We start from the raw sequence: 53,210 nt of genomic DNA, 5'->3' as shown, positions 1-53,210 counted from the left end.
GTCTATCCGTTTTCCGAGGGGGCGCTCTATCAGCTCTATGCGGCGCCGGGCGAAATCACGGATATCGCGCTGCAGCCGGGCGAGAAGCTGGTCGGTTTCGGCCCGGTCGCCGTCGGCGATACCGTGCGCTGGATTATCGGCGACACCGAGAGCGGGGCAGGGGTGTCGAAACGGATTCACATCCTGCTCAAGCCGACCCGTCCGGACCTGACGACCAACCTGGTCATCAATACCGACCGGCGCACCTATCATCTGGAACTACGTTCCGATGAGCGGACCTACATGGCGTCGGTGTCGTGGGATTATCCGCAGGACCAGATCGTTGCCCTGCGCGGCCAGGATCGTGACGCGGACCTCACGACGCCAGTCGCGACCGGCGTCGATCTCGACGCGCTGACTTTCCGCTACCGGATCGAGGGCGACGAGGCGCCGTGGCGGCCATTGCGGGCCTTCGATGATGGGCGGCAGGTCTTCATCGAGTTTCCGACCGGGATCGCTCAGGGGGAGATGCCGCCGCTGTGGGTGATCGGCCCGCAGGGCGACGGCCAACTGGTGAACTACCGGGTGCGCGGCAACCGCATGATCGTCGATCGTCTGTTTGCCGCCGCCGAACTTCGGCTGGGTGCGAAGCACCAGCAGGTAGTGCGGATCGTCCGCACTGACGGGTCGCGGCGGTCATGAACGACAGCGCCGGAAGTGGCGGCACCGAAACGCCAGGGGCCGCCGTCAGGCCACCGGGCGAGATGCGGCTGCGGACGACGCGGCCGCCGGTCACGCGGCTGTCGCGCAAAGTGATCCTTGGGCTGGCCACCATCGCGGCGCTTGGCGTCGGCGGCGCGCTCTATCTGGCGTTGAAGCCGGCGCCACCGAAGAGCAGTGCCGAACTCTACAATACCGGCAGCCGAACCACGCCGGACGGGTTGGCCAATCTGCCGGGCGATTATAGCCATCCGCCGCGCCTCGGCCCACCGCTGCCGGGCGACCTCGGCGGTCCCATGCTGCGAGCAGGGGTAAGTACGGCCGGCATGGCGACACCGGCGGCGCCCGCCGATCCGGAGAAGCAGCGCATCGCCCAGGAGCAGGAAGCGGCACGGGTCAGTCATCTGTTCACCCAGACGCAGATGGGCCGGGATGTCGCAGCACCGGCGGCGGCGGACGCGACGGCAATCCAGCCCAGTAGCGTTGCTACCGATCGCAGGCAGGCGTTTCTCGACGGGCCGGTTGACCTGCGAACCGTCAGTAATGCGCGTCTGAAATCAGCTCCCAGCCCGTATGTGCTTCAGGCGGGATCGATTATTCCCGGTGCGCTGATTACCGGCATCCGCTCCGACCTGCCGGGCGAAGTCACGGCGCAGGTCACGGAGAATGTCTATGACAGTCCGACCGGGCATATCCTGCTGATCCCGCAGGGGGCGACACTGATCGGCCGCTATGACTCCCAGATCGCTTATGGCCAGAAGCGGGTGCTGCTGGTCTGGACCCGGCTGATGCGCGGTGCCGGGGATTCGATCGTGCTGGAGAATGAGCCGGCCGCCGATGCGGCGGGTTTCGCCGGATTGCAGGACCAGACCGACAACCACTGGGGCGAGGTGTTCAAGGCCGCGTTGGTCTCGACCGTGCTCAGCATCGGCTCCGAGGCCGATATCAGCGGCGGCAACGGCATCGCCCAGGCGTTGCGCACCGGCGGCTCGCAGGGCTTCAACCAGATCGGTGAGCAGATCGTGGGACGGTCACTCAATATCCAGCCGACCAACACAATCCGGCCGGGCTTTCCGGTGCGGGTGACGGTGCATCGTGACCTGGTTCTTACCCCGTTCAGACAGGAGGTTTCCCGATGACGAAACTCAGGCTGGGGCCGATCGCGAATGACAAGCCGGTGCGTCTGACCATTGAGCTACCCGCCGCTGTGCATCGAGATCTTATTGAATACGCGCGCCTTCTCTCACGAGAGAGCGGGCAGGACGAGATAATGCCTGCTAAGCTTGTCGTGCCGATGCTCGCGCGCTTTATGGAGACGGATCGGGGTTTCCGAAAGCAACGCCGGAAGGCGGGGTTCGGCGGTAGAGCTCCGTCCGATCCCGTATGAAGGCGACGAATTTGCCCATCACGGGATCTTCGGAGTCCGGTCGCCATGTCAGGCTAACGTCGACATACGCGTTCTCCTCGACGATCGGCACAAACACTAGGCCGGGTAGATTTAGGGTAGAATAAGCCCCGCTGAGATCGTGATGCAGTAGCCTATGCGCACGAAGGCAAGTACGGTCAGGCTATCCGCCTCGAACACACGTAAGCTTGTGCCAGGCAGCCGTGCAGCGAAGAACTCACGACAGGCCTCGCCCTTTTCCGCCGCCCATAGAAGCAGGATCTCGGTTTGCAGGTTTCGCCAACGCAAATCCCATTGGCTGGCCAGACGGTGACTGGTCGGCACTACTGCCATAAGGGGTTCGGAAAAGACGAGACAGCCAGTTTCATAATTATGGAGCAGAAATCCGGCACCAGAGCTGCGTCGATCTGACAATCAGTTAGTGCCGCATGGAGACTACGGTCGCCCGATTCATAGGGCGTCACGCAGACGCCCGGATGGGCCGCGCGCCATTCCAATAGCAGTTTCGTCAGAAAGCTATTAAATGGCGGTAGGTAAAAACCTAGACGAATTTCCCCGGCCTCACCGGTATTACTTCGCTCGAGCGTCTCCTTCATCGCATTTGTCTCATTCAAGACACGACGAATGTGGCGCATCGCTTGGCGTCCCGATGCTGTGGCGTGGATTCCGGTCGGGCTTCGCTCAACCAGTGTTACCGCCAGCTTATCCTCAAGGCGACTGACTGCCTGGCTGAGAGTCGATACTAGAGCACGTCCACGTTATTCCGGTTCATAGCCTGCGGCGGTGAAAAAGTTGGCACATTCGTCCGGAGTGAAATCATCCAGGACCGATCCGGCGGCGTCCCATAGCGCTGTGACGGTTCTTGCTGCCTTGGCGCGTAAGAGGGCCTTGAACTTGGCGAATGCCATTTCGATCGGGTTGAAATCGGGACTATAGGGAGGCAGGAACATCATACATGCCCCCACTCGTTCGATGGCCTTTCGCGCTCCCGGAACCCTGTGAGCGGGCAGATTGTCCAGCACAGCGATATCGCCCGGGCTGAGCGTCGGCACGAGAACATGCTCGACATAGGCCTGAAAAATCTCGCCGTTCATGGCGCCATCATGCACGAAGGGTGCAGTCATACCCGTGAGGCGCAAGCCGGCGGTGAAAGTCGTTGTTTTCCAATGGCCATGAGGAACGCCAGCCCGACAGCGTTCTCCGCGTAAAGCGCGACCACGCAGGCGTGCCATCTTCGTGGAGAGGCTGGTTTCGTCGATGAAGACCAGGCGGTACGGATCGAGGTCAGGCTGGCCGTCGAACCAGTCCTGCCGACGTGTCAGCACATCTTCGCGCTCCTGCTCCAATGCATGTGCGGTCTCTTTTTGAATGTCCACCCGCGCTGCCGCAGCCATCGGCTGAGCATACTGCGGCCGATCCCGACGGACTGCTCACCCTGCAGGCGCGCCACCATCTCGTTGAGCGTGATGTCTGTTTGCGCTTCAATCATGCCAACAATAAAGGCTTCATGCCCGTCCAGCCGCGAACCGCGTGGCTTGCCCTGACGGCGCGCCGCCCGTTCGCCGCTTTCACGCTCGCGTCGAAGCCACCGGATCGCCGTCGAAATCCCGATCCCGAACCGCTTCGCTACTGAACGGGCTGACCCGCCCGCTGCGCCGGCTTCCAGAACGCGCACCCGAAGATCGTCACTCAATGCTCGCGCCATCACCATCTCCATCAATGAAAACGGTGAATCACAATCCACGCTCCGCGTCATCCCCACGATTCATAGTTCAGTGGACGCGCTCTAGCATCTGCAAGGATTGCGCGGCCTTCCCGAAACTTCCGGCTTCGAGCACGGAAAAAAATAGCGCAGTTCCGCGAGATGCATGAGGTGGCCTGCTTTATTGTATAATTTCTACAGCGTTTAATCTTTGTGCTTATGAATTATTGGATATTGTTCGATGGTTGTTGATGTTACGAAAAACTATCGGTCCCTATTGCGCGCGTTCCATCCTTTCGGTGAGCTTGCACTGCGGCGAATATCGCGACGATGGTTGCGATCGCAGCAACAAAAAATGTGGCTGGATAGTTAAAATGACTTGCGACGGTGCCTGCGATCGGTCCCGTAATGCCCAGCCCAATATCGACGAACGCCACATAGGCGCCCATGGCCGCGCCACGGTTTTGTGGAGGAACATACCGTACCGCGTCGACACCCAACGCGGGGAAAGTAAGTGAATATCCGGCCCCGAGAAGTGCGGATCCCGCTAAGGCCGCGACCGGGTTCGGCGCCAGCCATAAGGCGATCAACCCCAGTCCCTGGATCGGGATCGTGACCATTGCGACTTTCTGGCCACCAAGCTGATCCGGCAGGCCGCCGAAAAACAAGCGTGCCGCGACATATGCGATACCGAAAGCGGTTAGCCCGTAAGGTGCGCCGGACCAGCCTTGAGCCGCGTAATCCAGACCGAGAAAAGCAAAAAGCGTGCCGAAGCCGACAGTACTCAGGGCAAGGGCCATACCATGCCGCCAGATCAGACCGACCACTTTATGGAAAGCTAGTCGTCGTCCTCCGTTCGGCGCAATCGATGCCTTTCGCAGCCCCACCGTTAGAGCGAAAAGCGGCAAAACGGAAGCCGTAGCGGCAACTGCCATAAAACCGTACTTGTTCATGATCGCGGCCCCAATGGGGGCACCAGCCCCGATGGCGCCGAACATGGCAATTCCAACCCAGACCATCGCGCGACCGGTATGGCGCGGACCGACGGTTCCGATGCACCAAGACAAAGCACCAGTAATCAGGAGGCTCTCCCCCAATCCCAGCATTGCACGCCCGGCCAGAAGAGCGACAAGGCTCCATATATGCATGGCGTTGATTATGCCCGATATGCCATACCCGAGCCCGGCCAAAGCGCATCCCACAGTGCCAACGATAACCGCATTCTTCGCGCCGCGCGTGTCCGTGATGAGACCCGCGAATTGGCGTGTAAGCAATGTTCCTATGGATTGGGTGGCGATAACCCAACCGACGACTGTCGGACCAAAATCCAATGTCTCGTGAATATAGCCGGGAAGGACCGCCAACGGCATGCCGACACTCAAGTAGCCTAGAAAAACAAGCAGCGCGAACGGCAACAGCCGCTGTGTAGCTTGGCTGCCCGATAGGGGCGTGATGTTACTCGTCGCCGTTGATGTGGTGGATGACACACGGTATCTCCGTCATGGTCTGCTAAGAGCAGGTTTCGTAACGACCCTGTTCCCGCAATAGAATCGAGGATGGCTGCCAGACAGACACTGCGTTATCTGCGATCACGCGATAATTGAAATTATCTGATTTTATTGTTTTGTATTTTGCAATACGCCTGCTTGCTGCTGGTGTCTTCGGCGCAGATCTCTCGAACACAGGCGCGCAGCCATTGATGTGTTGCATCGGCTTGGAACCTTGGGTGCCAGGCTTGCGAGATGTTGAGCAATCCGGTTTCGACCGGGAGCGGGAAGGAGACCATGTCCTGTCGCGCTACTTCCGTCAGTCGATCAGGAACGACTGCCACAAGTTCAGATTGGCGTGCGAATAATAAGGCATCCGAAAAAGTGGGCACGATCGTTACGACATTTCGTGATAGATTGAGGCTACCCAGCGCCTGATCTACCGGACCATGCATTCGACCGCGGCGGGACGCAGAAATATGCCGCTGACGAGAGAAACGGGCAGACGTAATACGACCACTTGAAAGCGGATGCCCAGGCCGCACGACGCCGACAAATCGGTCTGACAGAATAGTTTGCGTCATGATTTCCGGGCCGGTATGGCTAATTGCTCCAATATCCAAGTCAACTTGCCCTTCCCGCAGATCGTCGACACTCTCGTCCCTTTGCGGTACGAAACGAAGTCGGACTTTTGGCGCAAGAGTTGTGAGATGGCCGGCGAGACGCGGCCCGAAGGAGCCGATAAAACTATCCGTTGCACGTAGGGTAAAGGTTCGATCGAGACGATCGAGATCCAGATCCCCGGCATTACCCAGAATGCTCCGCGCGCGGGCGACCAATTCCCGTACCGGCAGACGCATGGCTTCGGCTCTCGGCGTGGGGACGAGGCTCCGGCCAGCGCGCACGAAAATTGGATCGCCAGTCAGATCGCGGATATGGCCGAGGATACGGCTCATCGCGGGTGTGCTGAGATTCATGCGTGCGGCGGCACGCGCGACACTGCCTTCGGTCAGCAGGAGATCGAGTGCGGCAAGAAGGGAGAGGTCTTTGGGATGCATGGCGTGCAACGATCTCATGGAGAGTTGCATCATATTTCTCACCTGCTCTCATATGAAGTCACTTTCTTTCACGGCTTTGAGACACACCTGGTCAATCTTCCTTCTGTCGTCGTTCCAGGTACAAACGTCGAATTTAGTCACTTACTTTGTGTCCCTTCTGGCGAGGAAGATTTGAGCGGATGAGTTGGCAATACACGAGTTTTTGCAGTCATATGTTTTTCGAATTGTGTTTCCAAAACTAAAAAATATTAAACACATGATAAATATTGACTATTTCGGTGTGTAGATAACGAACGTAAGAGGAATCTATTTCCTAGAAAATAAACAGAACAAATAATACTACTTCGCAACGGGTGAATCTCTTTCGCGTTCAATTGATGCTTGGCGTCTCAGTTCACCCAACACCGCATCGAGAATGCCTGGGTAGGCTTTCTCCAGTTCCTCACGCCTGAGACACGCATAATGATCGCGTCCTGACGTACGGGACAGCAGGACGCCAGTCTCGCGCAGCACCCGAAAATGGTGGGAAGCGCCGGATTTGCTGATGCCTATCTCATGATAGATTGCAGCGCAGGGCGTCTCCCCATTCCGGTCGAGAATCCCGATGATGCGCAGGCGCAGTGGATCGGTGAAAGCCGTCATCAGGGTCGGGAGGTCGACATCGCTCGGGTCTATGTGGCGGCGTTCACGCATGACACGACGATACAACGATTCTTGAACGGAGGCACCGCTGACAATGGTACAAGGGTTGTTATACCATCATACTATGATCGACCCAAGAATCCTCCTTCTGGCATTCGGCACGTTCGCGATCGGGACGGAGGGATACGCGATCGCTGGGCTCCTGCCGATGATTTCAGCGGACCTCCACGTGTCCGTAGCGGCATGTGGGCAGTTAGTGACCATTTTTGCCCTTTCTTATGCCTTGGGTGGTCCGGTTCTTGTCGCCTGGCTGGATTCCTTCCCACGCAAGCGCCTCATTATCCTTGCGCTCGTTGGATTCTCTCTGGCGAATCTATTGGCAGCCTTCGCGCAATCCTGGTGGTTCCTGGCGTTGGCGCGCGTATTGGCCGCACTGACTGCCGCACTGTTCATGGCGCCGGCGAGTGCTGCGGCGGTGGCGCTGTCGCCACCCGAAAAGAGAGGCCATGCCCTTTCGATCACCGCGACCGGTAATGCGCTGGCACTGGCCATGGGCGCACCTTTAGGGACAATAGCCGGCACCGTATGGGGATGGCAGGGGGCGTTCATGCTCGTAGCTTCATTGGGAGGAGCGGCAGCCGTCGGCATCGGGCTGATGCTTCCATCCGTACCGCCGGCGCCAATCGTCCCATTTCAGACACGCTTTGCCCTTCTGCGGCAATCGTCTGTCCGGCGAGGACTGGCCGTATCGTTTGGGCTCTTCGTCTGTGCGTTGACCGCCTATACGTATCTGACCCCGCTGGCCCATCAGGCGGCCGGTATGGATTCCAGATGGGTCGCGGCGTTAATGGCCGTGTTCGGCGCAGTCGCAACTGTAGCGGGCGTTGCCGCTGGATCGATGATCAACCGCTATGGATCTCGGCGCATCCTTTTCATTTCGATCGGGATCATGGTTGGCCTGTTTAGTTTGATGGGAGGCCTCGCCACCCTGCACCATTCTGGACGCGCCGAAACGGCGGTCATGATCCTGTTGGCGGCTTTATGGGGCGGTGCTTGGTGGAGCGGCGGTATCGCACAACAGCATAGAATGACGGATATGGCTCCAGGCCAACACGCCGCCATTCTTGCGCTGCACTATTCGATGCAGTTCTTTGGCATCTCCGTTGGCGGGGCCTTGGGTGGGCTCATTTTGGCTTTCATGGGAATCCCTGACGTGGCTTTCGGTGCGGCCGTAACCGGAATGATCACATTGATTGGACTGTGAGCAACCGTCTATTTCTCATCATTCAGTGTACAGGATTGGATACAACTGCTCGATTATGATGATAAATTCCCTTACCGCGTAATTCGAGAAAATTGGCTTCCGCCAAATCTCCCGGCGACTCAAACCACTTGACCAGAGCTGGGTCACCTTCTCTGTTCGTAGACAGTGAGATTGAGATTGGTCAGATCGAGAATCGGCGTGGCAATCTGATGCGCGCGGGCACGCTTCACGAGGTCGCCAATGATCTGCGTCGCCTCGATGGGAGCGCCTTGGGACAGATCACGGAACATGGACGATGTCAGGGAGGATTCCTTTGCAGTCAGCAGCCGGACGATACCGCCCAGGGTCTCCTCGGTGAGCGGATATCCCGCCGCCGCGGCAATAGAAGCGCATTCACCGATCGTCGCCCGCGCGAATTCCTCACCCGCGGGCGCGCTGGCCACTTCCCCCACGGTGGCCCGCATCAGGCAACATACGGTGCCCAGCGATGCCAGCAGAGCCCATTTGTTCCACATCTCCTGAATGATGTTGTCCGACAATACAGTCTCGAAGCCAGGACCGGAGAGAGCGTCCTTGAGGTTCCGGATCGAGGAGTCGTCGCCAGCGGATCGCGGGCCAAAGGTCAGTTTGGGGAGTGATCCCACTTGAACGACCTGTCCTTCAGAATCCAACTTGCTGACGATGAAACACGTCCCACCCAGGACCTTCGGATCTCCGAAATGCTCTGCCAGCACATCGAGATGCCGCATGCCATTGAGAAGGGGTATGATGCGCGTGTCCGGGCCGACGGCGGCAGCGAAATCGTCCATCGCGGACGCGAGGGAGTATGCCTTTACGCTGAGAAGAATGACGTCATAAGGGCCATCGATGCCGTTGGATGTCACCATTTTCGGCGCGAGGCTGGCGTCCCCCAACGGACTGATTAGCCGCAGCCCATCCGTGCGCAGCTGCCGCAACCGGTTGGGCCGCACCAGGAACGTGACGTCATGTCCCGCCGTCGCCATTCGGGCCCCAAAATATCCCCCAACCGCACCTGCGCCGACGATCAGGACTTTTGGACTCATGGTGTCATTCCTTGTTCCGGGACTGCCGCGCCGCGAGGCCGGCGACGCAAGTTTCGCCGTTGATACCATCAATGCGCTCTGGTCATGAACAGGGACATTGGAATGGGGAAGTCGCGGCGAGAGGGGGCGTGTGGGAATGGGATGCAGCGCGCCCCCGGACGAAGGCGACGAACTTTCCGATCACCGGATCTTCGCTTTCTGGGCGCCACGCCAGACTGACAGGCAGACAGGCCGTGCCTTCATCGATGGGCACGAATACCAACTCGGGAAACTTCAAGGCGGAATAGGCCTGGGCGGTAATCGTGATACCATATCCCGCACGCACGAAGGCGAGTACGCTCAGGATGCTGGCCTCAAGGATACGTAGGCGAGCACCAGGCAGCCGAGCCATATAGAAATCCCGGCAGATGGTCCCCTTGCCCGAGGCACCGAGCAGAAGGATCTCGTTCTCCAGACTCGCCCAATGCAGCATATTGTGGCCAACCAGGTGGTGACCGGCTGGTAGCACGGCCATCAGAGGCTCGGCATAGACTGGTAGGGCCGTTTCGTGATTCTGCAGCAGGCAGTCCGGGATCAGAGCGACGTCGACCCGGCAACCCGCCAGGGCCGCGTGAAGGCTTTCTTCGCCAAATTCACAGGGTGCAACGGTGACGCCCGGATGGGCCGTGTGCCATTCGAGCAGCAGGGCCATCAGAACAGGACTGATCGGCGGAAGATGCAGGCCCAGGCGGATCTCGCCCGTCTCTCCGACACTGCCGCGAGCCAGTGTGTCCTCCATTGCATGCGTTTCATGCAGCACACGGCGGATATAGCGTGTCGCCAGTCGTCCCGACGCGGTGGTTCGGATTCCGGCCGGCGTCCGCTCCAGGAGCGTCACGCCCAATCTGTCCTCCAGCCGGCTGATCGCACGGCTGAGTGTCGATACCTGGAGGTGCAAGGACTGGGCGGCCCGACCGAAACTTCCGGCTTCGATAACCGTCAGCAGATAACGCAGTTCGGTCAGATGCATGCGTCCGGTCACCGTTGGCTATGAGTAATGCCTCGCCTCCCTCATTACGGCGCGACGTCAGTCGCGCTCAGGGGCCAGATGCACCTCGAAGCCGCGCGTACCCGGCGGCGCCAGTCCGGGCAGCAGTTCCATGGTCGGGATCTGATAGTCGCCGTAATTCTGCTTGCGATAAGGAATCGGCGCGATCGTTTCCAGGGTCTTCATCCGCTCGCGCAATTGTTCCGCGAGAAGCGTGAATTTCGGCTTGTCCATCCGATCGACACGATAGGCCACGAAGGGCGGCAGAACGGTGAAGCCGGGATAGAAAAGGATCCCATGATTGATCGGGAACAGCAGATCGTCGATCGGGCCGTTGATCCCGCGGTCCGAATAATGTTCGGGCCACCCGCCTGCGGTGACCATCAGCATTGCGCGCTTGCCGGCCATGACCCCTTCGCCATACCGGTCGCCCCAGCGCTGCTCGCTGTGTTCGCCCACCCCATAGGCGAAGCCGGAGGCATAGACCCGGTCAACCCAGCCCTTGAGGATGGCTGGCATGGCGAACCACCACAACGGGAACTGCAGAATGACTGTATCGGCCCAGAGCAGCTTCTCCTGCTCGGCCTTCACATCCTCCGTGAGCGCGTTCGCCGCGAACCCGTCATTGGACGCTTTCCAGACCTTCAGCGGTTCGTCGGACGACAGGGCAGGAAAGTCATCCTTATCGACTGCAGCCTTCCAGTGCATGGCATACAGGTCCGACACCTGAACGTCATGTCCCTGGGCCGTCAGTTCAGAGACGGCGACGTCAAGCAGGGCGCCGTTGAGCGAGTGTCTTTCCGGATGGGCGAAGACGATCAGAACATTCATGAGCGGACTCTCATTGCGTGGAAAATTTCGTTTCCCAACGAGATTACGCGATAGGATATTCTTATCCCATATGGCGATGGCGGAAGGGAGAATGCCGAAATATGGAACAATCGCCAGTCTCACTGGAGCGGATGCGGACCTTCGTGCGGGTCGCCGAGCGTGGCAATCTGGCGGCCGTCGCCCGTGAAACCGGCGCCGGGCAATCGACGATCACGCGGCATCTGCGCGAGCTTGAAGACGCACTGGGTGTGTCGCTGCTGACGCGGACGACGCGCCGTACGGCGCTGACGGACGAAGGAACGCGTTATTACGCGCATTGTGTGCAGATCCTCTCACTCGTCGAGCAGGCAAGTCAGGAGATGCGCGACACGCGGCAGGCAACGGCCGGGACGGTGCGCATCTCTTGCACCGGCGCGTTGGGCGTCCTGCACGTCAGCCAGCTCATTTATGCCTTTCAAGACCAGAATCCGGGAATACGGGTGGAATTCGGCCTGACGGACGAGCGGATTGATCTGGTGCGGGATGGGGTCGATATCGCCATCCGTCTCGGTCCCCTGAGCGATTGTGCGATGAAACTACGCTCCCTGGGGGAAAGCGAGCGCCTTCTGGTCGCATCGCCCGAATGGCTGCACCGTACTGGGCCGGTGCGGCGACCGGTGGATCTGCGTGATCGCGAAGGGGTGCGAATGTCGCGCGTGCATGGATCGGACCGGCTGGTCCTGCGGAGCGTCAAGGGTGGAAACCATGTCGTGCCGTTTCATGGCCGTTTGATCGTCGATCATGGTTTGGCGGCGCGGGAGGCGTTTCTGGCGGGCAGGGGTTTCGGCCCGGCCCATCGCTGGCTGGTGGAAGACTGCCTGCGGGACGGGCGGCTCGTGCCTGTCCTGCCAGACTACAGGCTGCCATCCGTACCGCTGAGCATGCTGATCGCGCCCGAACGCACTAATCTGACCCGGATCCGTCTATGCGTGGAATTTCTGGCCGAAGGGGTCGGCGGGATACCAGGCATCAGCCGGTGATCGTCGGCGAATTGGTGCGGCTTTCCGCCTGCTTGCGCACGGAGGCCAACATGCGTCTGCGGATCAGTCCACTAACCGGACGGATGAGATACCAGTAGGGTGCGAAATGCCGTCGCGTCGTGGGCGTTGGGCAGAAGACCTTTGTCTCGGTTGTCAGACGACTTGTCCTGCGCGTGAGAGGATGGAGCGTGTAGGACAACACAAGCTTGCAGGCGTCCTGAAGCGCGCAGGTCCGGAAATCCTCCGCCGAGTGGCACGGTATCAATCCGTAATCGGCTTTCCAGAACGCACCGACCAGTCCGAAAGCGAGGGCGGTGTCCCCCTTGCGTCCCAGAAAGGTGAAATCGTCCCGGTCGAAGGGCGGCCGGCTCGTTCGTCCTGACAGCCGTGAGGGCAACTCCCGTAATCCTATGGCGAGACGGACGAGTGGGTCATCTTTCAGCCGGTAGTCCATAGCGCAATCAAGGATAAGCCCGGCCGGCGCTGCGATATCGATTTTGTGTTGCTCGTGAAAGTCCGCCCGAGGCAGAAATGCCTCAATCCAGTTTACGGCTGACATCGGAGAGGCGTCGCGTGTCATCCCCGAATTCCTGGCATCGGCGTGAACTTCGGCAAGGCGCGAACGCGGTCGAGCCATCCTGTGAGCGAGGGAAAGGGGGCAAGGTCGATGCCGCCTTCATGCGCCAACGCAAGATAGGGAAACAGCGCACAGTCGGCGATGGTCGGATGGCCGATCGCGAACCACTCATGCGTGCTTAGGTGCTGGTCCAGCAGCGGCAGAAGCCGCTGCGTGACGAGAAGCGCCCGCTCGATCGCGAGATCGTAGCCGAATTTCCGGATCAGGCGGGCGGCATTGGGACCGTCACGAACCTCGCTCGCGGCGATGCACAGCCATTGCACGATCTCTGCCTGGGATGTCGGGTCTTCGGGCCACCACGTTCTATCCCGGAGTTGGCCCGCCAGATACACGAGGATTGCCTGGGAATCCCGCAACGCGGTCTTTCCATCGACCAGAACGGGCACCTCCTGAAACGGATTCAGCGCCGTGAAACTGGGAGTATGGTGCTCGCCAGCCGCGAGGTCGACAGGAATGAGTTCAAGGTCAATGCTCGTCAGGGCCGCGAACAGCCGGACCTTGTAGCAATTGCCGGAGAGGACAAGATCGTAGAGTTTCATAAGGACCTCTCGTGACCGTAGGAGGGAGATACGGCGGTTTTTGTGGGGAATCAGAATGTCCTGACTCTTTATCCTGTCGTCGTCTGGAGCCTCCGTGACGGTTATCAGTATATCGCCGATCCTATCGTGCAAAGGTCGTATGCCGGCCCACGATAATGACATTCAGACATGGGATGATCCGCTCAAACAGGCTATGCTGCGCACATGACGGCTCCGATCTCCCTTTCACGCCTGCCGCGTCCTTCCCTGGTCGATGCGGCGCTTGCCGCGATGCGTGAGCGAATCGCATCCGGTGACTGGCCCGTTGGCCAGCGCATTCCCAAGGAGACAGAACTGGCCGAAATGCTCCAGATCGGCCGCAACACCGTGCGCGAAGCGGTGCGCGTGTTGTCTCATGCCGGCATGATCGAGGTGCGTCAGGGCGACGGGACCTACGTGCGTGCCTTGCATGAACCCGCAACGATTATGGCGCAGGTCAGTCATACCAGCCTGCGCGATCATTTCGAGTTGCGTGTGATGCTGGAGACGGAATCCGCGCGTCTGGCAGCGCTCCGCCGGACAGCGCGGGACATCCGTAGAATGGGGGCAGCCCTGAAGGCGCGTGGCGAACGGAGTTCCTCCAGCGACCTCGCCCGCTTTCTGGACCTGGATGCTTCCTTCCATCTGGCCGTCGCGGAGGCCAGTCACAACGATGCGCTGATCCCTCTCTATCGCTATTTTCTGGATGCGGCGCGCGAAGCCGCTCTTTCTGCCCTCGTTGAGCATGGAGTCACCGAGCCGAAGCTGGAGCTTCACGAACGGCTGTTCCAGGCGATCGAAGCGGGGGATGCACCGCGGGCAGTGAGGGCGGCACGGGCTATCCTCCAGCCATTGATCGCGGCCTTTACTGACGGCAAATCTCTTGGCACGGCTGCGGCTCGCAGCGTTCGCAAGCGGGCGGCACAGGAGCGTCATAAAGCCTGAGCGGTCTCTGGCTTTATGATCGGGGCGCGAGGGCTCATGACACGCAGGACCGTGCGTCGCAGCCATTGATGGACCTGGTCAGTGTCGTGTCGGGGATGCCAGGCCTGGAAGATCGTCACCGGCTCCAGATCGAGCGGGAGAGGAAATCCATAAAGACCCAGTCGATCGAGCATCGCTGCATCGGTCAGGATATCCGGTGCCGGGAGAATCAGATCGGTCTGTGACAGCCCTTGCAGCGCGGCATAGAAGGAGGTCAGCAACAGCGCGACAGTGCGCTCAAGCCCATACTGATCGGCAAGGACCTCGTCGATCGGTCCCCGTCGCCTCCCTCGGCGCGAGACGGCGATGTGCTCGTAGGCTACCAGCGCCTGTGGTGTGATCTTTCCCAGCAGGATCGGATGACCGGCCCGCACGACCCCGCGAAAGCGGCTCTCGAATAGGGTCTGGCGCATGATTTCGGGCCGTAGGAGCGCCGTGGCGCCGATATAGAGATCGATCCCGCCCTGCCGCAGAAAATCGCTGTCGTCGCTGTTCGACTCCGCTGTGAAAATTAGCGTGGTGTCCGGGCAGTCGGCACGCAGGGCGCGCAGCAGCGCCTCGGCGTAGGAGCCGATCACCACGTCGGCTGCCCGGATACGGAAGGTCGGCGTCAGGCCGGTGAAATCCAGGGCATGCCGTGGACGATACAGATCGCTGATCGCCGAGAGGATCTGGCTGACGCGCGGCTGCATCTGCAGGGCACGCGGTGTTGGCACCATATGCCGACCCGATTGCACCAGAATGGCATCGTGGAAGGTCTCGCGCAGGCGGGACAGGGTGCGGCTCATGGTCGCGGCACTGACCTGCAGCCTCTCGGCCGCGCCGGTAACGCTCGATTCCTCGACCAGCACGTTCATAGCCTGAAGAAGGTTGAGATCGTAGCCGTGCGCCACATGTGCCATCGGGTCTTCCTTATATCCTGCATATCCTGCGAATCAGGCACGGGAATGGCTGATAAACACCCAATCATAGGATGAATGTGTCGCCAAGAGCCTCTGCCAACGCTGACAGAGACATCATGTCGTCGCAACCGGAATCTGACATCCGACCGTTTCATATCTGCTTCCAGACGATTTCATAATTGAGCGTTCCCAAACATAGGATGTTTCTTCAAGACTGCCGACACGAGATCAAACGATTCTGTTGCGAGGTGCCTATGGACCACGCTGATGCGCTGACACGTCCGCGCCGCGAAGTGCTGCCCGCGCCCGTGTCTATGCAACCGGAACCACCTCCGGCGCCGCCGAAGGCGGCGGTGTTCGGTCCGCGCCTGGCGACGGGGCTGGCGGGCGTGCTGCTGGCAGTCCTGCTGGCGGGGTTCAACGAGCACACGACCGAGGCTGGGCTCGCCGATATCCGGGGCGCATTCCATCTCGGGCATGACGAGGGGACCTGGATCACCGCCCTGTTCGAGGCGTTCAACATCGCTGCGATGGCGTTCGCTCCCTGGTGTTCGGTGACGTTCTCCATCCGACGCCTGACGATCGCGATGACGGGGCTAGTGGGCGTGCTGGGCACGGCGGCCCCCTTAATGCCGAACCTGTCGTCTCTTCTTCTGCTGCGCTGCGTGCAGGGATTGGCTTGCGGTAGCCTGCCGCCAATGCTGATGACGGTCGCGCTGCGCTTCCTGCCGCCCAATATCAAGATCTACGGTCTGGGCGCCTATGCTCTGACCGCGACTTTCGGGCCGAATATTGGCGGCGCGCCGCTGGCGGGATTCTGGTTCGAGTATGTCGGCTGGCCGTTCCTGTTCTGGCAGATCGTGCCGCTGTGCCTGATCTCGATGGTGTGCGTGGCATGGGGCTTGCCACAGGATCCGATCCGGTTGGAGCGTTTCCGTCAGTTCGACTGGCGCGGCCTGCTGACCGGGTTGCCCGCGATCTGCATGCTGGTGATTGCCCTCGAACAGGGCGACCGGCTGGACTGGTTTCGTTCGCCGTTGATTACCCACCTCTTCTTCGGCGGCGGGTTCCTGTTCGTGCTCTTCATCGTCAATGAATGGTTCCATCCGGTGCCGTTCTTCCGCATCCAGTTGCTCAAGCAGCGCAACGTGACGGATGCACTGCTGACGCTGGCAGCGGTTCTGGTATTGGGGGCGGTCACGGCGGAAATCCCTGCGGTCTATCTGGAGGAGGTGCGTGGCTATCGCCCGATCCAGATCGCGCCGGTCATGCTGATCCTCGCGGTACCACAAGTGCTCGCGCTGCCGCTGGTCTCGGCCTTGTGCAATATCCGCCGGGTGGATTGCCGTCATGTGCTGATGGCAGGCCTTGCGATTCAGGGGCTGTCCTATTTCCTAGGCACCTGGATCGATGCTGACTGGGTGCGCGAGAACTTCTATGTCATGCAGCTCCTGCAGGTGGCCAGCGAACCGATGATGGTCATCGCGATCCTCATGCTGGCGACGATGGGCCTGGGCCCGGCCGATGGACCGTTCATCTCGGGCATGTTCAACATGACCAAGGGAGTGGCCAATGCCATCGCGGCGGGCGTCATTTCGGCCCTGCTGCGTCGGCGCGAGCAATTCCATTCCACCATGCTGCTCGACACCTATGGCACCAACCATACCGCGTTGCAGTCCTGGGGCGACCCGGCGCAGGCGCTGCTGGCGCCACACATCGCGGATCCGGCCCGGTTGGACTGGAACATGGCCGTCCTGCTGCACGGCGAGGCGTCTGAGCAGGCGCTCATTCTGGCCTGTGCCGATATCTACACGATCATGATCGGCGTCTGCGCCGCCCTGTTCATGCTCAATCTGGTTCTGCCGCAACGGGTCTATCCGCCCCGCGCGCCGTCCACCTCCGCTCCTGCACGCTGACGGGGACGGACAGTATGTCATGTGAGAAGAATATGAAGACCAGTTCGTATCGGGATACGCGCCGCGTGCAGCATCCAAACATCCTATCATCGGATCAAATAGGCAACGCGACCGCACTGAGGTGGACGCTGCGCGACCGCATCGAGGGCTACTTCGTGGCCCTCGTCGTAACAATCTACCTGAAGCTGACCTGACGGTCCCGCGCAATCCGCGACAAACGACGCGGCCGCCGGGGTCGCTAGAGGGAATATTCATGAACGGAACAACGAAGGCGCTGCTGCTGGCGGCCGGCGTGGTGGTGCTGGGGGCGGCGGCATGGGGCGGCGACCGCCTTGTGCTCGGAGACGGCGTGCGGATCGAGACCAACGACGCCTATGTGTCGGCCTATTCCTCGGTCGTCGCCCCCAAGGTCGGCGGCCGGATTGATGCGGTCATGGCGCAGGACAACGAGCAGGTTCGCAAGGGCGAGGTGCTGGCCCATATCGAGGATGACGACTACCGCGCTGTGCTCAAGGTGGCCCAGGGCAATGTGGTCGCCGCGCGTGCCGACATCGCCAACTTGCAGGCTACGCTGATCCGGCAGGATTCGCTCATTGCCGGCGCCCGGGCCGCCGTGCTGGCCGACGACGCGCAACTCGCTTTCGCGCAGCAGGATGAGGCCCGGTACCGTAATCTTGCGGCCGGCGGTGCCGGCACAATGGAGCAGCGCCAGCGTACGGCGGCGCAGACCCGCGAGGCTACGGCCGCGAAAGTCCGCGACGAGGCGAGCGTGCAGGCCGCGACCCAGGAAAAGGATGTGCTCGCCGCCCAGATCGCGCGTGCCAGGGGCAACCTGACCCGCGCCGAAGGTGAGGAACAGCGGGCGGAACTGGATCTGTCCTATTGCACCATCCCGGCCCCGGTGGACGGCGTGGTCGGCGCGCGTGGCGTGCGTGTGGGCAACTACGTTAATCCCGGCAGTGCGCTGATGGCGGTCACCCCGGTCCAGGATGCGTTCGTGGTCGCCCATTTCCAGGAGACGCAACTCACGCACGTTCTGCCGGGGCAGAAGGCGACGGTCTGGGTCGACACGTTCCCGGGTCAGCCGCTCCGTGCCCACGTCGACAGCATCCCGCCTGCGACCGGCGTCGCGTTCGCGCCGATCCAGCCGGATAATGCGACCGGCAACTTCACCAAGGTGGTCCAGCGTCTGCCGGTGCGCATTACCTTCGATCCGGGGCAGCCTCTGGCGGCGCGGGTCCGGGTGGGGATGTCGGTCGAGGTGGCGGTTGATACGGCATCGCGCCCGGAAGGTCCGAAGGCGGGCGACCCCCGCTATGCGTGGCGGTGAGGGGCGGATCATGATCACACGCCTTAACCGCCAGATGCTCGCTCTGACGAGCATGCTCCTGCTTAGCGCCTGCACGGTCGGTCCGGACTATCACAAGCCCGATCTCGCCAGCGTGCCGCACTGGCATCGCGGCCTGCCGGATGCCGAAAGCCATCCCGAGGAAAGCCCCGCCGATCCGCAATGGTGGACGATCTATCGCGATCCGGTGCTGACCGCGCTGGAACAGCAGGTCGCGTCCGCCAATCTGGATCTGCGCGCGAGCGCCTATCGTCTGGCGGAGAGCCTGGCCGAGCGGCGGATTGCGAGCGCGGCACAGTTCCCACATGTGGAGGGGAATGCCTCCTATGCACGCGAGCGGGCCAGCACCAACGGTATCCTTGGCCTGCTTGGCACGCTGGAGCGCGCCGGCGCGGGCGATGTCGCCAGCGGCGCGCAGGGCTTCGGCCCTGTGGCCGTGCCGGGCACGGTCGGCAATCCGTCCTTCAACCTGCCGCAATACGGCATGAGCGCGTCATGGGAGGTCGATCTCTGGGGTCATGTCCGGCGCCAGGTCGAGGCCGCCAACGCGGCGGTCAAGGCGACGCAGGACATGCAGCGGGATGTCCTGGTCTCGCTGATGGCCGAGACCGCGCAGGATTATCTCGATCTGCGTGGCGTGCAGGCGCAGATCGCCATCGTCGGCCGCAATATCGACACTGCCCGGCACAGCGTTGTCCTGACGGGCCTGCGCTTTGCGCAAGGTGCCTCCACCCAACTGGACGTAGCGGACTCGCGCGGACAGCTCAGCGAATTCCAGTCGCGCCTGCCGATCCTGCAGAGCCAGGAAGTGCATCTGATCAACGCGCTGAGCTTTCTGGTGGCACGCGAGCCGGGTGCGCTCCGGGCGCAGCTCGCCACGCCGGCCCCGATTCCGCCGGTACCCGATGCGGTGCCCGTCGGCCTGCCGTCGGAACTGGCGGAGCGTCGGCCCGATATTCGGATGGCCGAGGAGCAGTTGCATGTCGCCACCGCCAGCATCGGTGTGGCCGTGGCGGATTTCTTTCCGCGCGTGACGCTCTCCGGCAGCCTCGACGTGCAAGCGCTGCAGTTCAGCGGGCTCGGGTCCTGGGCGTCGCGGCAATACGGGTTCGGCCCGACCATGACGCTGCCTCTGTTCGAGGGTGGTCGCCTGACCGGGCAATTGCGTCTGCGCCGGGCGCAGCAGAAGGAAGCGGCGATCACCCTGCAGCGCACCATCCTCAAGGCATGGCAGGAGATCGACGACGCGATGGCCGATTTCTCCGCCGCCCAGCAGCAGCGCGACCGCCTGAAGGAGACAGTGGCCCAGAACGAGACGGCCGTACGTCTGGCCCAGCAGCAATACGTGCAGGGGGCGTCGGATTTCCTGAACGTGCTGACCTTGCAGAACGCGCTTCTGGCCAGCCAGAACCAGCTCGTGCGGTCGACGACGGCAGTTTCGGTCTCGGTGGCCCGCCTGTATCGCGCGCTCGGCGGTGGCTGGGAGGCGCGCTATCCGGTCGCGACGGCCCAGCGGGCGGCCATCCGGCAAGAGGGGCAGGGAGGTCGACAAGGATGATCAAGGTGCGGCTGCCCTCCGAGTTGGGGTATCTGGTCCAGGATGGCGTCAAGCTCGACTGTCATTTCGCGTTTCGGAACTACGTTTACCCCGCTCCCTCACATTGGGGGCGACTCCGGGTGCTCAACCGGATCGAACTGGAGGCCGATGCCGCCTTCAGGCTGGACCATGAAAGGGCGGTCGAGATCGTGACTCTGGTCCTGGATGGCATCGTCGTGGCGCTGGTGGATGGTCTTGGCGACAGCCTGTTGAAGCCGGGCGATTGTCATGTTGTCAGTGCTGGCGATGGCGTGGCCCTGGCAACGTGGAAAACCGGCGGCGCGCCGGCGACGGTGCTTCAGCTCTGGCTGGCGCCCGAAGAAGAGGGCGGCGCCCCGCAAATCGGCCTGCGCCGCAGTGAGGATCGCTTCGGGCATCAGCATGCCCTGCTGGCCAGCGGCTTTCCCGCCGACGATCCGGAGGAAACGGATCAGGGGCGGTCGGGTGACCCGCTGCCGCTAAAGGCCCGTGCCCGCGTGCTTCGGCTCACGCTCCCGGCCGGCGAACAGGCCGTCGTCCCCACCTATGCGGACCGCTGTGTCTATGCTCTCGTCGCAGAGGGACGCTTGGAAATCCTTGGGCACAACGCCGATGCGGGTTGCGGTATCGCGGTTACCGGATTCGAAACGATCCACGTGCATGCGCTCGAACCCTCGACTCTTATCGTCTGCGATTCCGACTGAGCGAAAGGAGACACGCATGAAGCTCTGCCGTTACGGCGAACCGGGACAGGAACGTCCGGCGCTGGTGACCCGGGACGAAGTGCCCGATCCCCAGGATCTGGTATCTGGCTCGAAGTGAACGGTCGCCGGATGCAGGCCGGCAATACAAGGACGATGATCTTTTTCGTGGCTGAGATCATCGCGTATGTCAGCCGTTACATGACGCTGATGCCGGACGACGTCATCGCCACGGCAACCCCTCCGGGCGTCGGGATGGGGATGCGGCCGGAGCCCGTCTATCTCCAGTCTGGAGGCGTCGTGGAATTCGGCATTGATGGGCTTGGCCGGCAGAGGCAATGTGTGGCCTGATGCGCTCCGCGCCCGCGCCGGATCTGGATGAACAGAAGGAAAAAGCAAGATGAATGAGATTCTGGATACGATGTTCGCGCGGCGCGCGACGAAACGCTTCGACGCAAGTCATGAGATTCCGGACGAGACTCTGGCCGCCATCTTGCATGCGGCGCGGACAGCGCCTACCGCATTCAATATTCAGAACTGGCGGTTCCTGGTGGTGCGAGACCCGGCCGTGCGGGCCGAGATCAAGAAAGTGGCATGGCACCAGCCCCAGATCGAGGAATGCTCTGCACTCGTCGTCCTGTGCGCGGACATGCATGCCTATGCGAAGGATCCGGGTCGATACTGGAAGGATGCGCCAGAGGCGATGCGCGAGAAATACGTCGGCATGATCACTCAATTCTACGAGAACAATCCGGCGATGCAGCGGGACGAAGCATTCCGCTCTGCCGGTATGACGGCGTATGCCCTGATGATGGCGGCCGCCGCGCACGGCTATGACACCTGCCCTATGGACGGGTTCGATTTTGAGCAGGTCTCGGAGATCATTCGCCTACCCAAGGACCATGCGCTGGTCATGTTCGTGGCGGTCGGAAAGGGGGTAGGCGAACTGCCACCGCATGGCGGACGGATCCCCGACGCCGACGTGATTGTCTATGATCGTTTCTGAACCGAGCCTCTTGACGTTCAGGCAACATGTTAAAGACATGATCGAAACTGAAAGATACTACCGATGTGCCGACAAGCGCCAACATGCCGCCCAGTGCGGTGGATATTACACTTTTCAGCTTCATGAATGCGCCTGTCAGCCGGATGGTTCGCGAAACCTGACTTAGTTCGGCTTGGCCATGCTGTCCTGCGGAGCGGCCATCGCGTCCTTCTTCATACCGTGATGCGCCATGCCGCCATGCTTCTTCATGCTATCATGAGACATGCCGTTATGCGACATCGCATTCGGGGCCATCGTGTTATGCGCCATGCCGTTCTTCGGCATGCTGTCATGTGCCATCGAGTTTGGCGCCATCTGTTTCGGGGCCATGGCATCGTGCGACATGGCGTCCTGTGCGTGAGCGACGCCACCCAGAGCGACGACGGACGAGAAAGCGGCGGCAATGGCGATATTGCGAATAGACATGGTAATTTCCTGATCTGTCGATGATGTGGAGGCGGAAACATTCCGCCTCTCTGCTCTATTCTTCGATGAGGCATGTCGTCGGGTTACAGGGACGCGTCTTTTTTTATGACCCGCCAAACCAGTCGTAACCCTGATCTTCCCAGTAGCCGCCCGGAAAGCGATTGGTGACTTCGATGGACGCGAGATATTTCGGATTTTTGTAGCCGAGCTTCGTTGGAATCCTGACCTTCATCGGCGCGCCATAGGCAGGCGGAAGGGCACGGTCTCCATAGTCCAGCGCCAGAATGGTCTGCGGATGCAGCGCGGTCGCCATGTCGATGCTGGTCGAATAATCGTCGAAGCAGCGAAAATTGACATATTTCGCACGCAGATCCGCGCCGACCTTTTGCAGGAACATCGAAAGCGGCACGCCGGACCAGTCGCCGATCGCACTCCATCCCTCGACGCAGATATGGCGTGTAATTTGCCGTTTCTGCGGCAGCGCGCGGAACTGCGCGAGCGACCACGGGCGTCTGTCCGACACCAGACCGCCGACGTCCAGGCGCCAGCCAGCGGGATCGACAGTGCGAACCTCGCTCTCGTCGTAATAGGCGTTGAACGGAAAAGGATGCGTGATCCTGGATGCGTCGAATTCCCGCGCGAGCCGCTGGCGGCTGAACAGCAGGGCCTGCATCCGGTCGGTGAAACGCGACATCGCGCTGAGCGCACGCTCCACGGACGGCTCGTCGTCCAGCGCACAGCCGGACAGCATCGACAGTCCACCAAGCGACAGGGCGCCTTTGAGCATCAGACGGCGCTCGATCCGGCGCAGTTCGGGGGCGATCGCCGAGCGATCGAGGCGGTTGTGACTCATCGGGCGCCCCCTTCCTGAACGCTCACTTCCGGCGCCGCGCTGGGACGACGGCCGAACACCATGCCGAACAGGGTCGACGGCACGAGCAGGGCGAGCGCGATGTGAATGACGAGAAAGGCGACGATCAGCGTCATCATCGCGAAATGAATGCGGCGGGCGACATCGTAACCGCCGAACAGCCATGTCAGCCATCCAAGCTGCACCGGCTTCCAGATGGACAGCCCGCTTGCAACGGTCAGCAGGGCGACAATCAGCACGCCCGTATAAAGCAACCGCTGGATGGCATTGTAATGACCGGCGGCATGGGACAACCTGAAGCGCAGCGCCTGCGCCATATCACGACCGATGGCGCGCGGGCCGACGGGCCGCAGATCGCGGCGGAAATGCCCCGACAGCACGCCATACCCCAGGTAGACGACGCCGGCAGCCATCAGCACCCACATCGCCGCGAAATGCCAGGCGATCCCGCCGCCCAGCCAGCCACCCAATGTAGCCCAGGCCGGGAATTCGAAAGGCAGAATGGGCGAGGCATTATAGATCTGCCAGCCACTGCCGATCATGGCGAGCATCGACAATGCGCCGATCCAATGGGTGATGCGAATAAAGGGCGATGGCGTGCGACGCGGCCGCACGCGGCGTGATGAGAGCATGTCCGGGCTTTCCGACTGAATGGTCAGGCGTTGATGCGGATGCATTCGTCGGTCAGGCGCGAAAGGTTACAGTTTCCGCCATGTCCTGACGGAAATGGAAAATTCTTCCCACCCGCGTAACCGGACAGGGAATTTTCTCGAAGAACGCTGTGACAACCCAAAACAAGGGGGACACAGCATGACATCCCGCCGCCAATTCTTTCTTGCCGCCGTTGCCATGGCGGTGTTCGGTCGTGCACGGGCCGCCGAGCATTATCCTGTCACGCATACCGACGCCGAATGGCACCGCCTGCTGACGCCCGCGCAATACACCGTGCTGCGCGAGGCAGGCACCGAAATGCCGTATTCGAGCCCATTGCTGACCGAGCATCGCCCCGGCCGCTTCGCCTGTGCCGGATGCGACACGGCAGCCTTCGACGCGCGCACCAAGTTCGAAAGCGGCACAGGGTGGCCGAGTTTCGACAGCGCGCTGCCGCACGCCGTGCAGGAACGTGGCGATGACAGCCTGGGCATGGAGCGCACGGAGGTGCGATGCGCGACCTGCGGCAGTCATCTTGGCCACGTGTTCGATGACGGGCCTCAGCCAACCGGCCTGCGCTACTGCATGAACGGCGTGGCACTTTCATTCCATACGGCCTGAAGGAGCTGGAATCATGACACGATCAGGATTTTTCGGCGTTTCCCTGGTGGCGCTGACCACATTCGGCGCCGCCTGCCACACGGCAATGGGCGAGCCCGGCCCCCGTATTCTTCCGGCGCCCGTTCTGACGGAACCGGCGCCCGCGACGCACCATGCAAGCGCCGTCTTCGCGGGTGGCTGCTTCTGGGGCGTGCAGAGCGTGTTCGAACATGTCCGTGGCGTGACCGCGACCCGCGCGGGTTTCGACGGCGGCGCGCGCGACACGGCGGATTATGAGACCGTCAGCAGCGGCGATACGGGACACGCAGAGTCAGTTGAAGTCGACTTCGACCCAACGCAGGTCAGCTACGGCACGTTGATGCGCATCTTCTTCTCCGTCGCCCTCGACCCGACACAGGTGAACCGCCAGTTCCCGGATGACGGCACGCAATATCGCTCCGTGCTCTACACCCGCTCCGCGCAACAGTTACAGGAAGCGCACGCCTATATCGCACAGCTCGACGCGGCGCATGTCTTCGCGCGGCCCATCGCAACACAGGTGGCCCCGGATCATGGATTCTACCCGGCCGAGGCAGATCACCAAAATTTCGCGGCCCGCTATCCGGATCATCCGTATATCGCTACATACGACGCACCACGGATCGAGGCGCTGCACGCGTTGTTCGCGTCGTCCTGGCGCCCGCAGCCTGTGCTGACGCTGGCCGACGATGGCGGGAGCGGACTCTCGCCGTAAGCAGGGACGGAGGGTTCGTGACGGAAGCGGATTGGAGCCGCTGGATGGCAGCGGCTCAGGCCGGCGATGCCGACGCCTATCGCCGCGTGCTCGCCGAGGCGCAGACATGGCTGAGACGCTTCTTTCTCCGGCGTCTGCCGCTATCCATGGTTGACGATGCAGTACAGGACACGTTGCTTGCCGTTCACGAGAAACGGCATACATTCAATCCGTCCCAGAAGTTCGGCCCCTGGATCGCGGCGATCGCTCGATACAAGTGGATCGATCGGTTGCGGGCCGCCAGCCGGGCGAATGATGCGCCGCTCGACGACGATCTGCCGGTGCAGGATCATGAGGAGCAGGTGACGACGGCCTATGCGCTGGAGCGCCTGCTCGGGCAGTTGAAGCCAGCGCAGGCGGAAGCCATCCGCCTCGTCAAGCTGCGCGGGTTGAGTATCGAGGAGGCGGCACGCCGAACGGGACAGTCCGTCACGCTGGTCAAGGTCAACATTCATCGCGGTCTGACCCGCATGAATGCTTCAGTAATGCGAGGTAGTGATGTCGACTGATCCCCTGATCGATCGGCTCGCGACCGGCCTGCGGCCCGTCAGACGGCGGACGCCGTGGCGGGACGCGACGATCCTGTTGGCGCTGGGCGTGATCGAGATCGTCTTCGTGCTGAAGCTGGGCCTGATGCGTCCGGACATGCCGCACGCCATGGGGATGCCGAGCTTCTGGTGGAAGGCCGCAAGCCTGGCCGTGATTGCCGCCGTCGGCGGGACCACGGCGCTGCTGTCGCTCGATCCCACACGCTCACCGCGACGAGGTCTGCGCATCGTGGGCATGCTCGCCCTCGCGGCGCTCGCGTTCGGCTGGCTGGTGGACGTGCTTCAGGCCGGCCCCGCCGTGCTCTGGCAGCGACTCGATCCGGCGCATGGCATCGTCTGCGCGCGGAAAATCGTGGAATTGTCCCTGCCGGCGGTGCTGGCGCTCGGCCTGTTCGCGCGGCGCGGCGCCCCGGTGGATGCGCGCGGCACGGCCTGGGCAGTGGGGATCGCCGCCGCGGCCTTTGGCGCGCTGGCCTTCGCGCTGGCCTGTCCGTTCGATGACCCGCTTTATGTCGCCGTCTGGTATTCGGCGGCCTGCAGCGTCGTGACACTCGTGACACGTCTGATCCTGCCGCCACTGACCCGCTGGTAGGGTGAACAACACCGCCATCCTGGTCCGGATGGCGGCCGAGGGCCGGTTTTCAGCGGGACCGGTCCACGAAACATCAGCCCTGGGCGAGCCGATCCTGCGTTTTCGTCTCGAAGTCGGACGCATCATGGCGTTCGTGCAGCTGGCTTGACGGCTCGCCGACCATACGGTTGACCATTCGACCACGCCGGACGGCCGGGCGTTCGAGCAGCCGGTCCGCCCAGGCCCGGACATGCGGATAGTCCTGTACGTTCAGGAACGTGGCGGCATCGTTATACATCCAGCCCTCCACGAGGCCGCCATACCACGGGAAGATCGCCATGTCGGCAATCGTGTAGTCGTCGCCCGCGATGAACGGGCTTTCGGCAAGTCGCCGATTGAGAACGTCGAGTTGACGCTTGGCCTCCATGGTGAAGCGGTTGATCGCGTATTCGATTTTTTCCGGCGCATAGGCATAGAAGTGCCCGAAGCCGCCACCGATATAGGGGCCGCTTCCGACCTGCCAGAACAGCCAGTTGAGACACGCCGTTCGACCCGCAATATCCTTCGGCAGGAACGCATCGAATTTCTCGGCGAGATACAACAGGATGGAGCCGGACTCGAAAATATTCAGCGGCTGGGCCAGACTATGGTCCACGAGTGCCGGGATCTTGGAGTTCGGGTTGACGTCGGTAAAACCGGAACCGAACTGATCGCCCTCCCCGATCTTGATCAGCCACGCATCATACTCGGCGCCCGCATGACCCGCCGCCAGCAGCTCTTCCAGCATGACCGTGACCTTCACGCCGTTCGGCGTCCCCAGCGAATAGAGCTGGAGCGGATGGCGGCCGACAGGAAGCGCCTTCTCATGCGTGGGGCCTGCAACCGGGCGGTTGGTTCCGGCAAATTTGCCGCCGTTGGGCGCATCCCAGGACCAGACTTTCGGCGGCACATACGGACTGGACGGGGCCATTGGACGATCCTTTCGCGATTACAGCGGGAAATTCGAGGGAAACAGGGCGCGACGGGCCTGTTCGTCCATCTCGGTTTTGAAGTCGTGTGTGGTCATGAGCGTCCCGACGCGCCCGACAGCGGGACGCCCGGCCATACGGGTCATGAACGCGGTCAGGTTCGGCCAGCGCGCGAGGGCGCGGTCGTCCTTCAGCACGCGCGGCACGCGATCGAGCCATCCCCAGGCGGACATATCGACGATGGTGTAGGACTCGCCGACGAAGAACGTCCGGTCCTTCATGCGGTCGTCGAGAATTTGAAGATGGCGCTCCGCCTCGCGGCGATAGCGGTTGATAGCGTAATCTAGGCCTTCCGGGGCGGCATACTGGAAATGCACGGCCTGCCCGAAATACGGACCGATCCCGGTCGCGACGAGCATCAGCCACGAGAGGAGTTCGGGCCTGTCGGCGTCGGTGCCGAGGAACTGTCCCGTCTTTTCGCCCAGGTAGAGCAGGATGGCTGTGGAATCGAAGACCCGCGTCTCCGGACCGCCCGGGCCATTCGTATCGACGATGGCGGGGACCTTGCCGTTCGGATTGATTTTCAGAAACCACGCCGCATGCTGTTCGCCCTTGCGGGTATCGACCGGAATGGCCTCGTAGGGCAGCCCGGCCTCTTCGAGAAACAGGGCGACCTTGGCGGGGTTCGGCGTCGGGTGAAAATAGAAGCGGATCATGAGAATTCTCGTATCTTAGAGGGGATGCCACTTGCTGCGGCGTCCCCACTGGCGGTGCGGAGTGCTCAGACTCCAGTAGCGCCGCCGTCGACGATCAGGTCAATGCCCGCGATATAGCTGCTTTCGCTGGACGCGAGGAACAGCGCTGCCGCGGCGAGTTCTTCCGGCCGGCCCAGACGCTGCATCGGCACAGCGGAAGCCCATTTCGCGCGCACGGCGTCTGCGCCGTCCGGCGTATCGGCCTGTCCGTCCATGATCGGAGTATCGAACGGGCCGGGGCTGATGGCGTTCACCCGGATGCCACGCCCCAGAAGTTCGGCCGTCCATGTTCTGACGAAGCTGCGGACGGCGGCCTTGCTGGCGCTGTAGGTTCCGTAACCCGGCACGCCCTTGTTCGCCGCGATGGACGACAGGATGATGACCGAACTTCCTTCCATCAGAAGCGGCAACGCCCGCTCGACGGTGAAATAGAGACCGCGCACGTTCACATCGAACGTTCGGTCGAAATTCTCTTCCGTCGCGTGATCGAGCGTCTGAGGCAGGACGATGCCGGAATTGGCGACGAGGACGTCGATCCGGCCCTTGTCCTGTCGGATCTTGTCGAACAGGCGCTCGAGATCGACGTTGTCGCGGACGTCGCCCTGGATGCCTTCGGCATTGGCCCCAAGCGAGGCGACCGCGCTGTCGAGTTCGGCCTGTCGGCGTCCGGTGATATAGACGAAAGCGCCTTCGTCGACGAAGCGGCGGGCCGTGGCGAGGCCAAGACCGCTGTTACCGCCCGTGACGAGTGCGATTTTTCCCTCAAGCTTGCTCATGGAACCTCCTGTTCAAAGCAGGCCGCGATGGCCCGCGTAGTCGCTCTTCTTGTCGAGGCCGCGCTCGGCGACGATTTTCGTCGCGATCGGCATGACGCCCGAGATGGCTGGAAATCCGACATAGGGGAGCATCTGGATCAGCGCCTCCTCGATTTCATGCAGCGGCATGCCGTGATCGAGCGCGAAATTCATATGCAGACCGAATTCGTGCTGCTGGCGCAGCGCCACCATGACCGTCATGGTGATGAGGCTTCTGCGCGCCTGATCGAGGCCATCGCGGGTCCAGATGTCGCCAAAAACATGATCGACGGCGTATCCGGCGATGTCGGAGCCGAACGTGTTGGACGCGGCGGCGTTCGCAAGGCGCTCCGACTGCTCTGGGCCCATCAGGGCGAGCGTTGCGGCGTTGCCTTTTTCTCTTGGTGTCATGGTCTGGGTGTGCCTTGTATTATGGGGCCCGGTATCGTGGGGCCAGGTCGGCACGCAGCCGATCCGGCCCAGTGTACCGTGCTGATCAGGCCGTGACGTTCGCCGCCTTGCGCAGGGCCGGCAGCATGTCTTCAGGCTCAGGGCGGCGGGTATAGTCCGGGTTGACCTCGGCATAGAGAATCACGCCGTCCTGGCCGATCACGAAGCGGCCCGGCATTGGCAGGGTCCAGCTTTCGTCACCGTTGAAGCCCGGCAGGTCGTTCTTCAGGTTCTTGTACAGATCGACCAGATAATCCGGCAGCGCGAAACGCAGACCGAATTTCGCCGCAACATCGTTGTGCGTATCGGAAAGGATCGGGAAATCGAGCTCGTTCTGACGCACCGACTTGCGACTGTTGACCGCTGTCTGCGGCGAAATGGCGATCAGGCTCGCGCCGAGGTCACGGAACGACGGCAGTGCGGCTTCGAGCGCCTGAAGTTCCATGTTGCAGTAAGGGCACCAGACACCGCGATAGAAGCTGACGACCAGCGGCCCCTTCGCCAGAAGATCGGCGGAGGAGACAGGGTTGCCTTCCGGATCGTTCAGCGTGAAAGCCGGGGCCTTGTCACCGGCCTTGAGCGCCTTCCCGGCGGCGCCGGATGCGATCAGTTCGGCGGTGGCGCGGTGCATCACCTCGATGACCGCATGCGGCACGTTATAGGGCGGCTTGCCGGCTTCGAAATCAGCCTTGAAGGCATCGAGTTTCGCCTGAAGTGACATGGTTGTTTCCTTTGTCAGTCGTTGCGACATGCTTGAGATAGAGCGGTCTGCTGCATGGGGGATGACGGCTCGGACGACTATCGGTCATTCCGGGCCGGAATGGGATTTCAACCGACGGATTCAAGCGCCGGATAATCGGTGTAGCCATGCGCATCGCCGCCGTAGAAGGTCGAACGGTCATAAGGGTTCAGCGGCAGATTGCGCCGCAGACGCTCCGGCAGATCGGGATTGCTGATGAACGCCCGCCCGAAAGCGACGGCATCGGCGTCGCCCGCCCGGATGATCGCCTCGGCACTGGCGCCATCGAAGCCGCCGGCGGCGATCAGCGTGCCGCTGAACGCACCGCGCAAATGCCGGGCTGCGACCGCATCGCTCTCGGCGATCAGTTCCGTGCCCTTGATGCGCGGCTCGACGACATGGAGATAGGCGATGCCCATTTCGTCCAGCTTCTCCGCAACATAGCCGAAGGTCTCCTGCGGGTTGCTGTCGGACATCGAACCGTAAGTGCCGTTTGGGCTCAGCCGCACGCCGATACGATCCGCCCCCCACACATCGATGGCCGCCTGCGTCACTTCCAGCAGGAAGCGCGCGCGGTTTTCGATCGGGCCGCCATATTCATCGGTGCGGTGGTTGGTGCTGTCCTGCAAAAACTGGTCGGGCAGGTAACCATTCGCACCGTGGATTTCCACACCATCGAAACCGGCTGCTTTCGCACGCGCCGCGCCCTGCCGGAACTGCTCGATCACGCCGGGAATTTCATGAAGCGCCAGCGCGCGCGGCATCGAGAACGGCGCCGGCCCGTTCGGCGTGTAGGCATCTCCTTCCGCCTGGATGGCGGAGGGTGCCACGGGCGCGCCACCGTCCGGCTGAAGATCGCGGTGGGACTGCCGTCCGACGTGCCAGAGCTGCATGACGATCTTGCCGCCGCCGGCATGCACGGCGTCGGTCACCGTGCGCCAGCCATCGATCTGCGCATCGTCGTAGATGCCGGGTGCCCCGGCATAACCGTATCCTTCCCGCGCGACAGGCGTGGCTTCGGACACGATGAGCCCGCCATGCGATGTGCGTTGGGCGTAATATTCGCGCATGAGCGCACCGGCCATGTCGCCGGGTTCCGAACGCATGCGGGTGAGCGGCGCCATGACGACCCGATGGTCGAGCGACAGCGCGCCTGCCCTGAAAGGCGTGAAAAGCATGGACATGATGTTTTCCTTGAAGAGAATGATGTCAGTCTTGCGGGACGAGTGCTTCGACGCGGGCGATGCCGCGTTGCACGGCCGGGCGTGCTTCGACCGTTTCGTACCAGCGGGCGACATGCGGTGTGTCACTGAACGTGATGTTGGGAAAACCACGACGCCACAGCCAGCCGAAATGGGCGATGTCCGCGATGGTGAAGTCTTCCCCGGCGACGAAGGGGCGGTCCGCCAGCGCGCCGTCGAGCACGCCCAGGGTGCGTGCCGCTTCGGCGGCGAAACGCTCGATGGCAAGGGGCTGAGGCACGGCGGCGAAGCGCTGGAAGAAGCCGGACTGGCCGAAAGCCGGGCTCAGACCGGAAGCGTGAAAGAAAAGCTGCTCGAAAACGCGGGCGCGCTCTTCGCCGCTGGCAGGCAGGAGCCGCCCGGTTTTCTCGGCGAGATAAACGAGGATCGCCGCAGATTCCGAGAGGACGAAGGGATCGCTGCTCTCGGGCGTATCGACGAGGACCGGCACCTTGCCGTTGGGATTCATCCTGAGGAAATCTGGTCTCTTCTGCTCGCCCTTACGGACATTGACGCTGTGCAGCGTATAGGGAAGCCCCATCTCCTCGAGCGCGATCGGCACCTTGGCGCTGTTGGGCGTCGCGAAAGCATAGACATCAAGCATCGTCGTTTTCTCCTCCATGGCTGACCTGCGGGCTGGAGAGGGCATGCCCGAGCAATGCCATCAGGGCATGAAGCGGGCTGCCAGTGAGCTGGAAGGCGAGCATGCCGTGTGCGATGGCCGGTTCGGACGCTGCGGTCATGAAGGGTCCGAACATCGAATTTTCTTTCTCTCTGGCCCGGCCTGTCCGGACGAAAGAGACGATATCTTCCATGCCGCTCGACATGGCAGTCGTCTCGGGGCGATAAAGGTCATTCCTCGGAGGAATGGTATGGACCGATATCAGGCAATGACCACGTTCGTGCGCGTGGTGGAGACGGGCTCGTTCTCAGCCGCGGCGCGTCAGCTTGGCGTGGGGCAGCCGGCGGTTTCCAAAACTGTGGCACAGCTCGAGGCCCGGCTTCAGGTCAGCTTGCTGATCCGCACCACGCACGGCCTGACGCCGACCGAAGCCGGGCAGAACTTCTATGAACGCGCGCGCAACGCCATCCAGGAGGCGGACGAGGCGGAACTCGCCGCCAAGGGGGCGGGCATCGGGCTGTCCGGACGATTGCGGGTGTCGGCGGCGACGACGTTTTCGCGCCTGCATGTGATTCCGAAATTACCTGAATTTCTGGCGGCGCATCCGCAACTCGATGTCGATTTCCTCCTCGACGACCGGATGATCGATCTCGTGGCGGAGGGCGTCGATATCTCCCTGCGCATGGGTGCGCTTTCCGATTCCACGGCCGTTGCGAGAAAAATCGCGACCGGCCGGCGATCGGTCATCGCAACGCCCGCCTATCTGGCGCGTGCGGGAATACCGTGGCACCCTGCGGATCTCGCGAACCACGACACCGTCATCTACAGTCAACTGCCGAGCGTCTGGTCGTTCACGCGGGATGGGGCGGCGGTGTCGGTTTCCGTCTCGGGACGGCTGCGCGTCAGCGCCGCCGAAGGATTGCGCGCCGCGATACTGGCGGACATGGGCCTGACCATCACGTCGGACTGGATGTTCGCACCGGAACTGGAACGCGGCGCCGTCGTGCGGGTGCTGGAAGGGTGGTCGTTGTCCCCCATCGATCTCTGGGCCGTTTTCCCGGCCGGTCGCATGATGACCGCGAAAGCACGCCAGTTCGCAGGATTCGTTGAGGATCTGATGAATTCGGTGGCGTGAGCGGTCTGGCGGCCAATTTCCAAAATGGAAGTCCTACCCATGATAACGAAGTGCCGTCGACCGTGTTTGCTGCGAAATATCTTTGGCTACGCCTCACTATGAGGGTCGCCTTTCAAAGCCGTTTCACCAAAAATGTCGGCGTTCGGGCAACTGTCATAACCGCTCGCGTGTCCGTCATGAGGGCGATAGGGGTAAGTCCGCTTAGCGCGACAAGCAGACAAGCTGCTCCCGCCCTCATATCGGTCATTTTTTGTTTTCCAATGGACGTCTCGTAAGCGGACATAGCTGAAGATGTCGCTTGACCGCTGATGCTGGCATCAGCAAAGTCGTGTTTGCCTAAAAAGACAGCGATACAGGTAGGGTGATAACCTGTGGTCTCTCCGGAGACAGTCACGCTTGAGCGAATAAACCCGCTCTTGGCCATGGCCGGACACGACGAGGATAGGCCTCGTCCGTGGTCGGTCGTCGCTGTCCAGATTGCGACCGGCTCGTGTCCGTCTCACCGACGGAAAGACACAGTCATGAAGCTGAACCATATCAATCTCTACAGCCAAGATACTGAGGCTGATCGCGTGATGTTCGAACAGTATTTCGGCCTGCGCACTCTCGTTGTACGTGGGATCAAGATGGCCATCATGGAGGACAATGATGGGCTGGTGCTGATCGTCAATCATTTCGACAACAAGCTCGAAGGCTTCGATTATCCCAGGCAATTCGACATCCTGCACATTGGTTTCATCCAGAAGTCTCGCAAGGACGTTGATGCTCTTTATGAGCGCCTAAGCGCCGATGGCTGGGAGGTGCAGGCTCCACGCAACGCGCATGGGGCGTGGTGCTTCTATTTTCGAGCGAAAGGGGGTTATTTTATCGAAGTGACGACATTAACGCCGGTTCGCCCCGAAGAAGCATATCGGAGAGCCCCATGTTAATGCTGGGCACGAGAGGCTCAGCAACCTGAACGACCCTTCTGATTTAGGATGCGGGATGAAGGAAATATTAGCATGCCTGTCGATTATATTAAATAACGGATAAATATTTTTATAGATTGATCCTTTTTGTGTTAAAAATACTTTATTATACGGGGCAAATGGCAATGAATATTCCAATAAACTCAACAAAAAGCAGAGGAAAAATAGTTTTGTAACTTATTCTTTCGAACGCAGTTAAGGCTTGCTGCTGAACGAAGAGAACGTGATGACCCAGCCTCGTACCGCCACAGTCGTTACTGATGAAACTCCTGCTATTCTGGGGTTCAATCGGGCCTTGCTCGCCTTATGCGCTCTCAATTTCTTCATGGCGGACGTCCAGGCGGGGATAGGGCCATTTCTGGGCGTTTTTCTTCAGCGTCACGGGTGGCAGACGGGACCGATCGGAACCGTCATGACCGCGGGTGGAGTTGCAGGCATGCTTGCCACCATTCCCGCAGGCGCGCTGATTGATCACACGACGAAAAAGCGGTTGCTCGTCATTGTGGCAGCGCTCTGCACGATTTCCGCCTCCCTTCTTCTCCTGAGTTCACAATCCGTGGCCGTTGTGACAGTCAGTCAACTCGCAACCGCTCTGGCCGGCGCTGGAATTGGCCCTCTGATGGCGGCCATAACGCTCGGGATCGTGCGCCAGAAAGGCTTCAACACACAGATCGGTCGTAACCAAGCCTGGAACCACGCCGGCAATATGGCCGGGGCCGGACTGTCCGGCTGGCTGGGATGGCAGTTTGGCCTCTCAGCGATTTTCTTTCTTGAAGTGGCCTTCGGTCTGTTCGCCATTTCTGCGGTGCTCCTAATCCCGGAAAAATCCATAGATCATAAAGCTGCACGCGGACTGGACGATAAACCCGCTCACGATGAGGGAACGGCCGAGGGGTTACGATCCTTTCTGCGACACAAGCCTCTTCTCATTCTGGCGAGCTGTCTGTGTTTCTTCCATCTCGGAAATGCCGCGATGCTCCCACTTTACGGTATGGCGGTCGTCAGTGCAGGCAAAGGCAATCCAGCCATGTTCACGGCGATGACCGTGATGGTCGCACAGGCTGTGATGATCATCGTGAGCCTGCTGGCCATACGTTTCGTCAGGGACCGTGGTTACTGGTTCGTCCTGCTGATATCGTTCGCCGCCCTGCCGCTGCGTGGTTTGATCGCGGGAAGCTTCATCCAGCATTGGGGGGTATGGCCGGTGCAGTTCCTCGATGGGATCGGTGCGGGGCTTCAGAGTGTCGCCGTGCCGGGTCTGGTGGCCAGACTGCTGAACGGAACCGGACGGATCAATATCGGACAGGGCGTCGTCATGACGGCGCAGGGCATTGGAGCAAGCCTTTCTCCGGCGCTGGGAGGATGGCTTGCCGAAGATCTGGGATATCCCGTGGCGTTTTATAGTCTGGGCTGCTTTGCAATCGTATCGCTCGGGCTCTGGATAGGCTCGGCATCCACCCTGCGATCTGCCGATCAGGCGTCGGCATGACCTTTCACCAGGAGGCAATCTGGACGATCGCTGTTCTGGCGACGGCCGGTGTTATTCTTCGACCGTTCCGAACCCCGGAGTGGGTGTGGGCCGTCATCGGAGCCACGCTTCTCATGGTGACGGGGCTGATCCCCCTCACCATGGCGGGGGCCGGTCTCGTGAAAGGCGGCGATGTTTATCTGTTTCTGATCGGCATGATGCTGCTCAGTGAAACGGCGCGTGCAAACGGACTGTTCGACTGGATCGCGACCTGGGCCGTCAATCATGCCGCAGGTTCAACGGCAAAGCTGTTCACACTGGTCTATCTGGCCGGTGTCGTGGTGACGACGTTCATGTCCAACGATGCGACGGCTGTTGTGCTGACACCGGCCGTGTTCGCAGCGGCAAAAAAAGCAAAAGCTGATCCCCTTCCGCTGTTGTTTGCCTGCGCACTCGTCGCCAATGCGGCAAGCTTTGTCCTGCCTGTCTCCAATCCGGCGAACCTGGTTCTGTATGACGGCGCACTCCCCGCGCTGGGATCATGGATGAGGTCGTTCGCGCTCCCGTCGCTCCTGGCGATCATGACGACCTATCTGGTTTTGCGCCTCATCGAACGGTCACACCTGCATCAGGACTGCGCCTCCCAGGTTGAAACAACTCCGTTAACCGTGGGCGGCAAAGCGGCTTTTGTCGGCATCGTCCTGACCGCGCTTCTGCTTGTCACAGTGTCTGCATGTGATCTGTCTCTCGGCTTACCAACAGCGCTCGCCGGTATTGGGACAGCATTAGGCGTCTCAGCGCTGGCACGACGATCGCCGATTGCGCTCATGAGGGATATTTCATGGGGCGTTCTCCCTCTGGTCGGCGGTCTGTTCGTTCTGGTAGCCGCCGTCGAGAGTACGGGAGTGGTCGGGGTGCTTGCCAACCTGCTTCAGCAAGCCGCCAACACCGATCCTGTCACTGCTGCCTGGGGGGCGGGCGCTCTTCTGGCGTTCATCTCCAACATCATGAACAACCTGCCTGCCGGATTGATTGCCAGTGAGACAGTTGCGCATACTCATGTATCGCGACAGGTAATTGATACCCTGTTGATCGGCGTGGATCTTGGCCCAAATCTTTCCGTGACGGGATCTCTGGCCACAATCCTCTGGTTGCAGGTGATCCGTCGAGAAGGCGAAGAGGTCGGGTTTCTACAATTTCTCAGGGTTGGCGCCGTGGCCATGCCCGTTGCGCTCTTCATGGCACTCGGCGCTCGGCTTTTGATCGGGTGACGGCCGCGGTGATCCTGTCGCTGCTCGCCTTGCCAGCGATCAGCCTGACGCTCCTGGCTGCGTTGCACATCGCATAATCTGTCAATCCCTCTCGACCATCGGCGAATAACGAGAAGTGTTGCGGACCATCCGCTTTCCCCCCATAGCGACCAGAATGCTTGCATTGTTTACACGCAGAACAGGAAGTTCGAAGCAAACCCATCGGATGAAAGCTTCGATTGTCGCGCACCTGAGATTAATCCTGCCTTTAGATTTCGGAAATTAACTCCAAGCACGTATCAGGATTCTGAATAGAGGACGTGGCCACTGGATCGTGCGTTTGGAAGCGGGATCGGTAATTGGCTGGAGAAAATCCGGTTGAGGTGCGGAAATGCTGACGAAAATTCGTCGTCGTGCCAAAGCCAGCGTTCTGTGCAACAGCATCAACAGAAAGGGTCGTCTCCTCCAGCAAGTCGCGCGCGTAGGCAATGCGTTGCCGCTTGATCCACTCACCAGGTGCCAGCCCTGTCGCTTCGTAAATATGTCGATGGACGGTTCGGACGCTGACATGAGCTATCTCGGCCATGCGCTCAAGAGACCACTTTTCGCCGATCCTTTTCTGCACCGTTTCAAGGAGTTCCGAAAGCCGCGCGCCCGATGGAGCAGGAAGAGATCGTTCGATGAACTGCGACTGGCCGCCGTCTCTATGTGCTGCGATGACCAGTCTGCGCGCTACGCTGTTTGCAGCCTTCGCTCCAAAATCCTTCCGGACAATATGCAGACACAGGTCGAGACCTGCAGCACTTCCTGCAGATGTCAGAATGTCTCCTTCATCCACATAAAGCGCATCTCCTTCAACCACGATGTCAGGATATCGGGACGCTAATATTGAAGCATGACGCCAATGCGTTGTTGCTCGTTTGCCTGCGAGCAGACCGGCTTGCGCCAGAACGAATGCTGCACCGCAAATCGAGACGATTCTGATTCCTGTCGCATGTGCCCGGCGGAGCGCGTTGAGCAATAAAGGAGGTGCCACAGCATCTGGCCCGCGCCAGCCCGGAATGATGATCGTGTCAGCGCCATCGAGAAGCTCTAGTCCGCCGGCTGCTTCCAGTCGCAGACCGCCTGCGGCCCGAATCGGTTCCGGTTCAGCAGCGGCCGTAAGGCAGCGATACCAGTCTGGCCCCATTTCTGGGCGTGAAAGGCCGAATACCTCGAAGGCGCAACCGAATTCAAAGGTGCAAAGCTGGTCATACGCCATGATGACGACGAGGGGACTGGCGCTATTTGGCATGATCCTTACGGTAAAGGCTAATCCGGCCACTTACAATACCGCTGTCTGCTCGTTAGCGTCGTCGTGAACGGGATCACCGATCCTGCAGGTAAATCATCTCGCACCTAGGATTGATCCCATGAAGCTGATCGGAATGCTCGACTCTCCCTATGTGCGCCGTGTCGCTATATCCTTTCACCTTCAGGGCATAAGCTTCGACCACCAGCCATTATCCGTATTCTCGGCGTATGACTCCTTCGCGACGATCAATCCGGTCGTGAAGGCACCCACACTGGTCACGGACGATGGGACTGTGCTGATGGACTCCGGGCTGATCCTTGAACTGGGCGAGCGACTGGCGCCCCCGCACCTCAAACTGATGCCCTGCGATATGGAAGCGTATCTCCGGTCACAGCGGATTATCAGCTTTGCACTCGCAGCCTGCGAGAAGACAGTACAGATCGTCTACGAGCGCAATCTTCGTCCTCCCGAAAAACAGTACCAGCCCTGGGTTGATCGCGTTCATGCCCAGTTGATCGCTGCGTATCGGCTCCTTGAAGCGGAAGTCAGTCAGACCAGCGCATGGTTGTTTGACGAGCGACCGCTTCAGGCGGACGTCAGTAGTGCGGTCGCTTTCCGTTTTTCTCTCCACATGCTGCCGGAGATCATCGAGGCCAAAGCCTATCCAGCCCTTGATGCTCTTTCCGCGCGCGCGGAAGCGACAGAGGGCTTTTCCGCGTTTTCTTTCGCATGACACATTGAGCGGATATATGAGCGATTTAATCGACCTCTATTACTGGCCGACACCCAATGGCTGGAAAATCACCATCATGCTGGAGGAAGTCGGTGTCCCCTATAGGTTGAATTTAGTCAATCTCGTCAAGGACGGGCAATTCGAGCCTGCATTTCTGAAGCTTTCCCCAAACAACCGCATTCCGGCGCTGGTTGACCCACAGGGGCCGGACGGAGAACCGATTTCGGTTTTTGAGTCGGGAGCTATTCTCCAATATCTCGGCCGCAAGTTCCGGCGTTTCTATCCGCGTGAAGAACGGAAGCGTGTTGAGGTCGAGCAGTGGCTGTTCTGGCAGGTGGGGGGGCTTGGGCCAATGGCAGGGCAGGCTCACCATTTCCGGCAGCATGCTCCAATTCCGATCGATTATGCTATCGAACGATATACGCGGGAAGTCGAGCGCCTGTATGGTGTGCTTGAACGTCGCCTGAGGGATCGAGAGTATCTCGCGGGGGATTACTCAGTGGCCGATATCGCTTGTATCGGCTGGATCGTGCCGCATGAGAAGCAGGGTCAGCATCTTGGAAGTTTTCCCCGCCTGAAAATGTGGTTCGATACCGTGATGGCAAGGCCCGCTGTGATACGCGGTATGGCATTCGGACGCGAGCAACGGGAAAAGACCGACTTTGCGGCAATTGCCAGCGTCCGGGATCATCATTCTCCCTGAGAAAAAAACCTTTTGCTCACCAGCCCCAACCCGATACGGATACGGTATAAGAAGACAAGCTGCAAACGCCTATTTCTCGGACATCGGAGCGCCGCCTCAAGTTTCCTCAAAGCGGACATAGCTCGTGGCTTACGGCTGAACGACGGGAGCTTCCCGCAGAATTTGAGCCGCCAAGGGTGCAGGCACCCAGGTTCAGCCTGTTTTCGCCGCGTTTGCGCTCGCCCGTTCCCGTAGGATTCGTAGCAAAAACTGAGGCGGCATGGTGCGGACGTGAAATTCCTCTGGCGGGATTAACCCGGCGTTCAATGCGGCGGTCATCCGGTGAACGTGGAGGGCCCAGTCAGGATCTCGCAACGGCAGCGTGCCCACGTTCACGAGAGGCGGCGGGGACATTCGATTCCGAAACAGAGGCATCTTAAGGGCCCGGCTTGGCCGCTGCGCCTGCACACTGATGACCTTCGCCCGCCTGGTTCCTTCGAGCTGGACCTCATCCTCGCAGACCGACACCTGCTCGTTCCGACGAAGCTCTGCAAGTCGATCGCGATCCGGCGTCCAGCGCGGCGGATCGTCACTGGGCCTGAAGTAGATGTTGTCCAGGGCGTTGGCCCATTGGAACTCGTTCAGGGCCGTCACGATGCTCGCCGAGGGCAGCTTAACGACGTTACTGGCCGGACTGCCCAGCGAATAGGTTTTTTCGTCGTAGAAGACGACTGCGTAATCGGGTGAGATGGGCATGACAAACTGCAGGCCGAGGTTAGCCAAACCAAGCACCGAGATTTCTGCACCGCTGTAGAGCCCGTTGTGTTTGACGGCTGGGTGGTCGCCCAAAACAAAGGGCGTCGAGCTCACATTGTGGAGCAGCTTGATCTTCAGATCGAGAATCACAGGAGTTTCCAGGGCCGCAGGCCGGAGCGCCTCTGCGGCGGGCTCGGTGAGTTCAATAGTTAGGTCGTCGAGCGCGGCGAGAAGTTCGGGATCGGTCAGCGTGTTCCGTAGCATCAATTTGCCGACCTTGTTGGCCATCTCATTAGCCGCGACGGCGGCCTGTGCCGTCCGCGCCGACTGGATGAGCAGGAAGGTCGCTAGCACGCGGTGATCGGCGCTGTATCGCTTCGGGGGCCGGCCGGTCGCGATCATTCGCCGCAGGACAGAGCTGGCACCGCCTTCGATCTGCCCCAGAGCATGCTCGCTCTTTCCGTCGCGGCCGTAGAACCAATCCCGGCAGGCTTGATGCTTGAGGCTCGCTCCTGTGACGATTCTGCCGGAGCGTAAGTTGTAAAGGCCCACCGATGAGCCATCGACGGAGAAAAATCGCAGCAGGAACTGTGGCACGAAGTGATGGCTCTTATTCAGCGGCATCAGGTTTGAATCCCTTTCGAAGCCCATAGCGCCAAGCCTGGCCGTTTATACAGGTTAACCGCCGCCATTTCCAAAGAGCGGACGTTCACGCGAAACGTAACTAATGTCGTGGTCTGGTCGATAGTCGTCATGAACGTGGAAGCTGCAAATGACTGCTTTCAATCATCCCTTCCCAATAGCCGACATTCTGCTGCCCCCCATAGAAGTCGTCACTCCTCGGTGCTGGGAGCTCCATTCGGCAGTTTTACTCTCCGGTTAGCTTATGACCACGACGCTGCCGTTATAGGCAGTCGCCTCTCATCATCAATGACGGTTACGCGGGAGGACAGGCTGTCCGACCATGCCCAGAAGACGAGGTTTCTGTCATTTTCTGTCGCTCCAGGGGCAAAGCTCGGGACGATGACGCCAGCAGTTCCATTCGCCATGAGTGCCTTAGCTAGTTCCCATGACGGCGGTGTCTTGCCCTGGTCAGCGAGGTTTTCCCAAGGACAGGCCAAGATGGCAGGTGAGAAGTCCAGGTTGTTAAAATTGGAGAGATCGGTCAGATCGAGGACTGGTTCGCTATCGACGTCATAAGCGCAGATGGTCAAAGGTTGCGGTTTGAATGGGAAACCCTGCTGGGCTTCGAGCCATGCAGTCTCCATCCGAAGTGACGTGTAAAGGGCAGGTGTGCCAATCGGGTTGAAGCGTCCTCCGTGAAGAGCCGCACCGTCGCCTGATAACGGGGTGAAAGACCAGCGGGGATTGTGAGCCCTGAATACCCGTCCGGTAAACCTCACGCGTAACCGCCGGTTGCAATCCGATCCAGATAGCGCCGGACGGCATCGGCGCGTCCTTCCCGAACAAGCGCTTCGGCAGTCTGATCACCGAAGGAGGGTAGGGGTTGTGACCGGTACCATGCGAAAGCCTGTTGGGCCGAGCCCGCCCATGGCCGGACGCGATTGAGGATCTCGACCATGTCGCGCAGTCTCGCTTGGGTGGCGGGGCGGCCGAGGCGTGCGCTTTTGGAGACGGCGTCACGTGACAGGCCCAGTGTTATGGCCAGTTCACCCCTTGTGATGTGTAGGATATTGCTCAGCCGTTCCGCGGCGACCAGTCCTGATTGATCGAAGGCGTCGGAGAGGAATGTGGTCTCAGACATGACCGGGTGCCTCATATATTGACCATGATATGGGATCATATATGAGGCGGATTGCCTATGGCAAGGATTTCAATTGGATATGCCCATGCGCTTTGGCATGGTGACTTTGTCATGCGGCGAGACAGGGTATCTCTCGATCCACCAATCGCAAGTATCGTTGGTTGTCTTCCCCCGCAACCATGAATTCCGTTTAAAAACAAACACGTAGGCCGCCTCATGGGCGGCCTTTGGCATTTCCACACCCACAACTGGAATCATATAGGAATCATTCGGGAGAGAAATCTCGCGTAGTTTCCGGACGCGCGGGGGTGTGACAGGGGCGAGCAGGGAAGGGCACGAATCGGTGAAGGAGCCCCATGTTCTCCTAGAGCTTTTCCACCGAACTCCGGTCCGGTGGAAAAGCTCTATCTTAGTGTTTGAAGAGCATCTTCACCCGTTCAAATGATTCCATTTGAACGGGATCTGCTCTAGCCCATGGTCGGTTTTGCCAATAAGCCAGCCGGACAAGTGCCGGAGTTAATGATCGCGGTGTGTGTTGAGCTTCCAACGAATGTAGTAGCTGACCAAAAAGAAAATGCAGAAAAAATCAGAGACACCGGAACGATTACGTGGATCAAACCACTGTATCGCAGAAAACTATTTCTCGGACGAATTATTTCGGCACAGTGTTTTATAGCCAGCATAATAACAGTCATAGAAAGAGATATGCTACTTAATGCCATCGAGGTTCGAAGATGCGCGGATGCCGCTGCATATAATTGCTGGTTTCCACAGTCACTCGAAAACATTAATGCATGATATGTTGGGTAGGCTGATGAAACGATCCCCAAAAGGGCTCCACTAAAGATAATATTTGGCTTCAAAGATGAAGATAAAATATCACTTAGTTCTTTCCCAGTTATAAAATCGAATATGATACTTTTTATATTATTATTCTTCTTCTTATTTTTTGGGGTGAGAAAGGATGTCATTGCCATATATCCATATTTTCATTATAGGTATGAGAATAATGCACAGAAAATCATCATAAGAAAATTGCGGCGTCACTCTTCAAGAAATCTTAATCATCTTGCTGTGTAGCGCATTGTCCTGAAGGTGAATGAACCTTCAAGGTCGCTTATTCGAGGCGTCCCGTCGTGCTGCCGGATAGCGATCAAGCCGCAGACACCCCATTCGCCTAGCGCCTCGACGAGCGGTCGTAAACTTTCCCCTTCATCCGTCGGTCGATACTCAACGCGAAGTGGACCTTTTGTGATCACGGTCCGACTGATCAGCCCGGACTCTTCAAGTTCACGTAGCTGTTTCGTCAGAAGACGTTGCGTGACGCCGGGTATTTCCTGATACTCCCGCGTCGTGGTGCAGGCATGGAGCTTCGCAAGCTCGCGTTGCGTCATGACATTCCTTCCGAACGCATCATGATTCACGACGCTGCCATCGACCGGCTGCTCGTACTCGCCCGTCACGGAGATAAGATTCTGCTCGTAACGGAAGGCGCTACGGGTATCAAAATGGATGGTGTCGTCTTCCGACCGGTCTTGGAGGAAGGTGGCCCAGCGGCAGTCGATCTCGCCTTGTGCTGGCGGGATGAGGAAAGCGATCCTGTTCTGACCCGCTTTATCGAATCGGCGCGGCAAACTCATGAGGACGGCACCTCTTTTCCTGGTGTCGGTGACGTCTGACGCATCGCGGGAATATCGAGCGGGATATCGTCGCGGAACGACCGCCCCTGGGACAGACGACGCCCCAGCGTGTCCAGAAACCGGGCAAAGCGTTCCTGCCCCAGCGCATTGGCGGCGGCCTGCGCCTCGGCAGGGAGCGGCGGCATCTGTCCCAGCCAGAAGCGAATGAACAGGGCGTGCGTTTCCAGCGCGATCATCAGGTCGCGTTCCTGCCGCTGCATCTGGCGCGTCAGCCGGTCCAGTCGGCGTGTGAGGGCCGCTTCCGTTTTCTCGGCGCTGTCGGGCGACAAAAGCGAGGCGACCGCCGCCTCCACCACGGCGGAGCGCGTCACCTTCCGGCGCGCGGCAAGATCACCGATCTGCGAGATCATGGCGACAGGCAGGGAGACGTTCAGGCGGTCACGCATGGAAACCCTCCATGAAAAGCCATGATGTGACCGAAAGATTTTTTCCGGAACAAGACTGAAACTGCGTCGAGTGTACCGAGGCGAACGACAGCGTGAAAAGAACGGGGGAATGGATCACATGCTGATCCCGAGATCGCGTTTGCGGTCGTGCCGCCAGTCGACGCCCCCGTCATCACGGGCAACGCCATCGACATACCGGTCGTGCTGCTTCTCCAGAGACGGTGCCCAGGGCACAAGCTGGAAGCCCATGCCGTTGTCGATCATGGCGAACCGACCCGAGGACAGGCTGAGGCGTTTCACATACTGGCCGGTGACGAAATTGCCCGGAATGCTGCGCTCGTAGGCCAGCCCGCTTTCCTTCGCGAGTTTTCCGCCCACCTGATCGAGTTCCTGCTGACGTAGCGTGGCTAGGAGATTGCGTTGATAGCGGGTGGAGCCATCGGCATGGAACGAAGCCAGCCCGCGATCCGCAAGATGACGGGTGCGTTCCTGCATCGCCTGCCGCACCTCGGCCCCGAAGCCGGTGCGAGCGAGGTCCATCGGCTGGCGTTCCACCAGCCGGTGATCCAGCCATGTTGCGCCCGGCGCTTTGACCTGGGCGGCAAGGTCCAGATCGGAACGCGCGGACAGCACCAGATAATCCCTGCCGCTTGTCTTGCCTATGACAGCTCGCACCTCGACGATGCCGCCATCGGGTGGCGCGTCGCGGAACGCCTCCACGCCGGGGAAGCGGACATGATGCACCCGGCCGTCGGTGGCGTCGATCACGGCATAGGCTTCGCCTGTCAGTTCGTTGTGCAGTCCACGCTCTAATAGGCGGCCGGTCAGCGCGGTCGGATGATCGCGATCGGCGATCACGTAATCACCGGCGGAGATTGCCCGCTCATGGTCGCGCCCTGTCATGGCGCGGTGCATGGTTTTGATGATATCGTCGCGCGCGCCCATTTCGCGCAGCGTGTCCGCCATGCCAGGCGCGAGCGACCAGCGTCCCGATCCTTCGGGCGTGGCCAGCCCCATGCGTTCCAGTGTCTGCGCCCTGCCGGTCAGCAGCGCGCGATGCGCTGCATTTTGCCCGGGGTCGCGAGCGTCCCCAGCGTCGGGTCGTAGGTCCACGGTCCCCAGGTCATCGGCATGACGCTGCAACTCGGCGTCGAGCCGCGTCCAACGCTCTGCGCTCACGTCCTGGCGCAACGCGGCCTCGATCTCGTGCTCGGCGCGCGGGCCGAGTTCGAGCGACACCAGATCCTCCGCCCGAGAGCGCAGTCCGTGGCTGATATAGTCACGGGCGATGACCAGATCGGCTCCGTCCTGATCCACACCCCGCACGATCAGATGCACATGCGGATTGTCCGTGTTCCAATGCGACACGGCGGCCCAGTCCAGCCTTGTGCCGAGATCGACTTCCATCTGCGTCACGAGGTCACGGGTAAAACCGTCGAGGTCGGCCATCTCCGGCGCGTCCTCGGGCGAGATGATGAAGCGGAAATGATGCCGGTCGTCCTTGCACCGCGCGGCGAAATCCCCTGCGTCCACCTCCTGGCCGTTCGGGCCGAACAGATGCGCTTTCTCGTCGTCGCGGGTGACGCCATCCCGACGCAGATAGGCGAGATGATCGGCCAGCGATCCGGGACGCGCGCCGCGCCCACTTTGTCGCACCACGCGAGCCTTCACAGTGACGCGGCGATGAGCGTCGAAGAGACGGCTTTTTCCAAACCGGGAATGGCCTCGCCCGAAGGTCGAGGGGCCGGAGCGCGGACTGCCTCCTTTTCCCTTTCCGGGGCTGCCGCTACTGCCTCCACCCGCACGGCGGGAGGCATGAAGCACCTGTGCCAGAAAGCTGCGGGGCCGGGCCGCGTGTCCCGTGCTTCGGATGTGGCCCGGACGGACACGGAAATCCTCATCGCGGGCCATCAGAACCTCCCTGTGCAGGAAAACCCCGCAGGGAAGCCGCACACAATCCAAAACCCTGCACACGACCGACCCGAAATGCACACGGAAAGACGAGGCGCGACCGCGCTTCGTCGTCCGACGTGGCAGGCCGTTTTATCTTGCCTTCCCTTTTTTATTCTTTCTGATGTCGGTCGAATACATGAAGAGACACCGAAAAATCCACGCCACGATATCACAACACTGCGCCAACACCGCAAACAAGACGTCACGGCGCGCTCCTTTGCGATACGGAGACGAACAGGCCGTGAGGTGGGGCGGTGGATCGCATCACCTGAACGAAAATCGGCATCACCTCGGGCGCATCTTGGGCCGCATCTCGGGATGCAAACGGGCCGACGAAAAGCCGACTTCCGGATGACAGTTCGCCGTGCGGTCGGACGACAAAACCCGCGTCGAAAACCGGATCGCCAACCGACTCTCCGCGCAGCAGCCGGGCGACTCTCGCGACGTATTTTTTCGTCTCGTCGGGAAGCGTTCGACTGCTTCTCAACAGTTCCTCGTACCGTCCGGGACCGGCATTGTAGGCAGCGAGGAAACCCGCATCGCCGTAGCGGTCATGCAACCAGCGGAGATAGGCCGCACCCGCAGTGATGTTGTCGCGCGGATCGCATGGATCGCTCCCCAGATTCAGCGCCGCGCGAAGCTCCCGCCATGTGTCGGGCATGATCTGCATAAGGCCCATCGCACCCTTGGGTGATACCGCCGACGCATCACCTGTACTCTCCGCGCGCATCACCGCCGTGATCCACGCGGGCGGGATGTTCGCGCGTGTGGCGGCCTCGGCGACATAGGCATCGAACGGCGCGGCGCTGGCCGTCTGCAAAGCGGCTGCAAGCCCGCTGCAAATTGGCAGCAGCATGAGCGCCGTTTTAACGCGGGCCATGACGCCACTCGGGCCGGTTCCAGACTAGCCGGAAGCTGTCGGCGCTGTCGCGGTCTGGCATCAGCCGGACGCGCAGAGGGCGCACGAACAGCGGATCGTCGATCATCACGGCGAGCCACAGGCCGATGCGCTCGCCCTGCCGTGCCCAGGCGCAGCCGACGTCCGTCCCGTCATCATCCAGCCCACGCAGGACGCGATAATCGGGGGCGTTTTCCGAGGTGCGGTTTTCGTTCGGGATGATGGCAAGATCGTCGGCCATAAGAAAGGATGTGATCTGCCCGAAAAATCTGTTTTCTGTGCGGGTGAAGGTGCCAAGATGGATCATTGGACTGGTCTTTCCTGTTGGGGGTTCATTGCAGCGGCGGGGGCAGCAGCACGGGTGACGGCATTTCGTACGAACGAGGTTCGGCGCGCCCGGTGGTGATCCAGACCGGGACAGCCCTGCCGATCACGGACGCTGCGGGCAGCGGGCCGAAATACCGTCCGTCGAGGCTGCGCGGTTCCGCCGGGTTCATGATGAAAATCTCGTCAGGCGAGAGACGATGACATCCTTGCCAGAGAGGGAGAGGGCGTCCCCGATGATCGCTATCGAGCGCGTCGCCAGCACGTTCGCCGTCGATCGTGACACTGTCTTTGGTCCGGCACACATTCTGCCCCGGCAATGCCGCTACCGGTTTCAGCAGTGGAACACCGAACGGCAGATAACCTCGCTGCGCCAGCAACAGCGCCAGCCGGTCGGGCAACCGGATCGTGGCAATATCCCCGACATGAAGCGCGCTGCCGGGCTGGACGCGATACAGCCCGACCGGCACGCTGGACGTCTCGTTCCACAACAGCCGGGGCGCGACATGCAGGGATGCGGAGACGGTGACAGTGGCGATCCCCACGAACGTTGCGGCCAGCACGGAACGCCGGGTCATGACGCGAGCCTCTTGCGCGCCAGCCATGCCTTGTGCATGGCGCGCGTGTAGGGGCGGGAGGCCACGTTGGCGGCGATGCGACCGTTAAGGACGCGCCAGCGATCGGGGCAGATTTCGGCGGGGTGGAGCCCGAGTTCCTCGATGGCGTCGATCTCTTCCAGCACGCGGCGGACCTTCGGCCAGCCGGACACGTCCAGCAGCAATTCACCGCCGGGCCGTACGAAAGGGACGGTCTGGAAAGGTTCGTGCATATCCACGGCGCGCACGATGTCGAAACAGGATACGACCGTTCCGTAATCATTGGCAGTCCAGCGGATGAAGCCGAACACGCTGCCCGGCGTGAAGGCGACCAGACGGCGGCGCTTGTCCAGCACCTTGTCGGACACCGGCTGACCGAAGCGTAGCCAGTGTTCGACCCGCTTCTCGATAAAGGTCAGTTCCACCGTGGTTAGACCGAACAGGGCGGCGTCGGAAGCATCCATGCCGGTCATGGTTCCCGCCTCCGGGCGCGCCGCGCGTCGACGACGGACGTGTACGTATCATCGGAGGTGTGGGCGCAGCGATGGGCCTGAAGCCAGGCTTCCACGTCGGAGCGAGCATAAAGGACGCGCTGCCCGAGTTTGAGGAAGGCAGGGCCTTCGCCGACGCAGCGGTATTTCTCCAGGGTGCGGGGCGAGAGGCCGAGCAGTTCGGCGACCTCGGTGGTGCGCAGATAGTCGCGCAGGAAGCGCGCGGGGACTGGGCGCGGCGGTGGCAGCGTCAGCGCGGGTGGTGACGCTGGTTTGTCGTGGGTCATGGAAACCTCCTGTCGGCGCTTCGTGCTTCAGGGCGTGAAGCGGTGGCGCTTACGGGAGGCTGTCGGGAAAAATGCCGTCAGGGAGTGGAGGAAATGACGCGCGCGGATTTCTCCACCCCAAATGCGTAACCTGTCGTGGGCAGGCGTAGGAATGGGTACGTCAAAGCCCGTCCAGAAGGCTCACATAACCTCCGTGAACGAGGGCGCTTCCTTCGTCACGGAGCGTACGGGCCATGGTGCGCAGGGACGAATCGCGCCACACATCGTCGGGCGTCGTCAGGGCGATTGGGTCGAGCAGCGTCGCGGCGATCTGCCGCAGGCTCGCGTCTGCGGTTGCCAGATCGTAGGCGTGCAGGCGCAGGACAAGTTGGCGATGGCGAGCGGGAGTGATCCGGCGAGGATGGCGCGCTGGCAGGCGGTGGCCGAGCACGACGGCGGAGAACCGCAAGGCTTCGTCCGATCGGCGGCGATAATGGGGATCGAGGGGGAGATGCACAGCCGGGCGCGTAGTGGCGTTCCAGCCGCCATGCAGCGAGACGGTAAAGGTAGAGCCGCCGCTGGCCAGCACGACGACCTGCCCCAGCCGGTCGGCTCTATGAAGAACCTGTTTTCCTATGGCCGGGAAAGCGGGCAGGGGTGGCGGATCGAAGATGTCGAGGGCAGGTGTCAGGCTGATGACGCTGGTCGTGGCGCGGCTTTGCCATATGATGGGAACGCGGGTGACGGGAATGTCCGGGTCATGCGGGAAAACGCAACCTCCAGCGCTGGCAGAAAACGTCCCATTCACCGCCGGGATCGGGGCCTCCCGCCGCGACCAGGCTGGATGTCTCGACGTAATCGTCGCGGTAGGAACGCCAGCGCCGCATGAAGGCACCTGCGAGCCCGGCATCGTCCAGACGTTTCAGTGCGATCAGATCAGTCTCGGACTGCCAGATGTCGATCGGCATGGTGGGCGATCTCCTGTCTTTGCGGGCTCCGTGGGTGGTGGGGACAGATGATGATCCTTGGCGGGATTCCTGTTTGCATAGTGCGAAGGGCGCATCACGAAACGGCGTGATGTGCGTCACATGAATCATGAATTAACGTGCGGCCCCTGAGGGATGCTCCGCTCGCGGTGCGGAGCGCCGCGTTGTCTCGCTTCGTTGTGGAGCGCTCAGAGGGGTAAATGATCGCAAAAAGAGCCATAATGAATACGTAATGACATTGCCTGTTGTTTTGCGGATAATCAGGCGCGCACCGCTACGTCGTGAGCGAAGGTTTGTCCCAACGCCTGTGTAGTGATGCTGGCCATGCGATATCCGTTAGCCGGGGTTGCCAGATAGGAAAGGTAGGCTGCTGCGCGACCGCCGTCGTCACCATCGAGATCGGCGCGATCGCTGATTACCAGGCCGCCTTTCCGTAATGCAGGCTCCAGCAGGAGCAGGAGATCAAGGTAGAGCCCTTTAGACGCATCCAGCAGGATAAGGTCGATCGACTCAGGAAGGTCACGCGACAACGTGGCGCGGGCGTCTCCGATGCGAATGTCCACGAGGTCCGCCAGTCCTGCCTCTCGCAGGTTTGCGGAAGCCCTTTCTGCTTTGTCGGGGAGAAGTTCCGATGTCACCAGTCGGCCCCCGCCATTGTCGCGTAAAGCCGCTGCGAGAAATAATGTTGAAACACCGAAGGACGTGCCGAATTCGATGATATGTTGGGCTCTGGTGCTGCGCGTCAGAATATAGAGCAGGGCGCCGAACTCGGGCGTAACGGGTAGTCTGGCATCTTTCATGGCCTCGTAGAAACCACGCTGGCCGTCATGTGTCAGTCCTTTGGCTTGCGCCAATTGGCGTATCGCTGGATCTTGCGAGAGTGTCTCGGAATAAAGGCGATCAATCACACACTGAATCTGCGGTGCGAATTGTGGACGAAAGAGGGGGGTGATCATGGTGACTCCGCAAGGAAAACGAGAGGCATCCAAGAGTAATGGTATGGTCGCCGGTGGCGTTACTCGTATTTTCGTAGAGGGAGCCGACCTGTCATTTGCGCCAAGGAAATGGCCGCATCAGGCACGCTCAGAAGCGACGATCGACGCTATTTTAGAGGCGACTGCTCAGCTTCTGGAAACGGGACGAAGTTTCAGTACCAACGCTATCGCCGAACGTGCTGGCGTGGGAATTGCCACGCTCTACCAATATTTTGAGAACAAGGAGAGCGTCGTCGCGGCACTTAGTCGTCGGGTAAGGGAAACACTGGTCGATGATGTTGCGTCATTACTCGAAACCGCTTGCTCGTTGCCACTTTTCGAGGGTGTGCGCTGTCTGGTCGTCGCTGCGGTGAAGGCGGACAAGAGCCGTCCATCGCTTACGGTCCGGCTTGATCGGTTGGAGGCGGCTCTTTCTTTGGAAGCGGATCATCTGCTGGTAGCGGCTGAGCTTTGCGCGATTGTTGCGTCGTTCCTCAAGTGTCAGGGAATTGTTCAGGAGGACGATGCACAAATTCTGGCAGATGACCTGTGCACGATAACAGGGGCACTTATTGACGCTGCACACAATCGACAGATGCCTATCGATGATTTTCTGATTGACCGTATTACGCGAAGGCTGGTCGCGATTATTCAGGGCGCGCTTTAAGTAGAGTGGTTATTAATGCGGTCTTGTTTTTTCGCCGATCCGTGAGGATCGGCGCGCGACTATTTCGTAGTGCGTAAAAGGCCGGAAAGGGGTGGGAAGCGACTTACGCCGCCGCCCGCCTCTCGCCCCAGTAAGCCAACCGCCGGGATGCCGTGGCGGCGTAGGTTTCGTCCAGTTCCATGCCCAGCCAGTCGCGGCCAAGATGCTGCGCGGCGACCAGAGATGAACCGGAGCCGCAAAACGGGTCCATGACCAGACCATCGGGAGGGCAGAACGCATGAACCAGTGGTAGCAGCGCTGCGACTGGCTTCTGCGTCGGGTGTATCTTGTTGCCGGAATAGGGCATGTCGATCACGTCCGGGATGGGCTGGCGGGGCAGCTTCGCGTCACCCTTGGCCAGCAGGTAAGCCGCCTCGTGGGTGTAGCGCACGAACCGGGCGGAGGACGCATAGGACTTGCGGAAGATGATATGTCCCACGGGCCGGAAGCTTGCCGCCTTCCATGCCGCCATAAACAGGTCAATCCGGTTCCAGGCGTAGAAAGACGCGGCAAAGCCGCCATCTTTCAGAACGCGGTGCATCTGGTTGAACGCGGGCCGGAGCCATGCGGCGTTGTTGTCATTGCGCACCGTGCGCCCGTCGCGGCCCCGGTAGTTCACCAGATAGGGCGGGTCGGTGAGGATGAAATCCACGCTCCTGCGCGGCATCGTCCGCATGAGGGAAACACTGTCACCGCAAAGGATGGTGTGGCGGAAATCGGTCGCCGTGTTCGTGTTGTCGGTCATGGTCTTTGCCCTTTGTTCCGCGAGGAACAGCCCCCGCTGTTCCTCTGCCTCGCGGCGAGCAGCGGGGTAGCAACGACAATGGCGACCGGAGGGGAGGGGGATCACCCGCGTCTGCACGGAGCGCAGCGCAGGAAGACCGGGGAAACCCCTCCGGGCGGCGTCAGCCTGCTGACGCGAACCCTTGTCGGCGCGAGGGCGGAGCCCTTAGATTTTCACTTTCGAATCGTCAAAATTCAATTGTGACAATTCAAGGGAATGTGACATATAGATACCGTCGACTACGGGCTTCTTGTTCTGACGTCGGTGTGTGTGTGGCGCGACTCTCTCGATCATGATTGTCAAGCCGATTGGCCGTTCTCGCGTATGCAAGGGCAGGCCGAGAGGTTCTCGACGGTCCACTGGCGATGGGTCCGAGGTTTCCGCTGCTGGCAAAGCGTCAGCTTCGGGAAGGCGGATAGGTCGCAAGCTCTCAAAGCCCTCCGACAATAATAATGTCGGTCAACAGGGAGCTAGTTTACACATGCACGAGCACAGGGTCAGGGCAGGTCGAAACCGTGGGGCGTCGGTCCGGCGCCATCGATTGGGGCTTGTACTTGCTGTCGTCTTGGGATACATTACTCTGGGGCATAGTGGTCTTGCGCCATCCGCGTCAGGTGGCTTGGAAGCAAGCGTTCGCTTCGAGGTTGTCGGGGTGCAGGATTCTTCGGCAGAGCTTGTCAAGCCGATTGGCCGTTCTCGCGTATGCAAGGGCAGGCCGAGAGGTTCTCGACGGTCCACTGGCGAGGGGTCCGAGGTTTCCGCTGCTGGCAAAGCGTCAGCTTAGGTGTGGTATTGCTGCTTATCGGGGCGATGTGTGGTAAGCAGCAGCATGCCAACTAAGGATATATAAGATTGGGTAACTCGGCTCTGGTGGAGTTGGGAAAAATTTCAAATCTGGAAATGGTTTGGGAGGATTTCTGGCGCCGTACGAGAGGGAAGACCACTCCAGGCGTGGACGATGTTTCGCCTGCCTTGTTTCGAGAGCAGAAATCTTCTCGGCTTCAATCGATTCATCGTGATTTGCGAAATGGCTATCAGTTTAGCGCGCTTCGTGGAGTGGCGGTTCCAAAAACTGATCCATCAAAGCTGCGCCTGATTTGTGTTCCTACAATCGCTGACCGTATTGTCCAACGGGCTATGTTAAAGGTCTTAGAGCCTGTTTGGAAAATCGGTCTGATGTGATTCAAGCTCTGGATGTGGAC

At 60.6% G+C, this 53,210-nt stretch carries 65 protein-coding genes (1 of these 65 running past the window's edge); 25 read left to right on the top strand and 40 right to left on the bottom strand.

All coding sequences use genetic code 11. From position 1 onward, the window contains the following. The 3 genes in view from trbG to J2D73_RS14985 are tightly spaced (each overlapping or abutting the next) and all read left to right on the top strand, a layout consistent with a single transcriptional unit that may run on beyond the window. A protein-coding gene (trbG, locus tag J2D73_RS14995; protein WP_207882570.1) for a P-type conjugative transfer protein TrbG crosses the window boundary here: on the top strand, window positions 1-681 show its 3' portion. 306 nt of this gene lie to the left of the window's left edge; only the last 681 of its 987 coding nucleotides appear in the window; its start codon lies off the left edge, out of view; it ends in the stop codon at window positions 679-681. Then, the gene (locus J2D73_RS14990) at window positions 678-1,838 is read left to right on the top strand and encodes a TrbI/VirB10 family protein (RefSeq protein ID WP_207882568.1); all 1,161 of its coding nucleotides are present in this window, start codon (window positions 678-680) and stop codon (window positions 1,836-1,838) included. The genes trbG and J2D73_RS14990 overlap by 4 nt, the downstream gene beginning before the upstream one ends. Continuing rightward, a complete protein-coding gene (locus J2D73_RS14985; RefSeq protein ID WP_176613991.1) occupies window positions 1,835-2,086 on the top strand; it encodes a DUF2274 domain-containing protein in 252 nt (83 codons plus the stop codon). The genes J2D73_RS14990 and J2D73_RS14985 overlap by 4 nt, the downstream gene beginning before the upstream one ends. Window positions 2,087-2,197: 111 nt before the next feature. Here the strand turns inward: J2D73_RS14985 and J2D73_RS14980 are convergent, their stop codons facing one another. From J2D73_RS14980 to J2D73_RS14955, 6 genes are all read right to left on the bottom strand, one after another. Then, the gene (locus J2D73_RS14980; protein ID WP_207882565.1) at window positions 2,198-2,437 is read right to left on the bottom strand and encodes a type 2 periplasmic-binding domain-containing protein; all 240 of its coding nucleotides are present in this window, start codon (window positions 2,435-2,437) and stop codon (window positions 2,198-2,200) included. Next, window positions 2,428-2,700 (bottom strand): type 2 periplasmic-binding domain-containing protein, encoded by a 273-nt coding sequence (locus J2D73_RS14975; RefSeq protein ID WP_207882563.1) that lies wholly within the window; start codon window positions 2,698-2,700, stop codon window positions 2,428-2,430. The genes J2D73_RS14980 and J2D73_RS14975 overlap by 10 nt, the downstream gene beginning before the upstream one ends. 162 nt (window positions 2,701-2,862) lie before the next feature. Then, a protein-coding gene (locus J2D73_RS14970; RefSeq protein ID WP_243429985.1) for an IS630 family transposase occupies window positions 2,863-3,809 on the bottom strand; the annotation gives its coding sequence in 2 pieces (ribosomal slippage) (window positions 2,863-3,464 and window positions 3,464-3,809; 948 coding nt in all). 251 nt (window positions 3,810-4,060) lie between these two features. Continuing rightward, a complete protein-coding gene (locus J2D73_RS14965) occupies window positions 4,061-5,293 on the bottom strand; it encodes an MFS transporter (protein ID WP_207882561.1) in 1,233 nt (410 codons plus the stop codon). A gap of 119 nt (window positions 5,294-5,412) precedes the next feature. Continuing rightward, window positions 5,413-6,384 (bottom strand): LysR family transcriptional regulator, encoded by a 972-nt coding sequence (locus J2D73_RS14960; protein ID WP_207882559.1) that lies wholly within the window; start codon window positions 6,382-6,384, stop codon window positions 5,413-5,415. A 306-nt stretch (window positions 6,385-6,690) separates the two neighbouring features. After that, complete coding sequence (locus J2D73_RS14955; RefSeq protein ID WP_183010076.1) at window positions 6,691-7,044, bottom strand: ArsR/SmtB family transcription factor; 354 nt, start codon at window positions 7,042-7,044, stop codon at window positions 6,691-6,693. A gap of 43 nt (window positions 7,045-7,087) precedes the next feature. Between J2D73_RS14955 and J2D73_RS14950 the strand changes: the two genes are divergently transcribed. After that, a complete protein-coding gene (locus tag J2D73_RS14950) occupies window positions 7,088-8,257 on the top strand; it encodes an MFS transporter (RefSeq protein ID WP_012553943.1) in 1,170 nt (389 codons plus the stop codon). 143 nt (window positions 8,258-8,400) lie between these two features. Here J2D73_RS14950 and J2D73_RS14945 read toward each other — a convergent pair whose 3' ends face one another. From J2D73_RS14945 to J2D73_RS14935, 3 genes are all read right to left on the bottom strand, one after another. Beyond that, the gene (locus J2D73_RS14945; protein WP_012553942.1) at window positions 8,401-9,321 is read right to left on the bottom strand and encodes a ketopantoate reductase family protein; all 921 of its coding nucleotides are present in this window, start codon (window positions 9,319-9,321) and stop codon (window positions 8,401-8,403) included. Window positions 9,322-9,403: 82 nt separating this feature from the next. Continuing rightward, window positions 9,404-10,330: a LysR family transcriptional regulator gene (locus J2D73_RS14940; protein ID WP_207882557.1), complete on the bottom strand. Its 927-nt coding sequence runs from the start codon at window positions 10,328-10,330 to the stop codon at window positions 9,404-9,406. A 57-nt stretch (window positions 10,331-10,387) separates the two neighbouring features. After that, window positions 10,388-11,179, bottom strand: coding sequence for an NAD(P)H-dependent oxidoreductase (locus J2D73_RS14935; protein WP_207882555.1), 792 nt, complete (start codon window positions 11,177-11,179; stop codon window positions 10,388-10,390). Between the two features lie 101 nt (window positions 11,180-11,280). Here J2D73_RS14935 and J2D73_RS14930 point away from each other — a divergent pair, with 101 nt between their 5' ends. After that, window positions 11,281-12,198 carry a LysR family transcriptional regulator gene (locus J2D73_RS14930; protein ID WP_176613683.1) on the top strand — a complete coding sequence of 306 codons (918 nt, stop codon included), beginning with the start codon at window positions 11,281-11,283 and terminating at the stop codon, window positions 12,196-12,198. On the opposite strand, the gene J2D73_RS14925 is transcribed toward J2D73_RS14930, so the two are convergent. Beyond that, complete coding sequence (locus J2D73_RS14925) at window positions 12,188-12,778, bottom strand: hypothetical protein (RefSeq protein ID WP_012553938.1); 591 nt, start codon at window positions 12,776-12,778, stop codon at window positions 12,188-12,190. The two genes, J2D73_RS14930 and J2D73_RS14925, sit on opposite strands and share 11 nt — an antisense overlap. Next, on the bottom strand, window positions 12,775-13,374 hold the full coding sequence (locus tag J2D73_RS14920) for a glutathione S-transferase family protein (RefSeq protein ID WP_207882553.1): 600 nt from the start codon (window positions 13,372-13,374) through the stop codon (window positions 12,775-12,777). The genes J2D73_RS14925 and J2D73_RS14920 overlap by 4 nt, the downstream gene beginning before the upstream one ends. A gap of 204 nt (window positions 13,375-13,578) precedes the next feature. On the opposite strand from J2D73_RS14920, the gene J2D73_RS14915 reads away from it, so the two are divergent. After that, window positions 13,579-14,337 carry a FadR/GntR family transcriptional regulator gene (locus J2D73_RS14915; RefSeq protein WP_012553936.1) on the top strand — a complete coding sequence of 253 codons (759 nt, stop codon included), beginning with the start codon at window positions 13,579-13,581 and terminating at the stop codon, window positions 14,335-14,337. Here the strand turns inward: J2D73_RS14915 and J2D73_RS14910 are convergent. Continuing rightward, window positions 14,325-15,278 carry a LysR family transcriptional regulator gene (locus J2D73_RS14910; protein WP_012553935.1) on the bottom strand — a complete coding sequence of 318 codons (954 nt, stop codon included), beginning with the start codon at window positions 15,276-15,278 and terminating at the stop codon, window positions 14,325-14,327. The two genes, J2D73_RS14915 and J2D73_RS14910, sit on opposite strands and share 13 nt — an antisense overlap. Window positions 15,279-15,592: 314 nt before the next feature. Here J2D73_RS14910 and J2D73_RS14905 point away from each other — a divergent pair, with 314 nt between their 5' ends. The 7 genes from J2D73_RS14905 (at window position 15,593) to J2D73_RS14875 (ending at window position 21,825) form a co-directional block, all read left to right on the top strand. Next, on the top strand, window positions 15,593-17,194 hold the full coding sequence (locus J2D73_RS14905; RefSeq protein WP_408736852.1) for an MFS transporter: 1,602 nt from the start codon (window positions 15,593-15,595) through the stop codon (window positions 17,192-17,194). A gap of 32 nt (window positions 17,195-17,226) precedes the next feature. Beyond that, window positions 17,227-17,388 carry a hypothetical protein gene (locus J2D73_RS14900; RefSeq protein ID WP_012553933.1) on the top strand — a complete coding sequence of 54 codons (162 nt, stop codon included), beginning with the start codon at window positions 17,227-17,229 and terminating at the stop codon, window positions 17,386-17,388. Window positions 17,389-17,447: 59 nt separating this feature from the next. Then, complete coding sequence (locus J2D73_RS14895; RefSeq protein ID WP_012553932.1) at window positions 17,448-18,524, top strand: HlyD family secretion protein; 1,077 nt, start codon at window positions 17,448-17,450, stop codon at window positions 18,522-18,524. 10 nt (window positions 18,525-18,534) lie between these two features. After that, a complete protein-coding gene (locus tag J2D73_RS14890; protein ID WP_012553931.1) occupies window positions 18,535-20,100 on the top strand; it encodes an efflux transporter outer membrane subunit in 1,566 nt (521 codons plus the stop codon). Then, entirely contained in the window at window positions 20,097-20,822 is a 726-nt protein-coding gene (locus tag J2D73_RS14885; protein ID WP_207882550.1) for a pirin family protein, read from the top strand. Before J2D73_RS14890 ends, J2D73_RS14885 begins: the two co-directional genes overlap by 4 nt. A 129-nt stretch (window positions 20,823-20,951) precedes the next feature. Beyond that, window positions 20,952-21,170, top strand: a complete 219-nt coding sequence (locus tag J2D73_RS14880) for a fumarylacetoacetate hydrolase family protein (RefSeq protein WP_049762894.1) — start codon at window positions 20,952-20,954, stop codon at window positions 21,168-21,170. A 49-nt stretch (window positions 21,171-21,219) separates the two neighbouring features. After that, window positions 21,220-21,825 carry a nitroreductase family protein gene (locus tag J2D73_RS14875; RefSeq protein ID WP_012553929.1) on the top strand — a complete coding sequence of 202 codons (606 nt, stop codon included), beginning with the start codon at window positions 21,220-21,222 and terminating at the stop codon, window positions 21,823-21,825. A gap of 162 nt (window positions 21,826-21,987) precedes the next feature. Here J2D73_RS14875 and J2D73_RS14870 read toward each other — a convergent pair whose 3' ends face one another. The 3 genes from J2D73_RS14870 to J2D73_RS14860 all read right to left on the bottom strand — a co-directional run bounded on the left by J2D73_RS14870 (window position 21,988) and on the right by J2D73_RS14860 (window position 23,793). Beyond that, window positions 21,988-22,290 (bottom strand): pentapeptide MXKDX repeat protein, encoded by a 303-nt coding sequence (locus J2D73_RS14870; RefSeq protein ID WP_012553928.1) that lies wholly within the window; start codon window positions 22,288-22,290, stop codon window positions 21,988-21,990. A 103-nt stretch (window positions 22,291-22,393) separates the two neighbouring features. Next, complete coding sequence (locus J2D73_RS14865) at window positions 22,394-23,143, bottom strand: molybdopterin-dependent oxidoreductase (protein WP_012553927.1); 750 nt, start codon at window positions 23,141-23,143, stop codon at window positions 22,394-22,396. Further along, window positions 23,140-23,793 carry a cytochrome b/b6 domain-containing protein gene (locus tag J2D73_RS14860; protein ID WP_012553926.1) on the bottom strand — a complete coding sequence of 218 codons (654 nt, stop codon included), beginning with the start codon at window positions 23,791-23,793 and terminating at the stop codon, window positions 23,140-23,142. The genes J2D73_RS14865 and J2D73_RS14860 overlap by 4 nt, the downstream gene beginning before the upstream one ends. Window positions 23,794-23,971: 178 nt before the next feature. On the opposite strand from J2D73_RS14860, the gene msrB reads away from it, so the two are divergent. The 4 genes from msrB to J2D73_RS14840 are packed head-to-tail and all read left to right on the top strand — an operon-like array spanning window position 23,972 to window position 26,345. After that, on the top strand, window positions 23,972-24,433 hold the full coding sequence (gene msrB / locus J2D73_RS14855; protein WP_012553925.1) for a peptide-methionine (R)-S-oxide reductase MsrB: 462 nt from the start codon (window positions 23,972-23,974) through the stop codon (window positions 24,431-24,433). Window positions 24,434-24,446: 13 nt separating this feature from the next. Next, window positions 24,447-25,166 (top strand): peptide-methionine (S)-S-oxide reductase MsrA, encoded by a 720-nt coding sequence (gene msrA / locus J2D73_RS14850; RefSeq protein WP_012553924.1) that lies wholly within the window; start codon window positions 24,447-24,449, stop codon window positions 25,164-25,166. Between the two features lie 17 nt (window positions 25,167-25,183). Then, on the top strand, window positions 25,184-25,714 hold the full coding sequence (locus J2D73_RS14845) for a sigma-70 family RNA polymerase sigma factor (RefSeq protein ID WP_341535099.1): 531 nt from the start codon (window positions 25,184-25,186) through the stop codon (window positions 25,712-25,714). Further along, the gene (locus J2D73_RS14840) at window positions 25,704-26,345 is read left to right on the top strand and encodes an NrsF family protein (protein ID WP_012553922.1); all 642 of its coding nucleotides are present in this window, start codon (window positions 25,704-25,706) and stop codon (window positions 26,343-26,345) included. The genes J2D73_RS14845 and J2D73_RS14840 overlap by 11 nt, the downstream gene beginning before the upstream one ends. Window positions 26,346-26,418: 73 nt before the next feature. Here J2D73_RS14840 and yghU read toward each other — a convergent pair whose 3' ends face one another. The 8 genes from yghU to J2D73_RS14800 all read right to left on the bottom strand — a co-directional run bounded on the left by yghU (window position 26,419) and on the right by J2D73_RS14800 (window position 32,098). After that, window positions 26,419-27,294 carry a glutathione-dependent disulfide-bond oxidoreductase gene (gene yghU / locus J2D73_RS14835; RefSeq protein ID WP_012553921.1) on the bottom strand — a complete coding sequence of 292 codons (876 nt, stop codon included), beginning with the start codon at window positions 27,292-27,294 and terminating at the stop codon, window positions 26,419-26,421. Between the two features lie 18 nt (window positions 27,295-27,312). Continuing rightward, window positions 27,313-28,008, bottom strand: a complete 696-nt coding sequence (locus J2D73_RS14830; RefSeq protein WP_012553920.1) for a glutathione S-transferase family protein — start codon at window positions 28,006-28,008, stop codon at window positions 27,313-27,315. A 65-nt stretch (window positions 28,009-28,073) separates the two neighbouring features. Then, window positions 28,074-28,823 carry an SDR family NAD(P)-dependent oxidoreductase gene (locus tag J2D73_RS14825; protein ID WP_207882548.1) on the bottom strand — a complete coding sequence of 250 codons (750 nt, stop codon included), beginning with the start codon at window positions 28,821-28,823 and terminating at the stop codon, window positions 28,074-28,076. A 12-nt stretch (window positions 28,824-28,835) separates the two neighbouring features. Beyond that, complete coding sequence (locus tag J2D73_RS14820; protein ID WP_176612601.1) at window positions 28,836-29,252, bottom strand: carboxymuconolactone decarboxylase family protein; 417 nt, start codon at window positions 29,250-29,252, stop codon at window positions 28,836-28,838. Window positions 29,253-29,337: 85 nt separating this feature from the next. Continuing rightward, window positions 29,338-30,012, bottom strand: a complete 675-nt coding sequence (locus J2D73_RS14815; RefSeq protein ID WP_207882546.1) for a peroxiredoxin-like family protein — start codon at window positions 30,010-30,012, stop codon at window positions 29,338-29,340. A gap of 107 nt (window positions 30,013-30,119) precedes the next feature. Further along, window positions 30,120-31,214 carry an alkene reductase gene (locus J2D73_RS14810; protein ID WP_207882544.1) on the bottom strand — a complete coding sequence of 365 codons (1,095 nt, stop codon included), beginning with the start codon at window positions 31,212-31,214 and terminating at the stop codon, window positions 30,120-30,122. A gap of 25 nt (window positions 31,215-31,239) precedes the next feature. Beyond that, a complete protein-coding gene (locus tag J2D73_RS14805; RefSeq protein WP_207882542.1) occupies window positions 31,240-31,875 on the bottom strand; it encodes a glutathione S-transferase family protein in 636 nt (211 codons plus the stop codon). After that, window positions 31,868-32,098, bottom strand: a complete 231-nt coding sequence (locus tag J2D73_RS14800) for a hypothetical protein (RefSeq protein ID WP_176612597.1) — start codon at window positions 32,096-32,098, stop codon at window positions 31,868-31,870. Before J2D73_RS14800 ends, J2D73_RS14805 begins: the two co-directional genes overlap by 8 nt. Window positions 32,099-32,143: 45 nt before the next feature. On the opposite strand from J2D73_RS14800, the gene J2D73_RS14795 reads away from it, so the two are divergent. From J2D73_RS14795 to J2D73_RS14780, 4 genes are all read left to right on the top strand, one after another. Next, window positions 32,144-33,028 (top strand): LysR family transcriptional regulator, encoded by an 885-nt coding sequence (locus J2D73_RS14795; protein WP_183116699.1) that lies wholly within the window; start codon window positions 32,144-32,146, stop codon window positions 33,026-33,028. Window positions 33,029-33,549: 521 nt separating this feature from the next. Beyond that, on the top strand, window positions 33,550-33,957 hold the full coding sequence (locus tag J2D73_RS14790; protein ID WP_012553554.1) for a VOC family protein: 408 nt from the start codon (window positions 33,550-33,552) through the stop codon (window positions 33,955-33,957). 265 nt (window positions 33,958-34,222) lie between these two features. Then, the gene (locus J2D73_RS14785) at window positions 34,223-35,485 is read left to right on the top strand and encodes an MFS transporter (RefSeq protein WP_207882540.1); all 1,263 of its coding nucleotides are present in this window, start codon (window positions 34,223-34,225) and stop codon (window positions 35,483-35,485) included. Beyond that, entirely contained in the window at window positions 35,482-36,735 is a 1,254-nt protein-coding gene (locus tag J2D73_RS14780) for an arsenic transporter (RefSeq protein WP_176612595.1), read from the top strand. The genes J2D73_RS14785 and J2D73_RS14780 overlap by 4 nt, the downstream gene beginning before the upstream one ends. 247 nt (window positions 36,736-36,982) lie before the next feature. Here J2D73_RS14780 and ftrA read toward each other — a convergent pair whose 3' ends face one another. Next, complete coding sequence (ftrA, locus tag J2D73_RS14775) at window positions 36,983-38,008, bottom strand: transcriptional regulator FtrA (protein ID WP_176612606.1); 1,026 nt, start codon at window positions 38,006-38,008, stop codon at window positions 36,983-36,985. A 118-nt stretch (window positions 38,009-38,126) separates the two neighbouring features. Between ftrA and J2D73_RS14770 the strand changes: the two genes are divergently transcribed. Both J2D73_RS14770 and J2D73_RS14765 read left to right on the top strand, forming a co-directional pair. Then, window positions 38,127-38,741: a glutathione S-transferase gene (locus J2D73_RS14770; RefSeq protein ID WP_176612594.1), complete on the top strand. Its 615-nt coding sequence runs from the start codon at window positions 38,127-38,129 to the stop codon at window positions 38,739-38,741. A gap of 16 nt (window positions 38,742-38,757) precedes the next feature. Further along, window positions 38,758-39,444, top strand: a complete 687-nt coding sequence (locus J2D73_RS14765; protein ID WP_176612593.1) for a glutathione S-transferase N-terminal domain-containing protein — start codon at window positions 38,758-38,760, stop codon at window positions 39,442-39,444. A gap of 192 nt (window positions 39,445-39,636) precedes the next feature. On the opposite strand, the gene J2D73_RS14760 is transcribed toward J2D73_RS14765, so the two are convergent. The 15 genes from J2D73_RS14760 to J2D73_RS14690 form a co-directional block, all read right to left on the bottom strand. After that, on the bottom strand, window positions 39,637-40,830 hold the full coding sequence (locus J2D73_RS14760; RefSeq protein WP_176612592.1) for a DUF4238 domain-containing protein: 1,194 nt from the start codon (window positions 40,828-40,830) through the stop codon (window positions 39,637-39,639). 233 nt (window positions 40,831-41,063) lie between these two features. Then, window positions 41,064-41,582, bottom strand: a complete 519-nt coding sequence (locus J2D73_RS14755; protein ID WP_207882536.1) for an RES domain-containing protein — start codon at window positions 41,580-41,582, stop codon at window positions 41,064-41,066. After that, complete coding sequence (locus J2D73_RS14750) at window positions 41,579-41,944, bottom strand: antitoxin Xre/MbcA/ParS toxin-binding domain-containing protein (RefSeq protein ID WP_012553916.1); 366 nt, start codon at window positions 41,942-41,944, stop codon at window positions 41,579-41,581. The genes J2D73_RS14755 and J2D73_RS14750 overlap by 4 nt, the downstream gene beginning before the upstream one ends. Window positions 41,945-42,411: 467 nt before the next feature. After that, entirely contained in the window at window positions 42,412-42,915 is a 504-nt protein-coding gene (locus J2D73_RS14745) for a hypothetical protein (protein ID WP_207882534.1), read from the bottom strand. Window positions 42,916-43,008: 93 nt separating this feature from the next. Then, window positions 43,009-43,584 carry a winged helix-turn-helix transcriptional regulator gene (locus tag J2D73_RS20885; protein ID WP_243429984.1) on the bottom strand — a complete coding sequence of 192 codons (576 nt, stop codon included), beginning with the start codon at window positions 43,582-43,584 and terminating at the stop codon, window positions 43,009-43,011. Beyond that, window positions 43,581-44,030 carry a CopG family transcriptional regulator gene (locus J2D73_RS14735; protein WP_207882533.1) on the bottom strand — a complete coding sequence of 150 codons (450 nt, stop codon included), beginning with the start codon at window positions 44,028-44,030 and terminating at the stop codon, window positions 43,581-43,583. Before J2D73_RS14735 ends, J2D73_RS20885 begins: the two co-directional genes overlap by 4 nt. A gap of 114 nt (window positions 44,031-44,144) precedes the next feature. Further along, window positions 44,145-45,941 carry a relaxase/mobilization nuclease domain-containing protein gene (locus J2D73_RS14730; RefSeq protein ID WP_207882532.1) on the bottom strand — a complete coding sequence of 599 codons (1,797 nt, stop codon included), beginning with the start codon at window positions 45,939-45,941 and terminating at the stop codon, window positions 44,145-44,147. A gap of 244 nt (window positions 45,942-46,185) precedes the next feature. After that, entirely contained in the window at window positions 46,186-46,863 is a 678-nt protein-coding gene (locus J2D73_RS14725; protein WP_408736851.1) for a lytic transglycosylase domain-containing protein, read from the bottom strand. Further along, a complete protein-coding gene (locus J2D73_RS14720) occupies window positions 46,850-47,188 on the bottom strand; it encodes a DUF736 domain-containing protein (protein ID WP_207882531.1) in 339 nt (112 codons plus the stop codon). The genes J2D73_RS14725 and J2D73_RS14720 overlap by 14 nt, the downstream gene beginning before the upstream one ends. 25 nt (window positions 47,189-47,213) lie before the next feature. After that, the gene (locus J2D73_RS14715) at window positions 47,214-47,783 is read right to left on the bottom strand and encodes a S26 family signal peptidase (protein WP_207882530.1); all 570 of its coding nucleotides are present in this window, start codon (window positions 47,781-47,783) and stop codon (window positions 47,214-47,216) included. Further along, the gene (locus J2D73_RS14710) at window positions 47,780-48,265 is read right to left on the bottom strand and encodes a DUF2840 domain-containing protein (RefSeq protein WP_207882631.1); all 486 of its coding nucleotides are present in this window, start codon (window positions 48,263-48,265) and stop codon (window positions 47,780-47,782) included. Before J2D73_RS14710 ends, J2D73_RS14715 begins: the two co-directional genes overlap by 4 nt. Before the next feature lie 5 nt (window positions 48,266-48,270). Next, entirely contained in the window at window positions 48,271-48,579 is a 309-nt protein-coding gene (locus tag J2D73_RS14705; protein WP_207882529.1) for a helix-turn-helix transcriptional regulator, read from the bottom strand. A gap of 160 nt (window positions 48,580-48,739) precedes the next feature. Then, window positions 48,740-49,366 (bottom strand): DNA -binding domain-containing protein, encoded by a 627-nt coding sequence (locus tag J2D73_RS21185; protein ID WP_207882528.1) that lies wholly within the window; start codon window positions 49,364-49,366, stop codon window positions 48,740-48,742. Beyond that, window positions 49,317-49,526, bottom strand: a complete 210-nt coding sequence (locus J2D73_RS14695) for a transcriptional regulator domain-containing protein (protein WP_207882527.1) — start codon at window positions 49,524-49,526, stop codon at window positions 49,317-49,319. Before J2D73_RS14695 ends, J2D73_RS21185 begins: the two co-directional genes overlap by 50 nt. Window positions 49,527-49,804: 278 nt before the next feature. Continuing rightward, window positions 49,805-50,500 carry an O-methyltransferase gene (locus J2D73_RS14690; protein ID WP_207882525.1) on the bottom strand — a complete coding sequence of 232 codons (696 nt, stop codon included), beginning with the start codon at window positions 50,498-50,500 and terminating at the stop codon, window positions 49,805-49,807. Between J2D73_RS14690 and J2D73_RS14685 the strand changes: the two genes are divergently transcribed. Next, window positions 50,499-51,185: a TetR/AcrR family transcriptional regulator gene (locus J2D73_RS14685; protein WP_207882523.1), complete on the top strand. Its 687-nt coding sequence runs from the start codon at window positions 50,499-50,501 to the stop codon at window positions 51,183-51,185. The genes J2D73_RS14690 and J2D73_RS14685 overlap by 2 nt on opposite strands. 103 nt (window positions 51,186-51,288) lie before the next feature. Here the strand turns inward: J2D73_RS14685 and J2D73_RS14680 are convergent, their stop codons facing one another. Beyond that, on the bottom strand, window positions 51,289-51,969 hold the full coding sequence (locus tag J2D73_RS14680) for a DNA methyltransferase (RefSeq protein ID WP_207882521.1): 681 nt from the start codon (window positions 51,967-51,969) through the stop codon (window positions 51,289-51,291). Between the two features lie 891 nt (window positions 51,970-52,860). Between J2D73_RS14680 and J2D73_RS14675 the strand changes: the two genes are divergently transcribed. Beyond that, window positions 52,861-53,190 (top strand): reverse transcriptase family protein, encoded by a 330-nt coding sequence (locus tag J2D73_RS14675; protein WP_207882519.1) that lies wholly within the window; start codon window positions 52,861-52,863, stop codon window positions 53,188-53,190. Window positions 53,191-53,210 lie beyond the last annotated feature (20 nt).

Source organism: Acetobacter sacchari (assembly GCF_017377715.1).
Lineage (GTDB): Bacteria > Pseudomonadota > Alphaproteobacteria > Acetobacterales > Acetobacteraceae > Acetobacter > Acetobacter sacchari.
Note: the sequence above shows the minus strand (reverse complement) of the source record. Positions and strands in the feature narration are given on the sequence as shown.

Bases quoted from the DNA above. Each gene is read 5' to 3' on its own strand.
- J2D73_RS14950 (WP_012553943.1), top strand. From the start codon at position 7,088: ATGGTACAAGGGTTGTTATACCATCATACTATGATCGACCCAAGAATC.
- J2D73_RS14800 (WP_176612597.1), bottom strand. From the start codon at position 32,098: ATGTCGAGCGGCATGGAAGATATCGTCTCTTTCGTCCGGACAGGCCGG.
- J2D73_RS14735 (WP_207882533.1), bottom strand. From the start codon at position 44,030: ATGCGTGACCGCCTGAACGTCTCCCTGCCTGTCGCCATGATCTCGCAG.
- J2D73_RS14790 (WP_012553554.1), top strand. From the start codon at position 33,550: ATGAAGCTGAACCATATCAATCTCTACAGCCAAGATACTGAGGCTGAT.
- J2D73_RS14710 (WP_207882631.1), bottom strand. From the start codon at position 48,265: ATGGATGCTTCCGACGCCGCCCTGTTCGGTCTAACCACGGTGGAACTG.
- J2D73_RS14860 (WP_012553926.1), bottom strand. From the start codon at position 23,793: ATGCTCTCATCACGCCGCGTGCGGCCGCGTCGCACGCCATCGCCCTTT.
- J2D73_RS14715 (WP_207882530.1), bottom strand. From the start codon at position 47,783: ATGACCCGGCGTTCCGTGCTGGCCGCAACGTTCGTGGGGATCGCCACT.
- J2D73_RS14840 (WP_012553922.1), top strand. From the start codon at position 25,704: ATGTCGACTGATCCCCTGATCGATCGGCTCGCGACCGGCCTGCGGCCC.
- J2D73_RS14900 (WP_012553933.1), top strand. From the start codon at position 17,227: ATGAAGACCAGTTCGTATCGGGATACGCGCCGCGTGCAGCATCCAAAC.
- J2D73_RS14915 (WP_012553936.1), top strand. From the start codon at position 13,579: ATGACGGCTCCGATCTCCCTTTCACGCCTGCCGCGTCCTTCCCTGGTC.
- J2D73_RS14680 (WP_207882521.1), bottom strand. From the start codon at position 51,969: ATGACCGACAACACGAACACGGCGACCGATTTCCGCCACACCATCCTT.
- J2D73_RS14695 (WP_207882527.1), bottom strand. From the start codon at position 49,526: ATGCCGATCGACATCTGGCAGTCCGAGACTGATCTGATCGCACTGAAA.
- J2D73_RS14750 (WP_012553916.1), bottom strand. From the start codon at position 41,944: ATGTCTGAGACCACATTCCTCTCCGACGCCTTCGATCAATCAGGACTG.
- J2D73_RS14765 (WP_176612593.1), top strand. From the start codon at position 38,758: ATGAGCGATTTAATCGACCTCTATTACTGGCCGACACCCAATGGCTGG.
- J2D73_RS14725 (WP_408736851.1), bottom strand. From the start codon at position 46,863: ATGGCCCGCGTTAAAACGGCGCTCATGCTGCTGCCAATTTGCAGCGGG.
- J2D73_RS14825 (WP_207882548.1), bottom strand. From the start codon at position 28,823: ATGAGCAAGCTTGAGGGAAAAATCGCACTCGTCACGGGCGGTAACAGC.
- msrB (WP_012553925.1), top strand. From the start codon at position 23,972: ATGACATCCCGCCGCCAATTCTTTCTTGCCGCCGTTGCCATGGCGGTG.
- J2D73_RS14925 (WP_012553938.1), bottom strand. From the start codon at position 12,778: ATGACACGCGACGCCTCTCCGATGTCAGCCGTAAACTGGATTGAGGCA.
- J2D73_RS14795 (WP_183116699.1), top strand. From the start codon at position 32,144: ATGGACCGATATCAGGCAATGACCACGTTCGTGCGCGTGGTGGAGACG.
- J2D73_RS14935 (WP_207882555.1), bottom strand. From the start codon at position 11,179: ATGAATGTTCTGATCGTCTTCGCCCATCCGGAAAGACACTCGCTCAAC.
- J2D73_RS14910 (WP_012553935.1), bottom strand. From the start codon at position 15,278: ATGGCACATGTGGCGCACGGCTACGATCTCAACCTTCTTCAGGCTATG.
- J2D73_RS14875 (WP_012553929.1), top strand. From the start codon at position 21,220: ATGAATGAGATTCTGGATACGATGTTCGCGCGGCGCGCGACGAAACGC.
- J2D73_RS14820 (WP_176612601.1), bottom strand. From the start codon at position 29,252: ATGACACCAAGAGAAAAAGGCAACGCCGCAACGCTCGCCCTGATGGGC.
- J2D73_RS14975 (WP_207882563.1), bottom strand. From the start codon at position 2,700: ATGAAGGAGACGCTCGAGCGAAGTAATACCGGTGAGGCCGGGGAAATT.
- J2D73_RS14980 (WP_207882565.1), bottom strand. From the start codon at position 2,437: ATGGCAGTAGTGCCGACCAGTCACCGTCTGGCCAGCCAATGGGATTTG.
- J2D73_RS14960 (WP_207882559.1), bottom strand. From the start codon at position 6,384: ATGATGCAACTCTCCATGAGATCGTTGCACGCCATGCATCCCAAAGAC.
- J2D73_RS14885 (WP_207882550.1), top strand. From the start codon at position 20,097: ATGATCAAGGTGCGGCTGCCCTCCGAGTTGGGGTATCTGGTCCAGGAT.
- J2D73_RS14920 (WP_207882553.1), bottom strand. From the start codon at position 13,374: ATGAAACTCTACGATCTTGTCCTCTCCGGCAATTGCTACAAGGTCCGG.
- J2D73_RS14815 (WP_207882546.1), bottom strand. From the start codon at position 30,012: ATGTCACTTCAGGCGAAACTCGATGCCTTCAAGGCTGATTTCGAAGCC.
- J2D73_RS14745 (WP_207882534.1), bottom strand. From the start codon at position 42,915: ATGACATCCTTTCTCACCCCAAAAAATAAGAAGAAGAATAATAATATA.
- J2D73_RS14945 (WP_012553942.1), bottom strand. From the start codon at position 9,321: ATGAGTCCAAAAGTCCTGATCGTCGGCGCAGGTGCGGTTGGGGGATAT.
- J2D73_RS14930 (WP_176613683.1), top strand. From the start codon at position 11,281: ATGGAACAATCGCCAGTCTCACTGGAGCGGATGCGGACCTTCGTGCGG.
- J2D73_RS14890 (WP_012553931.1), top strand. From the start codon at position 18,535: ATGATCACACGCCTTAACCGCCAGATGCTCGCTCTGACGAGCATGCTC.
- J2D73_RS14780 (WP_176612595.1), top strand. From the start codon at position 35,482: ATGACCTTTCACCAGGAGGCAATCTGGACGATCGCTGTTCTGGCGACG.
- J2D73_RS14830 (WP_012553920.1), bottom strand. From the start codon at position 28,008: ATGATCCGCTTCTATTTTCACCCGACGCCGAACCCCGCCAAGGTCGCC.
- msrA (WP_012553924.1), top strand. From the start codon at position 24,447: ATGACACGATCAGGATTTTTCGGCGTTTCCCTGGTGGCGCTGACCACA.
- J2D73_RS14985 (WP_176613991.1), top strand. From the start codon at position 1,835: ATGACGAAACTCAGGCTGGGGCCGATCGCGAATGACAAGCCGGTGCGT.
- J2D73_RS14895 (WP_012553932.1), top strand. From the start codon at position 17,448: ATGAACGGAACAACGAAGGCGCTGCTGCTGGCGGCCGGCGTGGTGGTG.
- J2D73_RS14690 (WP_207882525.1), bottom strand. From the start codon at position 50,500: ATGATCACCCCCCTCTTTCGTCCACAATTCGCACCGCAGATTCAGTGT.
- J2D73_RS14810 (WP_207882544.1), bottom strand. From the start codon at position 31,214: ATGTCCATGCTTTTCACGCCTTTCAGGGCAGGCGCGCTGTCGCTCGAC.
- J2D73_RS14880 (WP_049762894.1), top strand. From the start codon at position 20,952: ATGCAGGCCGGCAATACAAGGACGATGATCTTTTTCGTGGCTGAGATC.
- J2D73_RS14730 (WP_207882532.1), bottom strand. From the start codon at position 45,941: ATGGCCCGCGATGAGGATTTCCGTGTCCGTCCGGGCCACATCCGAAGC.
- J2D73_RS14770 (WP_176612594.1), top strand. From the start codon at position 38,127: ATGAAGCTGATCGGAATGCTCGACTCTCCCTATGTGCGCCGTGTCGCT.
- J2D73_RS14705 (WP_207882529.1), bottom strand. From the start codon at position 48,579: ATGACCCACGACAAACCAGCGTCACCACCCGCGCTGACGCTGCCACCG.
- J2D73_RS14720 (WP_207882531.1), bottom strand. From the start codon at position 47,188: ATGATCCATCTTGGCACCTTCACCCGCACAGAAAACAGATTTTTCGGG.
- J2D73_RS14870 (WP_012553928.1), bottom strand. From the start codon at position 22,290: ATGTCTATTCGCAATATCGCCATTGCCGCCGCTTTCTCGTCCGTCGTC.
- J2D73_RS14940 (WP_207882557.1), bottom strand. From the start codon at position 10,330: ATGCATCTGACCGAACTGCGTTATCTGCTGACGGTTATCGAAGCCGGA.
- J2D73_RS14905 (WP_408736852.1), top strand. From the start codon at position 15,593: ATGCAACCGGAACCACCTCCGGCGCCGCCGAAGGCGGCGGTGTTCGGT.
- yghU (WP_012553921.1), bottom strand. From the start codon at position 27,294: ATGGCCCCGTCCAGTCCGTATGTGCCGCCGAAAGTCTGGTCCTGGGAT.
- J2D73_RS14865 (WP_012553927.1), bottom strand. From the start codon at position 23,143: ATGAGTCACAACCGCCTCGATCGCTCGGCGATCGCCCCCGAACTGCGC.
- J2D73_RS14685 (WP_207882523.1), top strand. From the start codon at position 50,499: ATGGTGACTCCGCAAGGAAAACGAGAGGCATCCAAGAGTAATGGTATG.
- ftrA (WP_176612606.1), bottom strand. From the start codon at position 38,008: ATGCCAAATAGCGCCAGTCCCCTCGTCGTCATCATGGCGTATGACCAG.
- J2D73_RS14760 (WP_176612592.1), bottom strand. From the start codon at position 40,830: ATGGGCTTCGAAAGGGATTCAAACCTGATGCCGCTGAATAAGAGCCAT.
- J2D73_RS14805 (WP_207882542.1), bottom strand. From the start codon at position 31,875: ATGCTTGATGTCTATGCTTTCGCGACGCCCAACAGCGCCAAGGTGCCG.
- J2D73_RS20885 (WP_243429984.1), bottom strand. From the start codon at position 43,584: ATGAGTTTGCCGCGCCGATTCGATAAAGCGGGTCAGAACAGGATCGCT.
- J2D73_RS14785 (WP_207882540.1), top strand. From the start codon at position 34,223: ATGACCCAGCCTCGTACCGCCACAGTCGTTACTGATGAAACTCCTGCT.
- J2D73_RS14990 (WP_207882568.1), top strand. From the start codon at position 678: ATGAACGACAGCGCCGGAAGTGGCGGCACCGAAACGCCAGGGGCCGCC.
- J2D73_RS14955 (WP_183010076.1), bottom strand. From the start codon at position 7,044: ATGCGTGAACGCCGCCACATAGACCCGAGCGATGTCGACCTCCCGACC.